This window comes from Domibacillus tundrae, assembly GCF_000970675.1.
GTDB classification, from domain to species: Bacteria; Bacillota; Bacilli; order Bacillales; family Domibacillaceae; genus Domibacillus; species Domibacillus tundrae.
This window is the reverse complement of record NZ_LAJA01000029.1, coordinates 1-46,980: the sequence shown is the minus strand read 5'-3', so window position 1 is coordinate 46,980 and position 46,980 is coordinate 1. Positions and strand designations below refer to the sequence as shown.

Annotated in this window: 41 protein-coding genes and 2 riboswitches; of the genes, 24 read left to right on the top strand and 17 right to left on the bottom strand. The window is 44.4% G+C overall.

Annotation, left to right across the window (positions count from 1 at the left end):
- Window positions 1–27 precede the first annotated feature (27 nt).
- Window positions 28–228, bottom strand: a complete 201-nt coding sequence (locus VQ00_RS15940; RefSeq protein ID WP_046181114.1) for a cold-shock protein — start codon at window positions 226–228, stop codon at window positions 28–30.
- A gap of 304 nt (window positions 229–532) precedes the next feature.
- Here VQ00_RS15940 and VQ00_RS15935 point away from each other — a divergent pair, with 304 nt between their 5' ends.
- Entirely contained in the window at window positions 533–1,147 is a 615-nt protein-coding gene (locus tag VQ00_RS15935; protein ID WP_046181113.1) for an FAD-dependent monooxygenase, read from the top strand.
- Window positions 1,148–1,201: 54 nt separating this feature from the next.
- Here the strand turns inward: VQ00_RS15935 and metH are convergent, their stop codons facing one another.
- From metH to VQ00_RS15905, 6 genes are all read right to left on the bottom strand, one after another.
- On the bottom strand, window positions 1,202–4,645 hold the full coding sequence (gene metH / locus VQ00_RS15930; protein WP_046181112.1) for a methionine synthase: 3,444 nt from the start codon (window positions 4,643–4,645) through the stop codon (window positions 1,202–1,204).
- Window positions 4,626–6,485, bottom strand: coding sequence for a bifunctional homocysteine S-methyltransferase/methylenetetrahydrofolate reductase (locus VQ00_RS15925; protein ID WP_046181111.1), 1,860 nt, complete (start codon window positions 6,483–6,485; stop codon window positions 4,626–4,628). The genes metH and VQ00_RS15925 overlap by 20 nt, the downstream gene beginning before the upstream one ends.
- An 86-nt stretch (window positions 6,486–6,571) precedes the next feature.
- A riboswitch (SAM riboswitch) is annotated at window positions 6,572–6,676 on the bottom strand.
- 88 nt (window positions 6,677–6,764) lie between these two features.
- Complete coding sequence (locus tag VQ00_RS15920; protein ID WP_046181110.1) at window positions 6,765–7,400, bottom strand: SdpI family protein; 636 nt, start codon at window positions 7,398–7,400, stop codon at window positions 6,765–6,767.
- The gene (locus VQ00_RS15915) at window positions 7,397–7,672 is read right to left on the bottom strand and encodes an autorepressor SdpR family transcription factor (protein ID WP_046181109.1); all 276 of its coding nucleotides are present in this window, start codon (window positions 7,670–7,672) and stop codon (window positions 7,397–7,399) included. Before VQ00_RS15915 ends, VQ00_RS15920 begins: the two co-directional genes overlap by 4 nt.
- Window positions 7,673–7,852: 180 nt before the next feature.
- Window positions 7,853–8,860: a rod-share determining protein MreBH gene (gene mreBH, locus VQ00_RS15910; RefSeq protein WP_046181108.1), complete on the bottom strand. Its 1,008-nt coding sequence runs from the start codon at window positions 8,858–8,860 to the stop codon at window positions 7,853–7,855.
- Window positions 8,861–9,053: 193 nt separating this feature from the next.
- Window positions 9,054–9,557 carry an acyl-CoA thioesterase gene (locus VQ00_RS15905; protein WP_046181107.1) on the bottom strand — a complete coding sequence of 168 codons (504 nt, stop codon included), beginning with the start codon at window positions 9,555–9,557 and terminating at the stop codon, window positions 9,054–9,056.
- Window positions 9,558–9,711: 154 nt separating this feature from the next.
- Here VQ00_RS15905 and argF point away from each other — a divergent pair, with 154 nt between their 5' ends.
- On the top strand, window positions 9,712–10,665 hold the full coding sequence (gene argF, locus VQ00_RS15900; protein WP_172645591.1) for an ornithine carbamoyltransferase: 954 nt from the start codon (window positions 9,712–9,714) through the stop codon (window positions 10,663–10,665).
- 249 nt (window positions 10,666–10,914) lie between these two features.
- A complete protein-coding gene (locus tag VQ00_RS15895; protein WP_046181106.1) occupies window positions 10,915–11,775 on the top strand; it encodes a LysR family transcriptional regulator in 861 nt (286 codons plus the stop codon).
- 389 nt (window positions 11,776–12,164) lie between these two features.
- Here the strand turns inward: VQ00_RS15895 and VQ00_RS15890 are convergent, their stop codons facing one another.
- Window positions 12,165–13,643 (bottom strand): glutamate synthase subunit beta, encoded by a 1,479-nt coding sequence (locus VQ00_RS15890; protein WP_046181105.1) that lies wholly within the window; start codon window positions 13,641–13,643, stop codon window positions 12,165–12,167.
- 16 nt (window positions 13,644–13,659) lie between these two features.
- Entirely contained in the window at window positions 13,660–18,252 is a 4,593-nt protein-coding gene (gene gltB / locus VQ00_RS15885; protein WP_046181104.1) for a glutamate synthase large subunit, read from the bottom strand.
- Between the two features lie 131 nt (window positions 18,253–18,383).
- On the opposite strand from gltB, the gene gltC reads away from it, so the two are divergent.
- Complete coding sequence (gene gltC / locus VQ00_RS15880) at window positions 18,384–19,289, top strand: glutamate biosynthesis transcriptional regulator GltC (protein ID WP_046181103.1); 906 nt, start codon at window positions 18,384–18,386, stop codon at window positions 19,287–19,289.
- Window positions 19,290–19,343: 54 nt separating this feature from the next.
- Here gltC and VQ00_RS15875 read toward each other — a convergent pair whose 3' ends face one another.
- Window positions 19,344–20,573: an aminopeptidase gene (locus VQ00_RS15875; RefSeq protein WP_046181102.1), complete on the bottom strand. Its 1,230-nt coding sequence runs from the start codon at window positions 20,571–20,573 to the stop codon at window positions 19,344–19,346.
- A gap of 54 nt (window positions 20,574–20,627) precedes the next feature.
- Window positions 20,628–21,074 carry an RrF2 family transcriptional regulator gene (locus tag VQ00_RS15870; protein ID WP_046181101.1) on the bottom strand — a complete coding sequence of 149 codons (447 nt, stop codon included), beginning with the start codon at window positions 21,072–21,074 and terminating at the stop codon, window positions 20,628–20,630.
- Between the two features lie 114 nt (window positions 21,075–21,188).
- On the opposite strand from VQ00_RS15870, the gene VQ00_RS15865 reads away from it, so the two are divergent.
- Window positions 21,189–21,674, top strand: a complete 486-nt coding sequence (locus VQ00_RS15865) for a ferredoxin reductase domain-containing protein (RefSeq protein ID WP_245618134.1) — start codon at window positions 21,189–21,191, stop codon at window positions 21,672–21,674.
- A gap of 522 nt (window positions 21,675–22,196) precedes the next feature.
- Here the strand turns inward: VQ00_RS15865 and VQ00_RS15855 are convergent.
- Window positions 22,197–23,492, bottom strand: coding sequence for a putative bifunctional diguanylate cyclase/phosphodiesterase (locus tag VQ00_RS15855; RefSeq protein ID WP_046181099.1), 1,296 nt, complete (start codon window positions 23,490–23,492; stop codon window positions 22,197–22,199).
- Window positions 23,493–23,738: 246 nt separating this feature from the next.
- Between VQ00_RS15855 and motA the strand changes: the two genes are divergently transcribed.
- From motA to VQ00_RS15835, 4 genes are all read left to right on the top strand, one after another.
- Window positions 23,739–24,542 carry a flagellar motor stator protein MotA gene (gene motA, locus VQ00_RS15850; protein ID WP_046181098.1) on the top strand — a complete coding sequence of 268 codons (804 nt, stop codon included), beginning with the start codon at window positions 23,739–23,741 and terminating at the stop codon, window positions 24,540–24,542.
- Window positions 24,529–25,287 carry a flagellar motor protein MotB gene (motB, locus tag VQ00_RS15845; protein WP_046181097.1) on the top strand — a complete coding sequence of 253 codons (759 nt, stop codon included), beginning with the start codon at window positions 24,529–24,531 and terminating at the stop codon, window positions 25,285–25,287. Before motA ends, motB begins: the two co-directional genes overlap by 14 nt.
- Window positions 25,288–25,399: 112 nt before the next feature.
- On the top strand, window positions 25,400–25,918 hold the full coding sequence (locus VQ00_RS15840; RefSeq protein ID WP_046181120.1) for a type 1 glutamine amidotransferase domain-containing protein: 519 nt from the start codon (window positions 25,400–25,402) through the stop codon (window positions 25,916–25,918).
- Window positions 25,919–26,054: 136 nt separating this feature from the next.
- Complete coding sequence (locus tag VQ00_RS15835; protein WP_052728607.1) at window positions 26,055–27,491, top strand: methyl-accepting chemotaxis protein; 1,437 nt, start codon at window positions 26,055–26,057, stop codon at window positions 27,489–27,491.
- A 37-nt stretch (window positions 27,492–27,528) separates the two neighbouring features.
- On the opposite strand, the gene VQ00_RS15830 is transcribed toward VQ00_RS15835, so the two are convergent.
- Both VQ00_RS15830 and VQ00_RS15825 read right to left on the bottom strand, forming a co-directional pair.
- Window positions 27,529–27,750 (bottom strand): DUF1128 domain-containing protein, encoded by a 222-nt coding sequence (locus VQ00_RS15830; RefSeq protein ID WP_046181118.1) that lies wholly within the window; start codon window positions 27,748–27,750, stop codon window positions 27,529–27,531.
- A gap of 74 nt (window positions 27,751–27,824) precedes the next feature.
- Entirely contained in the window at window positions 27,825–29,174 is a 1,350-nt protein-coding gene (locus VQ00_RS15825; RefSeq protein WP_046181096.1) for an alanine/glycine:cation symporter family protein, read from the bottom strand.
- A 198-nt stretch (window positions 29,175–29,372) separates the two neighbouring features.
- On the opposite strand from VQ00_RS15825, the gene VQ00_RS15820 reads away from it, so the two are divergent.
- Together VQ00_RS15820 and VQ00_RS15815 are read left to right on the top strand one after the other, a co-directional pair.
- A complete protein-coding gene (locus tag VQ00_RS15820) occupies window positions 29,373–29,726 on the top strand; it encodes a YtxH domain-containing protein (RefSeq protein ID WP_046181095.1) in 354 nt (117 codons plus the stop codon).
- Window positions 29,727–29,741: 15 nt separating this feature from the next.
- Window positions 29,742–30,587: a YihY/virulence factor BrkB family protein gene (locus VQ00_RS15815; RefSeq protein ID WP_082091610.1), complete on the top strand. Its 846-nt coding sequence runs from the start codon at window positions 29,742–29,744 to the stop codon at window positions 30,585–30,587.
- Window positions 30,588–30,628: 41 nt separating this feature from the next.
- Here VQ00_RS15815 and VQ00_RS15810 read toward each other — a convergent pair whose 3' ends face one another.
- On the bottom strand, window positions 30,629–32,536 hold the full coding sequence (locus VQ00_RS15810) for a heavy metal translocating P-type ATPase (protein WP_046181094.1): 1,908 nt from the start codon (window positions 32,534–32,536) through the stop codon (window positions 30,629–30,631).
- Between the two features lie 236 nt (window positions 32,537–32,772).
- On the opposite strand from VQ00_RS15810, the gene VQ00_RS15805 reads away from it, so the two are divergent.
- The 7 genes from VQ00_RS15805 (at window position 32,773) to VQ00_RS15775 (ending at window position 41,020) form a co-directional block, all read left to right on the top strand.
- On the top strand, window positions 32,773–33,153 hold the full coding sequence (locus VQ00_RS15805) for an OsmC family protein (RefSeq protein ID WP_046181093.1): 381 nt from the start codon (window positions 32,773–32,775) through the stop codon (window positions 33,151–33,153).
- Between the two features lie 87 nt (window positions 33,154–33,240).
- On the top strand, window positions 33,241–34,293 hold the full coding sequence (gene cax / locus VQ00_RS15800; protein ID WP_046181092.1) for a calcium/proton exchanger: 1,053 nt from the start codon (window positions 33,241–33,243) through the stop codon (window positions 34,291–34,293).
- Window positions 34,294–34,314: 21 nt separating this feature from the next.
- Entirely contained in the window at window positions 34,315–34,494 is a 180-nt protein-coding gene (locus VQ00_RS15795; RefSeq protein ID WP_046181091.1) for an SE1561 family protein, read from the top strand.
- Window positions 34,495–34,663: 169 nt separating this feature from the next.
- A complete protein-coding gene (locus VQ00_RS15790) occupies window positions 34,664–36,208 on the top strand; it encodes a fumarate hydratase (RefSeq protein WP_046181090.1) in 1,545 nt (514 codons plus the stop codon).
- A 101-nt stretch (window positions 36,209–36,309) separates the two neighbouring features.
- The gene (pdaA, locus tag VQ00_RS15785) at window positions 36,310–37,062 is read left to right on the top strand and encodes a delta-lactam-biosynthetic de-N-acetylase (protein ID WP_046181089.1); all 753 of its coding nucleotides are present in this window, start codon (window positions 36,310–36,312) and stop codon (window positions 37,060–37,062) included.
- 59 nt (window positions 37,063–37,121) lie between these two features.
- Window positions 37,122–38,489, top strand: coding sequence for a 23S rRNA (uracil(1939)-C(5))-methyltransferase RlmD (gene rlmD, locus VQ00_RS15780; protein ID WP_046181088.1), 1,368 nt, complete (start codon window positions 37,122–37,124; stop codon window positions 38,487–38,489).
- A 337-nt stretch (window positions 38,490–38,826) separates the two neighbouring features.
- Window positions 38,827–38,912: riboswitch (cyclic di-GMP riboswitch) on the top strand.
- Window positions 38,913–39,043: 131 nt separating this feature from the next.
- A complete protein-coding gene (locus VQ00_RS15775) occupies window positions 39,044–41,020 on the top strand; it encodes a methyl-accepting chemotaxis protein (RefSeq protein WP_046181087.1) in 1,977 nt (658 codons plus the stop codon).
- A gap of 40 nt (window positions 41,021–41,060) precedes the next feature.
- On the opposite strand, the gene VQ00_RS15770 is transcribed toward VQ00_RS15775, so the two are convergent.
- Window positions 41,061–41,975, bottom strand: a complete 915-nt coding sequence (locus tag VQ00_RS15770) for a TIGR01777 family oxidoreductase (RefSeq protein ID WP_046181086.1) — start codon at window positions 41,973–41,975, stop codon at window positions 41,061–41,063.
- Window positions 41,976–42,068: 93 nt separating this feature from the next.
- Between VQ00_RS15770 and recX the strand changes: the two genes are divergently transcribed.
- From recX to VQ00_RS15755, 3 genes are read left to right on the top strand one after another with little or no spacing between them, the layout of a single operon-like run.
- Window positions 42,069–42,863 (top strand): recombination regulator RecX, encoded by a 795-nt coding sequence (gene recX / locus VQ00_RS15765; RefSeq protein ID WP_046181085.1) that lies wholly within the window; start codon window positions 42,069–42,071, stop codon window positions 42,861–42,863.
- 17 nt (window positions 42,864–42,880) lie between these two features.
- Window positions 42,881–43,204, top strand: coding sequence for a YfhH family protein (locus tag VQ00_RS15760; protein WP_046181116.1), 324 nt, complete (start codon window positions 42,881–42,883; stop codon window positions 43,202–43,204).
- A 5-nt stretch (window positions 43,205–43,209) separates the two neighbouring features.
- A complete protein-coding gene (locus VQ00_RS15755) occupies window positions 43,210–43,479 on the top strand; it encodes a YfhJ family protein (protein ID WP_046181084.1) in 270 nt (89 codons plus the stop codon).
- Here VQ00_RS15755 and VQ00_RS15750 read toward each other — a convergent pair.
- A complete protein-coding gene (locus VQ00_RS15750; RefSeq protein ID WP_046181083.1) occupies window positions 43,476–44,462 on the bottom strand; it encodes a metal-dependent hydrolase in 987 nt (328 codons plus the stop codon). The two genes, VQ00_RS15755 and VQ00_RS15750, sit on opposite strands and share 4 nt — an antisense overlap.
- Window positions 44,463–44,557: 95 nt before the next feature.
- Between VQ00_RS15750 and mutY the strand changes: the two genes are divergently transcribed.
- From mutY to VQ00_RS18265, 3 genes are all read left to right on the top strand, one after another.
- A complete protein-coding gene (gene mutY, locus VQ00_RS15745) occupies window positions 44,558–45,649 on the top strand; it encodes an A/G-specific adenine glycosylase (protein WP_156154095.1) in 1,092 nt (363 codons plus the stop codon).
- Window positions 45,646–46,389, top strand: a complete 744-nt coding sequence (gene fabL, locus VQ00_RS15740) for an enoyl-[acyl-carrier-protein] reductase FabL (protein ID WP_156154094.1) — start codon at window positions 45,646–45,648, stop codon at window positions 46,387–46,389. The genes mutY and fabL overlap by 4 nt, the downstream gene beginning before the upstream one ends.
- 92 nt (window positions 46,390–46,481) lie before the next feature.
- Window positions 46,482–46,961 carry a gamma-type small acid-soluble spore protein gene (locus VQ00_RS18265; protein ID WP_046181081.1) on the top strand — a complete coding sequence of 160 codons (480 nt, stop codon included), beginning with the start codon at window positions 46,482–46,484 and terminating at the stop codon, window positions 46,959–46,961.
- Window positions 46,962–46,980 lie beyond the last annotated feature (19 nt).

The following is a 46,980-nucleotide window of genomic DNA, read 5'->3' as shown; positions in this document are numbered from 1 at the left end:
TGTTTTTTTATGTTTAAAAAAGCGAAATTACGCTTTTTCTACGTTTGTTGCTTGTGGTCCACGTTGGCCTGCTTCAACATCAAATGTTACAGCTTGACCTTCGTCTAAAGATTTGTAGCCGTCGCCTTGAATAGCTGAGAAATGAACGAATACGTCATCTCCAGATTCGCGTTCGATAAAACCAAAACCTTTTTCTGCGTTAAACCATTTTACTTTACCTTGTTCCATGTGTGTTTCCTCCTCGTGTGCTGTGCACACATTGTGTTACTATCCTTGCTCAATACTTCGAGATGGAAAGTGTATCACTTAACAACTTTTTTCCGAACAAAAATAATTCTTCATTATCATAACAGGAATTTTAAAATAAAGCAAGCCGATCAATGAAGAAAGAAAAAGAAGATACGCAATTAAATAAATTTAATATTCAGAAAGTTTGTCAACCTTTCTGACAAATGTTAAGACAGACGGATTTTTATCATATATGCTGTATCCAGAAGAATCGAAATGAAAATAAGTTGAAAGGAAGATGGAAATGGACATCACTGCAATCGCAAGTCAACAAGCCGGTGCTGTGACATTGGAGACAGATATATGTATTGCAGGAGACGGGCCGGCTGGAATGATAATGGGGCTTTTTTTAGCGAAGCAGGGTATGAACGTTATCGTTTTGGAGAAGAGCACGGATTTCCATCAGCCACACCAGCAAATGAGCGATCCATCGTTCATGCAGCTCATGTACGAGCTCCAGCTGCTCGACAATGTCGACCGGCATATTAAGCCGGCGATGCAGGAACTTTTATTATTTCTCCAAGAGGAGAAGATACAGCAGCTGTTAATGAAACCGCTATATAGACAAGATGGACATATGAATCGGATGGTATTACTGGCCCTTTATCAGCAGACGGACCAATTTCCGAATTTGAAGCTGCTGAAAGGTGTTTCTGTAAAAGGTGTTTTATACGATGATGATCTCATCGCTGGTGTGTTTGCCGAAACGGATCAGCAGGATCGCTATTTTATCCATTCGAAAATTACGATTGGAACGGAGGGCGAGCTGCAGGAGCAAATCGATAAAACAAAATTAGTTGATACAAGTCTTCTTTGGATGGCAGATGATATTCAAGTACCTATATCAGATGAAATTTGAAGAGAAATTGTAAAAAAGCAGCCGCTGCTTTATGAGCAGGGCTGCTTTTTTTGTTTAATTTACATTAAAGTATCGTGCATCCGGATGAGCAAAAACAATGGCGGAAACAGACGCTTCCGGTTCCATCATAAAGCCTTCTGTCAATTGGACACCGATTTCCTCCGGTTTAATAAGACCAAATAATTTTTCCTGGTCTTCAAGGTTTGGACAGGCCGGGTAGCCGAATGAAAAACGCTGCCCCTGGTATTTGGCTGCGAATCGTTCACGCATTGTAAAGTCAATCGGATCGGGAATACCCCACTGGTCGCGCATTTCCTGGTGAATCCGTTCAGCAAAGCCTTCTGCAAGCTCAAGCGCTGTCGACTGAAGCGCATGGCTATCAAGGAATTTCCCTTCTTCACGCAGCTTCATCGCTGCATTACGAACACCAAATCCGGCTGTGACAACGAAAAATCCGACGTAATCCATTTCGCCGCTTTCAACAGATTTCACATAATCCGCCAAACAGAGGAAAGGCTCTTTCGTCTGGCGCGGGAAGGTAAATCGTTCAATTTCTGTTTTCGCATCAGACGGATCGTAAATAATGACATCGTTGCCTTGTGACTGTGCCGGGAAAAATTGATAGACAGCAGCTGTTTTTAACTCGCCGTCATTTAAAAAGCCGGTAACTGTGTCGTGAAGCTGAATCGCTTTGTCATTTTGTTCTTCAATCAGCTTTTTCACATTGCCTTTCATGCCAAGGTGATGGCCGATCAGTGTCTGCATATTCACGTACGGCTTCAAGTGGGAAATTGAATAATCTTTCAACAAGCGGCGGCGCTGGTCACGCGGCACAAAAACCGGTACATCTTCCCGAACGGTTTTGACCGGCTTCGGTGCGGTCGCAATTGCTTGTTCTTTCCGCTCCTCACGGTATGCTTCCACTTCTTTTCTTTTTTCTTTTTTATCTTCAAGCTCCTGTAAAAGTGCCACTTTTTGCTCCGCATTTTGCAGGCGGTTGGCGATATCGAGGCCGTCCATCGCATCTTTAGCGTATAAAACAGGACCCGTATATTCCGGGGAAATTTTTGTTTCAGTAAACCGGCGAGACAGCGCCGCGCCGCCGACTAAAATTGGGACATTGATATCCGCTGACTTAAAGTCCTGCGCAGTAATAACCATCTGCTGAGCTGACTTAACGAGCAGGCCGGATAAGCCGACCATGTCTGGTTTTTCTTTCCGGATGGCCTCTATTAACGCCTGTGGTGTGACTTTAATACCGACATCAACCACTTTAAAGCCATTGTTGCTTAAAATAATGTCAACCAGGTTTTTGCCGATGTCATGCACGTCGCCTTTTACAGTCGCCAACACTATTTTTCCTTTGCCGTTGTCATCTTCTTTTTTCTCCATGAACTGCTCAAGGTAGGAAACAGACGCTTTCATGACTTCCGCACTTTGCAGCACTTCTGCCACGATCAGCTGGTTGTCATTAAACAAACGGCCGACTTCTGCCATTCCTTTCATGAGAGGCCCATTAATAATATCAAGAGGTTCATCATACATGCCGCGCGCCGCTTCAAGATCCGGAAGAAGGCCTTCTTTCGTTCCTTCAACCACATAGTAACTTAAACGCTCCGGTACCGTTTTTGGAATATCTTCTTCTTTTTTCTCTTTTTTCTTGCCGCGGTAAAAGTCAGTGAAAACAGCCAGTGTTTCGTCTGTCGTTGTAAACAGCAGTTCATCCGCAAGCTTGATTTCTTCTTTCGGAATCGACGCGTAGCGTTCAAGTTTCTCCGTGTTGACGATCGCATAATCGAGTCCTGCTTGTGTACAGTGGTACAAATACACCGCATTCAGCACTTCACGCCCGACAGGAGGGAGGCCGAATGACACGTTGCTCACGCCAAGAACAGTTAAGCATCTCGGCAGTTTTTCTTTAATAAGCCGGATGCCTTCAATCGTTTCAACCGCAGAACCTATATACTGCTCATCGCCGGTTCCAACAGGGAAGACAAGTGGATCAAAAATAATATCCTCTGGTGCAAGCCCCCATTTTTCCACAAGCAAGTCATGTGAACGGATGGCGATTTCAAGTTTTCGCTCTCTTGTAACGGCCATGCCGACTTCATCAATCGTTCCAACGACGACAGCTGCCCCGTATTGCTTTACAAGCGGCATGACTGCATCAAAGCGCTCTTCGCCGTCTTCTAAGTTAATCGAATTAATAATGGCTTTCCCTTGTGAGTATTTTAGTGCTTCTTCAATGACTTTTTCATCGGTGGAGTCAATGACGAGCGGTACTTTTACTTTTTTGACGACTTCTTGCATAAATTGTTTCATGTCGTCCAGTTCTTCACGATCCGGGTTGGCGAGACAAATATCGATAACGTGTGCGCCGCCTTTTACTTGCGCCCGGGCAACTTCTGCCGCTTCTTCAAATTTGCCTTCAATGATCAGCCGCTTGAATTTGCGTGAGCCGATAACGTTTGTCCGCTCTCCAATGAAAAGAGGGCGCATAGAATCGTCATATAAAAGCGGTTCTATGCCGGAAACAGCGTGTCCGTGCGGCTGCTCAGGCGATGTACGCGGTTTTTTTTCTTTGACCGCTTCACGCATGACACGAATGTGTTCAGGTGTTGTACCGCAGCAGCCGCCGACGATATTCAGCCAGCCTTTATCGGCAAATGCTGACAATTTTTGCGCAAGCGAGTCCGGTGATTCATGATAATTGCCTTCTTCATCCGGAAGACCGGCATTCGGATAACAGCTGACATAGCTTGTTGCAAGGTCTGACAGGGAGCGGATATGATCCGTCATAAATTCCGGACCGGTCGCACAGTTTAGGCCGACTGACAGAGGCTTAATGTGTTCAATGGAAATGTAAAACGCCTCAATGTTTTGTCCGGCAAGTGTCGTGCCCATTGGTTCGATCGTACCCGAAATCATAACAGGAAGCTCAACACCAGCTGCATCAAAAGCGCGGCGGATCCCAAGCGTTCCGGCTTTGACGTTCAGCATATCCTGACTTGTTTCCATCAAAATTAAATCCGATCCGCCTTCAATTAACGCTTTTGCCTGAAGCTCAAAATTGTCAACGAGTGCATCGAATGTGATGCCGCCTGTGACAGACAATGTTTTCGTCGTCGGCCCAATGGCGCCTGCTACAAAACGAGGCCAGTCAGGCGTGGAAAATTCATCGACGACTTTACGGGCGATCTGTACAGCGCGCAAGTTGATTTCATACGCTTTGTCGCCTAAGTCGTACTCGTCCAGCACGACGGGTGTTCCGCCAAACGTATTGGTCGCGATAATGTCAGCGCCCGCTTCTAAATATTCGCGGTGAATGCGTTCGATCACATCCGGTCTTGTCAGCACAAGGTTTTCGTTACAGCCGTCATATTCTTCGCCGCCGAAATCATCCGGCGATAAATCCGCATTTTGAAGCATTGTTCCCATTGCACCATCAATGAGAAGAATTCGCTTTTTCAGTTCTTGTTCAATTTGATATGTGGTCATGCATAGCCCCGCTTTCTTTCTTTGCATCAAGTTCTTTTATATAATGAATCAATTCAACCGACATGTCGTAACGTAAAAACGGTGTAATAAGATACAAACCATTAAACAGTCCGGCCGCCGTATCAATCAGCTCTTTCGCAATTTTCACGCCTTCTTTTGCGGACGCTTCTTTATCTTCGCCGCATGCGCGCATTCTTTCAAGTGTTTCGTCTGACAGCTTAATACCTGGCACTTCATGATGCAAAAACTCAGCATTTCGCATGTTCGTCAGCGGCATGATGCCAATAAAGACCGGAGTGGGTAAATGCTTGGTCGCTTCATGGACTTCAATAATTTTTTCTTTTGTAAACACAGGCTGGGTAATAAAGTAATCCGCGCCGCATTCGATTTTTTTCTCCAGCCGCTTTACGGCGCGGTCGAGCACGCGTACATTCGGATTAAACGCGGCTGCAACCGAAAACTTTGCTTTCTTTTTCAGCGGCTTGCCGGAGAAGGAAATGCCTTCATTTAATTGCTTAATAAGCTGAATCAGTTCAAGGCTTGATACATCGTACACACTTGTCGCACCAGGGAAATCGCCTACTTTCGTCGGGTCGCCAGTAATGGCAAGCACGTCATGCAGGCCAAGAGCGTCAAGCCCCATCAAGTGGGATTGCAGCCCGATTAAGTTACGGTCACGGCACGTAATATGAACGAGCGATCGAACGTCATGTTTCATTTTTAATGTCGCACCCATTGCCATGTTGCTGACACGTGGGGAAGCGAGCGAATTATCGGCCATCGTCACGGCATCGACACCGGTCGCATATAACGCATTCGCGCCTTCAATAAACTTATCGGTCATTAATGTTTTCGGCGTATCGAGCTCTACGATCACCGTCCGTTCAGTTTTCGCTTTCTCACAAATGGACACGTCCGTTGCAGGCGCCGCTTCTTGAATAACAATCGGCTTTTTCGTTTTTACTTTTTTCTCCATTAAAGGAGGGAGGCCGGCGAGACGTTTTTTGGCTGCTTCAATATGCTTCGGCGTCGTACCGCAGCAGCCGCCGATGAGCCGTACACCTTCATTACGGAGAAGAACGGCCGCCCGTCCAAAATAATCGGCTTCGGATTCATACACGATCCGCCCGTCTTCTACATCAAGCAGGCTCGCATTCGGATAAGCGGATAAAAAGGATTTGTTTGGCAGTGTCACGTCTTCAAACGCTTGAATTGTATGATAAGGACCTAAGCGGCAGTTGACACCAACAACGTCTGCGCCGATTCCTTCCAATTGCTGAAGCGCGTCATTTAATGACAGCCCATTTTGCAAAACGCCCGGTTCGTGCATTGACACTTGTGCAATGATCGGCACATCGCTCATTTGACGAAGCAGCTTCACGGATGCGGACAGCTCTTCAAAATCATAATACGTTTCAAGCAAAAGTCCGTCCGGATCACCAGCTAATAAACTTTCTGCCTGCTCGCATACGGAAGCGAGAATTTCATCGTTTGTCGCCGTGCTTTTACGAATGCCGCGGATGCCTCCGATTGTGCCAAGAACAAACTGGCCGCCTGGTGCCGCTGCTTTTTTCGCAATGTTCACAGCTGCTTCGTTTAATTCGCGCACCCGGTTTTCAATGCCATAGCGCGCCAGCTTTAATGTATTGGCACCGTATGTATTCGTTTGAATAACATCCGCGCCGGCTTTAATATAATCTTGATGAATTTTTTCGATAATTTCCGGTTTTTCTGTATTCAGTTCCTCGTAGCAAAAATCAATTCCATATGAATATAAAAGCGTGCCCATCGCTCCGTCCGCGGTCAGCACGTCTGTTTTTAACTTATCGAGCAGTGTCATGGCGCAGCATCCTCTCCGTAGTAAAATAAAAAAAAGCCTTCCTGAGGGCAAGAAGGCTTTTTCAACATGTATGTGTTGTCCGTTCCTTCTCATCTTCCAGACTGCAGCAGTCTGCTGGATTTAGCACCTGACCGTCCGGCTGGTTGCTGAAGCGTCATAGGGCCAGTACCCTCGGCTTCTCTCGATAAGAATTAGGTTATAAAATTGCATGAATAATTAAAATTATCATATCGTTTCAAGAACGCTCAGTCAAGAAGAATTTTCACTGTAGGATTATATTTAACGATGCATTTTTTTGAATAAAAGGTATGACTGGATAAAAGGAATCAATGAGATCAGAATAATGACAACGATCAACGCCGTAATTTTAACAGCGACGGGCAAAAAGGCTGCAACAACCAGCACAAGTCCTCCAATGACAAACAGCAGGCCGCCTGTCCGGTGTGTTTTCGTCCAGACCTGGTCATCTGCAAGTGTCCACGGTGTTCGAATGCCAACTAAGTAACTGGGGCGCACGCGCGGCATGTAATTGCCGATGACAATAAAGAGCGAACCAATTAAAAGAGAAACGGCTACATCCATTTGCACAGCATACCCAAGCCCGTTAACCAGCGTCAGTAAGTGAATGATAAATAAAAGCGTAACCGATGCATTCATAATAATAAGGTAGCTGCTCTTAAATTTTCCGTAATTTTGACGGCGTGGATCGATTTTTGGAGAAGCGATCAAAAGGACGCCGACAAATAGAAGCATGAGCGGTCCGAAAAATGCACCAAACCATTTAGAAGAATAGCCGTCCACTTCTCCAGCAGGACCCCAATGTGTCGCAATTTGATCCGGCAAATAGGGGAGGATGATAAAGCTGATCAAAAAAGCAGCCGAGATGACGAGCCAAAAATAACGATATTCTTTCATTTTTCATTCTCCTTTCCAGATACATTCATCATCCACATCATAATGTCTTGAAAAACGGTTGTGTTCAATGAATAAATAATGTGCTGGCCGCTTCGTTCCGATAAAATAAGTCCTGCTGTCTGAAGTGTACTAAGATGGTGCGAGATACTGGGCTTTTTCATGTTGAACTGCTCGGCAATATCGCCGGCCGTCATGTCTTGTTTTTTTAACAATTCGATTATCGAACGTCTAGTAGGATCAGCGAGCGCTTTGAAAACAAGTGTAGCGGACATCTGCAGCCTCCTTTATTTAGATGTTTATCTAATTATCTAAATTATAATGTATCGACGTGAAATATTCAAGGAAAACAATCACTGCTTTTGGTATACTTTTCTTTTATTAAACTTTTTTATCAAGGTGTTCCATACGAAAAATAAAGGGGCTGCCTTTTTCATGGCAGCCCCTTTATTTTTTTAAGACGTCACTTTTTGTAATTTTTTCAGTACATGTAATGACCGGCCAGTGCCGATCGCGACAGATTCCAATGGATTTGGTGCTAAATGAACCGGCACGATGATTTCTTGTGCAAGCCAATCCTGAATGCCGTTTAAAAGTGCTCCGCCGCCGCTGATCACGACGCCGCGGTCAACGATATCGCCGCTCAGCTCCGGTGGCGATGATTCAAGTGTAACGCGGATCGTTTCTAAAATAGCTGACAGCGATTCGCGAAGCGCTGTTTGAATTTCATACGAGCTGACGTTCACGGTTTTTGGCAAGCCGGTCACAAGGTCGCGGCCGCGTACATCCATATGCATCTCATTATGCTCAATGGGTGCATAGCCGATTTCCATTTTGACATTTTCTGCTGTCCGCTCACCAATCAATAAATTGTATTCTTTCCGAATATATTGAATGATGTCTTCATCTAATTTATCACCGGCTAAGCGGATCGAATTGCACGTAACCACTCCGCCGTATGAAATAATAGCCACTTCCGTCGTACCGCCGCCAATGTCAACAATCAGGTTGGCAATCGGTTCCTCTACAGGGAGGTCTGCACCGATTGCTGCCGCTACAGGCTCTTCAATTAAATGAACCGTTTTGGCTCCGCTTGATTTGATCGCATCTTGAATCGCACGGCGTTCTACACTGGTTGCGCCAGAGGGTGTGCAAACAACGACTGTCGGCTTCCGAATTGTAAATCCGGCTGCTTTTCCGGCTTTTTTCATTAATTCTTTTAACATTTCGGCTGTTACATCAAAGTCGGCGATGACACCGTCTTTCATCGGGCGCACAGCTGCAATCCGTCCCGGCGTTTTTCCGATCATTTCTTTTGCATCTTTACCAACAGCTAGTACTTTTTTTGTATCCATATCAATGGCAACAACAGAAGGCTCATTTAAAATAATGCCTTTATCTTTACAGTAAACGAGCAAATTAGCTGTTCCCAGGTCAATTCCGATTTCAACTTGTCCAAACATATATCCATTCCTCCAAACGGCATTTTCTCGCCTGCGCTCATTATAAGGAAGAAAAAGAATACACGTACATGGGACAAAAAGATGAATTTGCTTTTATTACAGTCATGACAGAAGAAAAAGCCGCCGTTATAGTAAAAGGGGACAAGCTTGTTACGAAAACTTAAATTTTGTTACGGTGAAGGGAGTTCAAAGGTCATATCTTTTTAAAAAATAAAGCTAGTTCTTTACTATGATCTTTTCTGGTTTTTCGATATGCGGCACGTGCGGGAGCGGTGTCAGATAACCATTTTTCTTCTTCTGATTCTGGTACGACGCTTCCTACTTCTACCGGTTGACCGTTTTCATTTAATGCGACAAATGTCAAAAATGAAATGGCGGCCACCTCTTCTGCGCCGGTAATAAGATTTTCAGATATCACCCGAACAAATACTTCCATGCTCGATCGGCCGGTGTGGGTCACCATTGCTTTAAGCGTGACTGTATCGCCGACTTTAATCGGCCGAATAAAATCAACAGAATCAGTAGATGCTGTGACCGTTGGATTACGGGCAAATCGTGTCGCAGAAATAGAGGCGACATCATCAATATGCGCCATTAATTTCCCGCCAAAAAGCGTTCCATAATAGTTTGTATCCGGAGGAAACACTTGAGCAGACTTCACTACAATCGTATCTTGCATTCGCTTCGGTTCTTTCATATATAATCACCTTTTCCTTCCATAAAGAGTATACAGGAAGGGAGGAGGCTGATAAAGAATTTCAAATAATTTATTTTAAAAAGGTTGTATTTTAATTCTTTATAGTGTATAAATATAAGTATAAACACGGTGACGACACGTCGGGGTGACTTTTATGATCACGATGGAACAAGTAGTGAAGCTCGATTTAAAAGGGAAAGACTTCTTGAAGCTTCTTGACTTCAGCATTGAAGAAGTGCAGGCACTTGTCGTGCTTGCTGACGATATGAAAAAACAAAAAGAAAAATATTTTGATGCCTTAAAAGGGCAGATTCTTGGCATGATTTTCGAAAAAAGCTCAACGAGAACGCGTGTTTCTTTTGAAACAGCTATTCTACAGCTTGGCGGAAACGGTATGTTTTTAAGCTCGGACCAGCTGCAAATAGGCCGTGGTGAAACAATTGAAGACACCGGCAAAGTGTTATCAGGCTACCTGGATGGCATTATGATCCGTACGCACGGACATGATCGGATTGAAACGCTGGCAGAAGCAGCGTCCATTCCTGTTATTAATGGACTGACGGACTTGTATCATCCATGCCAGGCGCTGGCTGATTTATTGACCGTTTATGAGTACAAAGGCAGTTTTAAGGGCAGCAAAATAGTGTATGTTGGTGATGGTAACAACGTCGCACATTCTCTCATGATCGGTGCGGTCATGATGGGCATGGACTTTGCTCTTGCGGCACCAAAAGGATATGAAGCAGACAGCAGCGTGATCCAAAAGACAAAAGAAATTGCGGCCAAAACAGGTGCTGTCGTGACATTCACGGAAGATCCGAATGAAGCGGTACAAGGAGCAGATTTCATTTATACGGACGTATGGACGAGTATGGGGCAGGAAGAAGAATCAGCTCTTCGTCTGGAGGCATTTGCACCGTATCAAGTCAATGAAGCACTGCTTCAACAAGCAAATGGAAACTGCAAGTTTATGCACTGCCTGCCTGCGCATCGCGGCGAAGAAGTATCTGCTGGCGTGATGGATGGAGAAGCGTCCATCGTGTTCCAGCAAGCAGAAAACCGCATGCACGCCCAAAAGGCAGTTTTGTACAGCTTAATGAAAAAATAAAGCATCACCACCTTGTTCAGCCGTTATTGGAGAATAGCTGGACGCAATGAAATACTTACTTTCAGCTGTTATTGGAGAACAGCTGATCCTAAACAAAACAATTCAAAGCATTCAGATGTCATAGGAGGACACTGAATGCTTTTTTGTTTGCTTCTTTTTATACAGCGTTCCCTTTTTCCATTTCGTTCATGCTAAAATAGAAGCAGTTAAAAACAAATAAAAAGCAATCATGTATGATGGTGGGTGGATATGGAACAAAAATTAAGAGTTTTTTTAACCGTAGTAAAGCATATGAATTTTTCAAGGGCGGCAGAAGAGCTGTTTATTACGCAGCCAGCAGTGAGCCAATACATTAAATCGTTTGAAGAAGAGCTCGGCATTAAACTTATTGACCGGACGAACAAAAAGATCCGTTTGACGAAAGCTGGCAGCCTTGTTGCCTATTACGGCGGGGAGATTTTTACGTTAAACGAAAAAATGAAGCAGGCAGTGGAAGATTTGGCTGGTGAAGTAAAAGGGAAGCTGGCCGTTGGCGCAAGCTACTCGTTTGGTGAATACATTTTGCCACACATTGTGGCGGACTTTCTCGAGAAGTTTCCGTCGGTGGATCCTCATATTACGATCGGCAACACACAGGAAATCGCCGAAAAGGTCATCCATAATGAAATTGATCTTGGGGTTGTGGAAGGGACTGTCGCCTCGGATAAACTGATCGCTGAGAAAATTGCTTCGGATAAAATGTATGTCATTAAAGGAAAAAAAGAAAATACAGAGAAGCGTGTTCATTTAAATGAAGAAACATGGATTGTAAGAGAGCAAGGATCTGGTACGAGGGAAGCATTTGATTGGTTCGCGGCGAAAAACAGCATTCGTCCGGCGAAAATTCTTGAATTCGGCAGCACACAGATTATTAAAGAAGCAGTAGAAGCGGGGCTTGGTGTCGCTCTTTTATCCGAATGGACGATCCGCAATGAACTGGAGCTCGAAAAATTGAAGATTGTCGGTGGCGGAAGTCTTTATTACGAACGAAATTTTTATGCGATTATTCCAGATGCGCCGTTTATGACGAAAACAGCTGAAACGTTTTTGCATTATTTAAGAAGGGACTAGCAGACGCTGGTCTTTTTTTGTGTGGAATTGTTGTGGTTCGCTGTTTTTGACGGGAGCCGAAAAGGCGGTGGGCAAAACAGCGTCGTCTGGCAGATACATATTCTTTCGCAGCAGCAGGGGTGAAAGAATTCGGAGAAATGTCCCTGACGATTGTTAAATAAATGCAGTATATAAAGACTCGCTCTCACTTGCTGCTTTTCCAAAACCACTTGGTGAAGCCTGTCAGACGAAGACTCCTGCGGGAAGTACAGTGAATCGGCAGATCCCGCAGGCGCAGACGATGAAGCTGCCGCACTGCCCGCGGAAAGCGAAGTCCGGCCGGCTTCACCTATCGGCCCTTTTCAAAACAGAAAAAGGCTGCCGACAACGTCGACAGCCTCTTGTGCTAGTTAAGGAAGTTTCGTTTCACCCATCAAGAAGTGGTCTGTTTCACGTGCTGCTTCGCGTCCTTCATGGATCGCCCAGACGACAAGACTTTGTCCACGGCGCATATCACCAGCGGCAAAAATGCCTTCTTCGTTTGTCTTGTACTTGCCGTATTTCGCAAGAACGGTATTCCGTGCTGTTGTATCTACACCGAAGTGAGAAGCAAGCGGCATATCTGTTCCACTGAAGCCGATCGCGACAAGCACAAGTTCAACAGGCCAAACTTGCTCGCTGCCTGGAATTTCTTCCATCGTGTAGCTTCCGTCTTCAAGGTACGTTTTTTCCATACGAACCGTATGAAGTTCTTTTAACTTGCCGTGTTCATCCGCGACGAATTTCGTTGTCGAAATCAAATATTCACGTGGGTCTTCACCAAACACAGCTGCTGCTTCCGCGTATGCGTAATCAAGCTCGAATACATTCGGATACTGAGGCCACGGGTTATTTCCCTTGCGTGCCATTGGCTGTGCTTCATGCTTACCAAACTGCACAACGCTTTTGGCACCTTGGCGAATCGCTGTAGCGACACAGTCAGCGCCTGTATCGCCGCCGCCGATGACGATTACATTTTTGCCTTCTGCTGAAATAACGCCTTCTTCAGACTCATTTAAGAGGCCTTTAATGCTTTTTGTCAAATAGTCCATTGCCAAGTGAATGCCATCTGCTTCGCGTCCTTCAATGACGATGTCGCGGTGTGTTTGTGCACCTGCACACAAAATCACTGCATCGTATTCTTCTTTCAGCTGTTCTTTTGTAATGTCTTTGCCGATTGTTGTGTTGACAACAAATTCAATGCCTTCATTTTTCAACAAGTTTACACGGCGTTCGACGGATTCTTTTTCAAGTTTCATTGAAGGGATGCCGTACATAAGCAGGCCACCGATCCGGTCGTCACGCTCAAAAACTGTTACGAGGTGGCCTGCTTTGTTCAGCTGATCTGCGGCAGCTAAACCTGCAGGACCTGATCCAACGATTGCTACTCGTTTACCTGTGCGGCGTTTTGGCGGGTTCGGCACGATCCAGCCTTCTTCAAAACCTTTGTCAATGATCGCTTTTTCAATGGATTTAATGGCAACAGCAGGATCGCTGATGGCAACGGTACATGAACCTTCACAAGGAGCCGGGCAGACACGGCCCGTGAACTCAGGAAAGTTGTTTGTTTTGATTAAACGGTCCAATGCTTCTTTCCAATGACCGCGGTAAACAAGGTCATTCCATTCCGGGATCAAGTTGTAAAGCGGGCATCCCGATACAGTGCCCCCAATCATCTGGCCAGTGTGGCAGAAGGGAGTCCCGCAGTCCATGCAGCGGGCCCCTTGAATTTGTAATTCCTGTTCAGGAAGTTTTGTGGTATATTCTTTCCAGTCTTTCACCCGATTAGCCGGGTTTCGTCCTGGCGCTGTTTTACGATCATATTCGATAAAACCGGTAGCTTTCCCCATCAATTCATTCTCCTTTCTATGCGTTTTCAACGACTGGCATTTTTTTCTCTGTGAATGCGGCATATTTCGCGTCAGCCGTTTTCATTCCTTGCTGCTCATAGTAGGAAATGGATTTCATCATTTCTTTATATTCATGAGGGATGACACGGATAAAGTTGTTTTTCTCCGTTTCCCAGTTTTCTAAAATGGAAGCGGCAAGCGGGCTGCCTGTCCATTGAACGTGGCTTGTAATAAGCGCTTTTAGTTCAGATTCTTCCTGTGCACCGTCTAATGATTCTGTTAATACCATTTCACGGTTTACGCGGCTTTCCGTATAATCGCGCTCCGTTACATATAAGTACGCGATACCGCCGGACATACCAGCAGCGAAGTTCCGGCCGGTTGGACCAAGAATGACAACCCGTCCGCCTGTCATGTACTCACAGCCATGATCGGTAATGCCTTCAACAACAATATCCGCGCCGCTGTTACGAACCGCAAAGCGTGTGCCGGCACGTCCGTTAATGAACGCTTCTCCGTTTGTTGCGCCATACAGGTTTACGTTTCCGCAAATCGCATGTTCATGCGGTACAAGATTAGCGTCATTATGTGGACGGACAACGAGGCGTCCGCCTGACAATCCTTTGCCGAAATAATCATTCGCATCGCCGTTTACAGTAAACGTCAATCCTTTTGGAAGGAACGCGCCGAAGCTTTGTCCGGCAGACCCGTTAAACGTGAATTGAACTGTATTGTCAGGGAGACCTTCTGCCCCGTATGCAAGCGTGACAGCTGAACCCGTAATTGTACCCGCTGCACGGTCCGTATTGACAATGTCAAACTCACCTGCAACAACTTCCCTATTTTCAAGCGCCGGGCGAACGGCGTCTAAAAGAAGACGACGGTCAATCGTACGCTCTAATTTATAGTCCTGATCTTTCGTTTTGTACTGTTTCTGCCCGGGTTTAAGCGGCGTCATATATAGAAGAGGAAACAGGTCCAAGTATTTTGCTTTCGGATGCTGATCTTTCCGCGCATGCGGCTTTAACACTTGTTTCTGTCCGATCATTTCGTCGATTGTGCGGAAACCAAGCTCAGCCATCAATTCACGGATTTCACGCCCCACAAACGTTAAGTAGTTGACAACATGATCCGGATCGCCCATGAATTTTTCGCGAAGAGCCGGGTTTTGTGTGGCAACACCAACCGGGCATGTATCCATATGGCACACACGCATCATAATACAGCCAAGAACAACAAGTGGAGCTGTCGCAAAACCGAATTCTTCGGCACCGAGAAGAGCTGCCATGATAACGTCGCGGCCGTTCATTAATTTTCCATCTGTTTCAAGCGTTACTTTTTCGCGCAGGCCATTCATAAGAAGAGTCTGGTGTGTTTCAGCCAAGCCGATTTCCCACGGGATGCCGGCGTGTTTAATACTTGTTTTCGGAGAAGCACCTGTACCGCCTTCGTAGCCGCTGACGAGAATAACATCTGCCAAACCTTTTGCTACACCGGCTGCAATTGTGCCGACACCTGTTTTCGCCACGAGTTTCACGTTAATGCGTGCTTTGTGGTTTGCATTTTTCAAGTCATAAATAAGCTGCGCCAAATCCTCGATTGAATAAATATCATGGTGAGGAGGAGGTGAGATCAAGCCAACACCTGGCGTTGAGCCGCGTGTTTCCGCAATCCAAGGGTAAACCTTTTTGCCAGGCAAGTGTCCGCCTTCACCCGGTTTTGCGCCTTGTGCCATTTTAATTTGAATTTCTGTTGCTGTATTCAAATATTCACTTGTGACACCGAAACGGCCGGATGCCACCTGTTTAATCGAACTTGAACGCATGTCTCCATTGGCATCCTGGCGATAGCGGCCAGGATCTTCGCCGCCTTCACCGCTGTTGCTTTTACCGCCTAAACGGTTAAGGGCAATTGCTAATGATTCATGTGCTTCTTTACTAATAGAACCGTAAGACATCGCCCCGGATTTAAACCGTTTAAAGATGTTTTCAAGCGGTTCAACTTCATCAAGCGGAATCGATGGACGGACTGAGAAATCAAGATCAAGCAAGCCGCGAAGGAACATAACGTTTTCCTCGTTTATTAGCGATGAATATTGTTTATATAGCTCATAATCATTCGTCCGTGATGCATGCTGAAGCATATGAATGGTTTTCGGATTAAACGCATGTTTTTCACCTGTGCGTCTCCATGCGAACTCACCACTCGAATCAAGCGTCGGATCGCTGAATTCGCCTTTGCCAAATGCATCGTGATGACGGATAAGTGTTTCGTTTAAAATAACATCAAGTGTAATGCCGCTGAGTGCTGTCGTTGTACCGGTAAAGTATGTTTCAATGACGTCGTGGCCAACACCGACAGCTTCAAAAATTTGCGCGCCACGGTAACTTTGAACCGTTGAAATACCCATTTTAGCCATTACTTTGACAATGCCGCTTGTTGCCGCATAGTTGTAGTTTTTCTCTGCTTCTTCCGTCGACATGTTTTGAATCTTGCCATCTGCCACCATCGAACGAAGAGATGCGAGCGCAAGATACGGATAAATCGCATCTGCACCGTAACCAATCAAGCAGCAGAACTGGTGAACATCACGTGCTTCCGCCGTATCAAGAATCAAACTGACATTGGTGCGTCGTCCTGTTTTAATTAAGTGATGATGAAGACCGCTCACTGCAAGGAGGGCAGGCACAGCTGCTTTTTTGCTTGATACACCCCGGTCTGACAAGATGAGGAGTGACGCGCCATTTTCAATTGCTTCATCCGCTTGTTTAATCAGTTGTGACATCGTTTCCGATAAAGACGTTTTATCTTTTGCGTTAAATAAAAGGGAGAGCGTTTCTGTTTTGAATGCTTCTTTTTTGTTTAACGCAATTTTGTTCCATTCTTTTTCGCTAAGAATCGGCGTTTCCAAGCGGATGCGACGGCTGTTTTCTGCAGAAGGAGTTAAAATGTTTCCTTCGTTGCCAAGAAGCGTCATCATAGATACGACGTTATCTTCACGGATCGCATCAATCGGCGGATTTGTTACTTGAGCAAAAAGCTGTTTAAAGTAATTGTACAAAAGCTGCGGGCGTTCAGATAGAACCGCAAGCGGCGCATCATACCCCATTGAACCGATCGGGTCTACTTTTTCCGTTGCCATCGGCGCGATCTGTTTTGTTAATTCATCATACGTGTAGCCGAATGTTTTCTGAAGATTCAGTATCTCTTCGTCGGTAAATGACTCATCTTGTGCGTCAGTGGCTTCTTCAAGATCTGTAATATGTGTTAAATTATTGTCAAGCCATTCACGGTAAGGCTCAGCTGTTGTAATTTCCCGCTTGATTTCTTCATCAGACACGATACGTCCTTCTTCCAAATCAACAAGAAGCATTTCACCGGCGCTGACCGTTTCTTTTTTCACGATGCGTTTTTCATCGACTTCGATTGTGCCGACTTCAGATGAATAAATGATGTGGTCATCATCCGTCACATAGTAGCGGGCTGGGCGTAAACCGTTACGGTCAAGAATCGTACCGATTTTGCGTCCATCCGTAAATGAAATCGATGTTGGTCCGTCCCAAGGCTCCATTAGGCAGCTGTGGTATTCATAAAAAGCTTTTTTCGGATCCCCCATATGCGGATCACGGTCCCAAGGCTCGGGAATCAGCATCATTGCCGCATGAGGAAGTGAGCGTCCTGACAGTGTTAAAAACTCAACCGCGTTATCAAGCATCGCCGAGTCACTGCCGTTCGTATCAATGATTGGCAAAAGGTCTTCATATTGATTGCCGAACAATTTTGAATAGCCGGCTTTTTCACGTGCCTGCATCCAGCTGACGTTTCCACGGTTCGTATTGATTTCACCGTTATGAATCAAGTAGCGGTATGGATGCGCACGTTCCCAGCTTGGGAATGTATTTGTACTGAAACGAGAGTGAACGAGTGAAAAGGCGGACTGGTAGTCTTCTTTTGCAAGGTCAATGTAATATTGATCGATTTGCTCTGGTGTCAGCATTCCTTTATAAATGATGGTCCGTGTTGAAAAACTCGGAATGTAAAACGTACCTTTCACATCCGGATTATGACCAATTTCATTTTCGACGCGTTTTCTCATTATATAGAGTGCGCGTTCAAAATCTTTTTCTGTTTCATGTTTTTTGCTTTTTTCAACGAATAATTGCATTACATATGGAGCGATGACAAGCGCTTCTGGTCCAGCTGCCTCTGGATTGACCGGAACGTCACGCCAGCCGAGAAGTTTTAATCCTTCTTCATGAAGAATCAGTTCTGTTTCCACTTGAATCTGCTGACGTTCTTTTTCGTTTTTAGGAAGGAAGAACATACCGACTGCATACTCATACGGAGCAGGTAATGTAATGTTCAAGCTTTCACATTCTTTACGGAAAAAATCATCACAAATTTGCAACATGATGCCTGCACCATCGCCTGTTGTTCCGTTCAAGTTTCCGCCGCGGTGTTCTAAGCGGCAAAGCATATGAATACCATCCTGCACAATTTTGTGGGATGGGCGTCCTTTAATATTCGCGATAAAACCGATACCGCATGCATCATGTTCATTTTGTGGGTCGTACAAGCCCTGTTTTTCCGGGTAACCGTATAGATTCATGTTGTGCACCTCCGCGTTCAAATCATCTTTCTCTGTTAATATTTATTGTAAAGACGATAAATGATACAATCAATATATTATTAATCAGTTATTCATCTCGAAATGATATGAGTTGAAGGGTGTGGATATAAATGGAAATGAGACAAGTGAAATATTTTATGGAAGTAGCACGACAGGAACATGTCACGGAAGCTGCATTTCGTCTTCATGTCGCCCAGTCTGCGGTCAGCCGCCAAATTGCAAAGCTCGAGGATGAACTTGGAGTAGAGCTTTTTTTACGGGAAGGAAGGAGTGTGCGTTTAACGCACGCCGGCCGCATTTTTTATGATCATGCTGTCATTGCAATGGAAGCAATGGATAAAGCGGTGCAGGTAATTGAAGATTATTTGAATCCAGAAGCTGGAAAAATTCGTCTCGGCTTTCCGAACTCGCTGGCGACGAAAACATTGCCGCGGGTCATTTCCGCTTTCCGAAACCAATATTCGGATGTCGGATTTGATTTTAAGCAAGGGTCGAACAGGGAACTGCGCGACCGGGTGGAAAAAGGCGAAATTGATCTGGCGTTTGTCTCGCCTGTACCAGAAGCAACTGCTGAAATTGATACGCACGTTTTCTTCTCTGAGCATATGAGAGCGTTAATTCCTACTCACCACCGGCTTGCCAAGCAAGTATCGATTAACTTGCGCGACTTGATGGATGACCAGTTTGTTTTGTTCCGGACGGGATATGATATGCGGGCGCTCGTCATTGATGCATGCAAACAGGTGAATTTTGAACCTGCCGTGGCATTTGAGAGCGAAGATATTTATACAATTAAAGGATTAGTAGAAGCAGGGCTCGGTGTCAGCCTGCTGCCGGAGACGCTGTTAATTGACCAGACGCCGGTAGGCACAGTCAGTATCCCGGTCAGTGTGCCGCGGGTCACTAGAACGGTTGGCGTCATCATAACCAAATCGAGAACAATACCGCCATCCGAAAAATTATTTTATGAATTTCTCATTAAATACTATAATCGCTTGAATGAATTTAGTTTATAACAGAAAAGATCCAGTGCCGCTTATTTGCGGCACTGGATCTTTTCTATAGTTTCATTACGCCCAGTTGCCGTTGCGGAAAACGGCTTCACGTGTACCATCCGCTTTAATGCCGTCAATGTTCATCTCAGCGGAACCGATCATAAAGTCAACGTGGGTAATGCTTGTATTTAAACCATTTTTCTCAAGTTGTTCCTGCGACATTTCTTTGCCGCCTTCGATGCAAAATGCATAAGCGCTGCCGATGGCTAAATGATTCGATGCATTTTCATCAAAGAGTGTATTGAAAAACAAAATGCCCGCATTTGAAATTGGTGAGTCATGAGGGACAAGCGCCACTTCCCCTAAATAATGAGAGCCTTCATCTGTATCGACAAGCTGCTTCAGCACATCTTCCCCTTCTTCAGCAGATACATCGATGATACGCCCGTTTTCAAATGTAACGGTAAAGCCGTCGATAATGTTGCCTGCATAGCTGAGCGGCTTTGTCGCTTTTACATAGCCATTAACACCTGTTTTAACAGGGACCGTAAACACTTCTTCCGTCGGCATATTTGCCATAAAGCTGTGTCCTTGTTCACTTGTACTGCCCGCACCGACCCATAAATGTGTGTCTGGCAAGTCGATCGTTAAGTCCGTTCCGGGAGCTGTATAATGAAGTGTTTTAAAATGCTGCTCGTTCAATACGGCTACTTTTTCACAAAGGCGGGCATCGTGGTCTTTCCATGATTGCACCGGATCGGCATGATCAGCGCGTACTGCTTTGAAAATCGCTTCCCAAAGAGCTGGGGTTCGCTCCTCTTCAGGAAGTTCGCTGAATACTTTATCTGCCCAGTCCTGTGAAGGAGCTGCAATAACCGTCCAGCTTACTTTATCAGACTGAATGTATTCCCGGTATTTTTTCATCGCGGCACCAGCTGCTTTTTGATAAGCGGCAATTCGTTTTCCGTCGACTCCTTTTAACAAATCCGGGCCAGATGAAACGATCGACATAAATGCGGCGCCTTCTTCTGCAAGTGATTCCATCATTTGTTTGTTCCACTCAGGGAATTCATGAAATGCTTCTTCCGGTGCAAGTGTATATTTTAATTTAGAGACAGCATCGTCGCTCCAGTCGACATATACGTGCTTGGCGCCTGCTTTATATGCTTTTTCAACGATTAAACGGACAAGCTGTGCTGAATCAATCGCCGCACGAACGACGAGGGTCTGGCCCGGCTGAACATTTACACCTGTTGAAACCGACAGCTGCGCATATTTTTCTAATTGTTCCTGAAAATTTGTCATTGATATTCTCCTTTATATAAGTAGTATAGTCAGTTTATCAAAAAAAACGCTCCATTACGTAATAGAAGCGTCAGATTCCAAAAAGATACGAAGCATGTCTTTATCGGCTAAAAAATCATTCAATGTATAGCGGTCCAGCACCGACATAAATGCCTGCAGCGCTTCCGCAAATACGTGCCGCAATCCGCAGATCGGCGTAATGACACAACGCCCGGGATCAACAAAACATTCAACAAGATGGAAGTCATCTTCTGTTTTCCGGACGACCTCGCCAATATTAATATCCAGAGGATTTTTAGCAAGCCGGATGCCGCCATTTCGTCCTCGAATTGTTTCAATATAACCGAGTTTGCCCAGTTCGTGGGTTACTTTCATTAAATGATTTTTTGAAATATTATATGCATCTGCAATTTCTCTAATATTTGATAATTCACCTTCTTCTTTTGCTCCAAGAAAGACGAGCATCCGAAGGGAATAATCTGTATAAAGCGTTAATTTCATTTTCCTCACCTATCCTATATACCTATTATGTCACGTGAAAAGAACGATGTGCAATTATGAACATTTTTCAAAACATACATTTTCTATATTGTTATTGCAGATCCAATAACGTATTTGCATGATCAATTAAAAGAAGGGGATACGATCGAAGTAAGTGCGCCGGCGGGTGATTTTTATTTGGAAAAAAGCACGCAGCCTGTCGCACTTATTTCCGGTGGTGTCGGTGTAACACCCATGATGGCAATGCTTGATGCGGTTGCTGCGAACGAACCGAACCGAAAAACAGTCTTTATTCACGCGGCTCGCAATAAAGAAGCGCACGCATTTGGCAGGGAATCAGCAGAAAAAATCAGCCAGCTGTCAGACGGAAAAGTGTACATTGCCTATGAAGAGAAAAAGCACGAGTCAGATGTATGCGATGTGACCGGATTTATTAGTAAAGACTTTTTACAGAAAGTGATTGATTCACAGAGCATTTGCTACGTTTGCGGTCCAGTTCCGTTTATGCGGGCGGTTGTGCAGCATTTGACTGAACTGGGCTTTGATAAACAAAATATAAAATACGAATTTTTTGGTCCATCGCTTGCCTTGCAGTCTTAAATGAAAAACGCAGAACCCTATTTGGATTCTGCGGTCAGAGTTTAGACAAATAAACCCTTTTGTCAGCGCATTTGATTTTTCTTCTTCATCTTCATCCTTGTTCTTTGGTGATGGTGGTTTATGGCTTTCTGATTGGAGCCAAAATGCGGCGGGCTCGCGACTTCGCGTTCCGCGGGCAGGAGTCTTCGCCGCAAGCCCGCCGCCGCTGTTTCTATAAGAGCATCGCCGGTTCTCACGGACACGCTCCACTGGCGGCAGCGCCGAAACGGGACCCTTACGATGCCCACTCGTTTTCGCGAATATAGGCCAGCCAAAAAACGGGGTGAAGCAAAAAGGACGCAGACTCCTGCGGGAACAGCAGTGAACGTGAGACCCCGCAGGAGCGAGAGCGACGAGGAGGCTCACGCACTGCCCGCGGAAAGCGAAGTCCTTTTTGCTTCACCTATCGGCCCCTTCAAAAAAACTGAAGACTTTGTCGACAGGCTGACCGCAAAACCCTATTCGGATTTTGCGTTTTATTTATTATGAACCGTATTTTTTCTGCGCGTAACGTGCTTCTAAAATGTCAGGGCGTTCGGACCAGCTAATTAAATAGCCTTGAATAGAGTCGCAGCCCAATTTTTTTAAAATGCTCATCTGCTCCTGTTTTTCCACACCTTCTGTCACAACAGACAACTTAAACAACTTCGCAAGCTGAATGATCATTTCAACAAGTGCTTTGTCCTCGAAGGATGTATGGACACCATCGATAAATGACTTATCAATTTTTAGTGTATCAATGAGGAGTTTCTTTAAATAAGTAAGCGAAGAAACCCATGTGCCAAAATCATCAAGGGAAATCGAAATACCTTCTTTTTTTAAAGAATTAATAATGGTAAGAGCAGCATCAAAGTGCGCCATAATCACAGTTTCCGTTATTTCGAGTTCAAGATGACGTGCTTCCAGGCGAGAATCATAAAGAATATGGCTAATCATTTTGGGGAGTCGATCCGATAAAAACATTGGGGCTGAAATATTGACAGCTACTCGTTCAATCGTATGGTTCATCTGTTTCCATTTCTTCATTTGGCGGCACGCTTCACCTAGAATCCACTTTGTTAAGTCAAAAATAAACCCGTTTTTTTCGGCAATAGGAATAAAAGTGGCAGGGGAGACAACGCCGTGAATTGGACTATTCCAGCGGATCAGCGCCTCGACTGAATCAACACAGCCTTTGTGAACATTAAATTTCGGCTGGTAGCACAAATAAAACTCTCCGTTTTGGAGGGCGCTCTGAAAGCTCATCGCAAGCCGGCGTTCTAGATCCTGCTGTTGAAAGGATGCATCGTATAAGACGATATCATTTTTCCCATTATGCTTTACATGGCGCAAAAGAGTATAATAATCCGATCCATCCTCCGAGGCCAATGCCACACCGGCTGAAAAAGTAAGATGGACAGGCTCGCCGAATACGTGAAAAAAGTTTTGCAGCGGCAAAAATTGTTCAGAAAGCATCGTTTGGATTTCCTGGCTGTTATATGTGCTGGGAATGGCAAGAGCAAACTTATTTCCTTCAATTCGTGCTGCCAAACTATGGGGTGGAGCTGAAAAAACGAAACGTTGTGAAAATTCAACGATTAAGGCATTTCCGCTTTCATAGCCGTACTCTTCATTAATCCAATTAAAATTATCAATATCAATCACAACGACAGCAATCGGCAAATTAAGCGGAGTCGTCCGAGCGTGAATGAATTTTTCTAAGCTGCTTCGGTTTGGAAGCTGCGTTAATTGATCTGTTCGTTCAAGACGAAACGCAATTTTTTTTCGCGGAAAAAACAAGATTGTTATAAAAAGGAAAATAAGAAAAAGAATAATGTAATCATAGGTGAAAAGACCTCGTTCTTTTATGAATTGGTTTTATTTTATCTAATAGATGTAAATCTAATGATAAGATTTTATTAATTTTAATTCAAAAAGACTATTTATGTAACAGCTTTGCCATTCTTTTTCTTTGTCGAAACGTGTAAAATATTCCTTAACTGAATTATAAGTAAAAAGTCTATGAAAATAAGGAGCTAGCATATTATGGATAAATCTTCTCTTATTGGTATTATTTTAGGTATTATTGCGGTCGGAGTCGGAATGATGGCCAAAGGAGTCAGCCCAGCTGTTCTTGTGAACCCGGCTGCTTTTTTAATTATCATTGTAGGGACTGTAGCAGCAGTAACCATTGCGTTTCCTGGATCGGATTTAAAGAAAGTGCCTAAGCTGTTTGGCATTTTGTTTAAAGATCAAAAAAGATTGAGTCCCAAGGAAGTTATCGGACTGTTCACAAGCTGGGCAGAGCTTGCCCGTAAAGAAGGCCTGCTCTCTTTAGAATCAAAAATGAATGAAATTGAAGATGATTTTCTGAAAAATGGCATGAGTCTGGCAGTAGATGGGCAAAGTGCGGATTACATCCGTGACGTACTGAGCGAAGAAATTGCGGCAATGGAAGACCGTCATATGTCTGGAGCAGCTATCTTTACACAAGCCGGCACTTATGCACCGACGCTTGGGGTTCTCGGAGCAGTTATCGGCTTGATTGCTGCACTCGGAAATATGAGTGATACAGATGCGCTTGGTCATGCGATTTCGGCAGCGTTCGTGGCGACGCTTCTTGGTATTTTTACCGGTTACGTGTTATGGCATCCCTTTGCGAATAAATTAAAACGAAAATCAGCGATGGAAGCAAAAGTGAAAGAAATGATGGTTGAAGGTATTTTGTCTATTTTAGAAGGGGAGGCCCCGCGCACCCTTGAACAAAAGCTGGCTTCTTATTTACCGGCAGATGAAAAGAAAAAACTGCTTAATGTAAGTGGAGGAGGACTAGGGGATGGCGAAGCGTAAGCGGCATAAAAAACATGAAGAGCACGTGGATGAATCATGGCTGATACCGTACGCGGATTTGCTGACGCTGCTCCTCGCTTTATTTATTGTTTTATTTGCGAGCAGCTCCGTTGACGTCCAGAAGTTTCAGGCTATTGCTTCTGCTTTTAATAACGAGATGGAAGGCGGCAGCGGCGTTCTCGATTTTCCAAGTCCCGTTTCCAACCCATCCATGTCTGAAACAGAAGAGCAGGAAAATTTAAAAGCAGCGGATCAAAAAGAATTGCAGGAAATGCAGGAAAAAATGACAGCCTACATTAAAGAAAATAATTTGCAGGATAAAGTGGAAACGACGTTGAATGGAGAAGGCCTGCTTTTGCGTATTCGCGATAACGTCTTGTTTAACTCCGGTGAAGCTGAAATTCAGCCTGCCCATCTTAAAAATGTACAGGAAATTTCAAAATTGCTTGTAATGGACATTCCGCGCAGTATTATTATCAGCGGTCATACGGATAACTTACCGATTAGCACGGCGCAATTTGACTCGAACTGGGAGTTGAGTGCGATGCGCGCAGTTAATTTCATGAAAGAAATTTTAAAGAATGAACAGCTTGATCCACGTCTTTTCAGTGCAAAAGGATACGGGGAATATCAGCCGATTGCTTCAAACGACACTGATGCAGGACGTGCGCAAAACCGGCGGGTGGAAATTTTAATTTTGCCGCAAGGGGAAACCGATCAATCAACAAATTCTTCGACCCAATGACAGAAAGGAGGCCATTCCTTTCTGTTTTTTTTGTTTAAAGGCTGGATCTCCGGGTAAACTTTCTACTGTAAACAAAAAGGAAAGTTAAAAAAGAGAGGGGCATACATTGATTATGAGTAAAAAAATTGCTGTTTTAATTACGGATATGTTTGAAGACGTTGAGTACACGGAACCAGCAAAAGCTTTTAAAGAAGCTGGACATGAACTGGTCAACATTGAAAAAAAATCAGGGAAAACGGTGCAAGGAAAACAAGGAGAAGCGATAGTCTCGATCGACAAAGGAATTGATGAAGTGAATTCATCTGATTTTGATGCACTTTTATTGCCAGGCGGTTTTTCTCCGGATCAGCTCCGCGCTGATGACCGCTTCGTTCAATTTACGAAAGAATTTATGGATGCAAAAAAACCTGTTTTTGCCATCTGTCACGGACCACAGCTGCTCATTACGGCAAAATCTCTTGAAGGCCGCGATGCAACAGGATTTAAATCCATCCAAGTCGACCTTGAGTATGCCGGCGCAAATCTTCATGATAAAGAAGTTGTCGTCTGCCAAAACCAGCTTGTAACAAGCCGTCAGCCAGACGATATTCCGGCATTTAACCGCGAATCATTAAAATTGCTTGCCCAGTAAAATACTGTATGGAAAAGACCGCTAATTTTTTTGCGGTCTTTTTTTTGGGGAAAATATCGTTTTTTGAAGGCGAATAAATGTATAATGGGTTATATGAACTATTATGTTTTGCTTATTTATTAAAGGGGTGTCAACGATGAAGAGTGTGCGGGGAAAACTTTTATTAAGCTTTGGTATTTTAATTGCATTAGCGGTTATCATTTCGGCAGTGAATTTCATTTCAATCTCGATCTTAAATAATAATACCGAAAATCTACTTTCAGAGACATTGCCAAAATTGTTGAATGATGAAAACATTTCAACTGAAAATGCACAGCAAATAGCAGCACAAAGTGAAAACGTTATCGCGTTTGGTCAACAGTCCATGGCAATCAGTCTTATTTTGGCGATTGTGTCGTTGATGGGTGGTATCGTATTGGCATGGGGAAGCGCCCGTGCCATTACTCGTCCACTGAAAGCAGTGGCTGCCCGGATGAAAGACATGGCTGCTGGGCGTGTTCAGCAAGAGCCTCTCCACACAAAATCAAATGATGAAGTTGGACAGCTCGTTGTGGCAATGAATGAAATGAACAGCCAGCTTGGCTCAATTTTTTATGATATAAATGGCGTTTCGAAAAAAGTTGAAGAAGAAAGTGCATCGCTTCATCAGCAGTCAGATCGGGTTCAGCAGGAAACGGGCCAGGTCGCGGCGATGATGCAGCAAATGTCTGCAGGTGCAGAAGAACAGGCACGATCGGCTTCCACATTGACTGAAATGTTCGGAAAGTTTGTTGAGGATATTTCAATTGCGGCGATGAGCGGGGAAGAGGTAAAACAAGGTGCAGCGGATATGGTCTCTTTAACCGATGAAGGAGAAAGAGAAATGAAACAGTCGGTTGATCAAATGAATACGATTTATCAAAACATGACGAACGCGCTCCAAAAAGTAAAAGGGCTCGATGACCGGATGAAAGATATTACGGAACTCGTCAGTATTATCCGCCAAGTAGCAGAGCAGACAAACTTGCTTGCTTTGAACGCAGCCATTGAAGCAGCCCGGGCTGGCGAACACGGACGCGGCTTTGCGATTGTCGCGGATGAAGTACGGAAACTGGCTGAGCAAGTGGCTCGATCAATCACAGGAATTAATGATATTATTGCGAGTGTTCAGCAGGAATCTGCTGAAGCGGTTGTGACGCTCGAAAGCGGCTATGACCTTGTTGCGCAAGGAAGCAGCCAAATTACCGGCACTGGTGAAAAGTTTAGTGAAATGAAAGAACGGATCAGCCAGGTAAGCACGAATATTACATCTATTTCAGACTCGCTGTATGTCGTAATGGATCATACAGTAAAAGTGAATCAATCAATTTCAAATATTGCTGCGGTTTCTCAAGAATCAGCGGCAGGAATTGAAGAAGCGGCCGCAAGTGTGCAGGAAACAAACCGGTCAGTGGACGCCATTTCACATATTGCTGCGCAGCTCGATCAGCATTCTAGTGAATTAGGTGATCATATTGAAAAATTTCAGGCAGGGGGCAGCCGCAAAATGGACCTGATCAGTGAAGAAACAGACGAAGAGTCAATGAACGGATAAAAAAGATACCCGCGGCAACAGCCAGCGGGTATCTTTTTTATTTGCGCAAATTTCCAAGCTCCTCAGCAATCGCCTGCATTTCATTTGGGCTGAACGACTGCTTGCGGATGACCAAATCGTAAATGTCTTTTAAATCTTCATACGAAGAGGTGCTGAAATGTTCCGGGCTGATGGCGCCTGTATTCACCATCCGGAGTTTTGTTGTAATTTGGTTGACCATATACTGAATATTTTGGGCTGATTTTACGCTTAAATCCACGACTTTGTCACCTTTTTCATTTTTTATAATCATTCCATGTTTTGCAGCGCTTGTCAATAAAGTATAATAAGCGATTAAGCGGTGTGCTTTTCTTCTTTAATTTTCTTTAAAATAATGCGTGTTTCCGCAACGACAACACCGGACAAACCGAGTAAGCCGACCAAGTTCGGAAGCGCCATCAAACCGTTCATAATATCAGCAAATGTCCAAACGAGTTCAAGACTAGTCACCGCACCGACGAACACGGAGAGTACGAAAACGATGCGGTAATAGTTCACAACTTTTTTGCTGAATAAATACGAGAAGCATTTTTCACCGTAGTACGACCAGCCGATAATTGTTGAAGAAGCGAAAAACAACAAACCGATCGCCACGATATAAGAGCCGGCTGAACCAAGAAACGCGCTAAAGGATGCCGTAGTCAATTCGCTTCCTTTAAGGCCGGAATCGTATTTTCCGGCTAAAACAATGACCAATCCGGTAATTGAACAAATGACGATCGTATCGATAAATACTTGCGTCATTGAAACGAGCGCCTGGCGGGCAGGCATATCCGTTTTTGCTGCCGCTGCTGCAATGGATGCAGAACCGAGGCCGGCTTCGTTTGAGAACACGCCGCGTGCAACCCCATAGCGTATAACAGTTCCAAGTGCACCGCCGGCGACAGCTTCTCCTGTGAAAGCGTCGGTGAATACTAATGCCAGTGCGGCCGGAATATCAGCCAGGTTCATTGCTAAAACAATTAAGCCGGCAATCACGTAAAAAGCAGCCATTACCGGGACGAAAAAGGCGGTGACGCGGCCAATGCTTTTAATGCCGCCAAGCAATACAAGTCCCGTAAAAATCGTTAAAACAAGCCCTGTTACCCAGGCGGGTACATTAAACGTTGAGTTAACAACTTCTGCAACCGAATTTGCTTGGACAAGGTTACCGATGCCCAATGCCGCAATTGCACCAAATAAAGCAAATAAGACACCAAGCCATTTTTGATTCAGTCCATGTTCCAAGTAATACATCGGACCGCCGGACATCTCGCCATTCTCATCTTGCACACGGTACTTTACAGCCAAAACCGCTTCCGCGTACTTTGTGGCCATTCCAAAAAAAGCGCTGATCCACATCCAAAAGAGTGCGCCCGGACCGCCGATCAATACAGCTGCTGCCACACCAACAATGTTTCCGGTCCCGATGGTCGCGGCGAGCGCCGTCATGAGCGCTTGAAAGTGGGAGATGTCCCCTTCGGAATGAGTGTCTTGATTTTTGCTGAATGCAAGTTTAAGTGAATAAGGCAGAAGACGTATTTGTAGAAAGCCTATCCGCATCGTAAAATAAATACCAGTACCGACAATAAGAACTAAAAGCGGCGGCCCCCAAATAAACGAACTGATCCTGCCAAGCATTTCTAAAAGCTTGTCTTGGTCCATAAATCTCCCTCCCCCTTTAATTTTTCACTATAAAAGACAATTCTGAAAAACCTGCATATTACTCAAATAAAGTTTATTTTTATGAATATGTGTTTCAATTTTTTTTAATAAGGGAAAAGCTTCAACATCTGACAAGGAAAATCGGCATGGCAAGCCGAATACTAGACAGTATTGAGATAAAGAAAGGATGACTATTCAATGGGTAAAAGCAAATTTTTCGTAAGTGTGGCAGCAGGTGCTGCTATCGGAGGTACAATCGCGCTTCTAGACCGTGGAACGCGCCAGGCAATGTCTTCATGGGCAAGTTATATAATGGCGCTTGCGAAAGATCCAGAGCAGTTAACAGAGTCATCACGTGAACTGATCGACCGGGCAACTGAAACAGCGCAAAAAATTAATGAAGATGTTTCGTTCATTAAAGGAAAAGTAGATGACTTAAAAGAGTTGACGCCGGAAGTAAAAGACCTTGTTCAAGAGACGAAATCAACTTTTGTGCCGGATGAACAAAATCCAGCAGCTTCGTCACCAAGCGCACAATATCCGTCGTCATAACGGAGGAGAGCATTTTTGGCAAAACATACAGATGAAAAAACAGAATTTCGTATCTTTTTTAAACACTTGATGCGAAGAGTAAAAGCATCAGATGTACCGGGTATAGCGGCACAAATGGCTTACTTCTTTCTGCTTGCTTTATTCCCACTGATGATTTTTATGGTAACATTGCTTGGATACCTGCCGATCGATCCGAATGAAGTGTTTAATATTATTAAAGACTTTGCACCTTCCGATTCGTTAAGCCTCGTACAGGATACGCTGCTGGAAGTCACGTCTAATCAAAATGGCGGCTTATTATCAGTCGGTGTTCTTGGGACAATCTGGTCAGCGTCCAATGCGATGAATGCAGTGATTAAAGGCTTAAACTACGCATACGACGTAAAAGAAACCAGAGCTTTTTACGTAGCGCGCGGATTATCGGTTTTGTTGACCTTCGCATTTATCTTTATTATTGCTGTCATGCTTATTCTTCAAGTATTCGGTGAGCAAATTGGCGAGTTTGCGTTTGAATTCCTTGGTATGGGCGACCAGTTTTTAATCATCTGGACATGGATTCGCTTTTTGCTGCCGCCAGTTGTTTTGTTTCTGGTGTTTGTAGGCTTGTATTATTTAGCGCCAAACTTAAAAGTGAAATACGTGACGGTTTTGCCGGGAGCAATTTTTGCGACGATTGGATGGATTATTGTATCACTCGGTTTTTCATTTTATGTCAATAACTTTGGTAATTATTCTGCCACATATGGAAGCATTGGGGGCGTCATCATCCTCATGATTTGGCTTTACTTATCCGCAATGATCCTTCTAGTCGGTGGTGAAGTCAACGCGCTCCGTAATGATCAAAAGCGCGGAGTAAACTGAAAAAAACCCGCTTGAGAAATTTTATTCTCAAGCGGGTTTTCCTATGCGCTTTTCAAAAGACGCAGACCATTTAAAATAACAAGAATCGTACTTCCTTCGTGTCCGAGTACGCCGAACGGCAAATCAAGCGCCTGGAAAAAGTTTGAGATGATCAAGAGAGCGATAACCGAAATAGAAAAAATGATATTTTGCTTTACAATCCGCTGCATTTTACGAGATAGCTTGATCGCTTCGGCAATTTTCGGCAAGTCGTTTTTCATTAAAACAATATCTGCTGTTTCAAGCGCGACATCTGAGCTTTCGCCCATCGCGATCCCGACTGAAGCGGTAGCGAGGGCTGGAGCATCGTTAATACCGTCACCCACCATTGCAACTGTCCCATACTTTTCGAGCAAGTCCTTTACATGGTCGACTTTTTGCTCTGGCAGGCATTCGGCAATATAGGAATTGAGTGCCGTTTCAGAAGCGATCGCATCCGCTGTTTTTTGGCTGTCACCCGTCAGCATAATTGTAAAAATGCCCTCTTCCTGCAAAATCTTCAGCGCTTGTTTTGTTTCTTCACGAATAATGTCCTTTAAAGCAATGACGGCAGCAATGCCTTCACTGTCCGCTGCATAAATTGTTGTTTTGCCTTCTTCGGCAAATTGTAAAGAGATACCGTTCGCAAACGTGGCTGCTCCTTCTTCGCCAACAAACGCAGCCTTGCCAATTTTCCATTCTTTTTCGCCAATAACTCCTTGAACACCCCAACCGGCGACATCTTCAAGGTGGTCCGGCGGCGCAAAAGAAAGTTGTTCTTGTTGAATGTACCGAACAACTGCATGCGCCAGCGGGTGATTCGACCGGCTTTCAATCGATGCTACTGCCTGAAGCAGCTCCGCGCGGTTTAACCCATCACGAATGACGACATCAGTGACTTCTGGCTTCCCGAGTGTCAATGTCCCTGTTTTGTCAAACGCGATCGCTTTCACATGGCTCAAATTCTCAAGGTGAGCACCACCTTTAAACAAAATGCCGTTCCGGGCCCCGTTTGAGATCGCGGATAACGTCGCCGGCATGACAGATGCGACAAGCGCACATGGGGAAGCCACAACGAGCAGCACCATCGCCCGGTAAAACGTTTCTGTCCAGCTCCAGCTGAGAAGAAAATAAGGCAAAAACATCATTAATGCGACAACCGCAAGGACGACTTTTACATATGTTCCTTCAAACCGTTCAATAAATTGCTGCGAAGGAGATTTTTCACTTTGTGCCGACTGAACGAGATCAATAATCTTTTGGAAAAGAGTTTCATCTGATTTCTTTGTAACATCAATGTAAACAGAGCCGGTCATATTCACTGTACCGGCAAAGACATCAGCACCGGTTTTTTTTGAAACGGGAATGGATTCTCCTGTAATAGCGGCTTCATCGATCGTTGTGTGTCCTTTTGAAATGGTGCCGTCCGCGGGAACCCGTTCGCCCGGCTTAACGATGATAACGTCGCCACGCGTTAATTCGGATACATGGACTGTTTCTTCAATGCCGTCACGGATGAGAAGAGCAGTGTCCGGCTGGATGTCCATGAGCGCAGAGATTTCACGCTGGCTTTTGTTCATCGTATATGTTTCAAGCGCACCGCTGAGGGCAAAAATAAAAATAAGGATAGCGCCCTCTGTCCAGTAGCCGATCGCCGCTGATCCTGCGGCCGCTAAAATCATCAGCATCTCAACGTTTAATTCTTTCTCTTGAATGGTCGCTTCAATGCCTTCTTTTGCTTTTGCATAGCCGCCAATGACAAATGCGGACAAATAAACAAGGACAGAAATCGTTTCTGCGCCATTTCGGTCAAGAAACCAGCCGGCTAAAATAAGTACACCACTGAATAGCGCCGCAATTAATTCAATGTGAGGAGCCAATTTATGAAATATGCTTTCTCGTACTGTTACATTCTCAGTGTAGGTTGTCATCTGCATATCCTCCTAATCTAATTGAGAATTAAAATCAACTTATTGATGATGATTATCATCAGTAATCCTTTAATGATAAGGAATTTCAATTAGAATAAATTAATTTTTATTTTATAATAATTATAATGTAAACTTATAATATCATAATCAATAAAAGATGCAAGCTTCTTTTATTGGCTCGATTGAATGGATTCGATACAATAGTGAGTATTAAGATGAAAGAGAGATGAAAATAGATGGAATTTAAAATGAAAGAAGGCGGATTTACAGCAGATTTCCCATTTGGGGAATTGCATATTTCAGGGGATGAATCGTATGGCTTCCGTCCATATCAATTACTCGTCTCGTCCGTTGCAGTATGCAGCGGCGGCGTGCTGCGTAAAATCTTTGCTAAGCAGCGGATCGACATTGACGACATAACGATACAAACGGACGTGTTACGCAATCCAGATGAAGCGGACCGCATTGAGAAAATCTCTATTCACTTTATGATAAAAGGGACAGGATTAAAAGAAGAGAAAGTTCGAAAAGCACTTGAATTAACGCGGAAAAATTGCTCCATGGTGCAATCGGTCATTCCAGCAATAGAAATAGAAGAAACATTTGAGCTAAAATAATTTGGTTTATAGTGTTAGGTAAAGTAAATAGCGGGTAAGATGACTAAGTACTAAGCTGTTTATTTTGACGTAATGGAGAGTGGGATTATGGGGAAAGTGTTTGCAATTATGATTGCTGCGGGTGTTCCGCTGACGATTGCAGGTTCACTTTTGCACTGGCCGAGCGTGGTCATGTTTGTGATTTGCAGCGCGACGGTCATTGCGCTGTCGAGCTACATGGGAAGAGCGACAGAAAGTCTGGCGATTGTAGTTGGGCCGCGTATCGGGGGATTATTGAACGCAACATTCGGAAATGCAGTTGAACTTATTATTTCTATTTTTGCTTTAAAAGCGGGACTTGTCGGCGTGGTGCTTGCGTCATTAACCGGTTCCGTTCTAGGAAACCTCTTACTTGTTGCAGGCCTTTCGTTTTTTATGGGCGGATTGAAATTCAAGCGGCAGACATTCAGTGTGCACGATGCGCGCCATAACTCAGCGCTGCTTATTTTCGCAGTTGTTGTCGGGTTTGTCATTCCGGAAATTTTTTCAATGTCAATGACGGAAGCGAAAACGTTGAACCTGAGTATCGGCATTTCAATTGTCATGATCGCGATTTACCTTGCAGGCTTGTTTTTCAAGCTTGTGACACATCGTGGTGTATATGTATCAGAAGGAAACGAAACACATCATGAAGAAGTGCCTGAATGGGGTAAGAAAAAGGCAATTGGCATTTTGCTTGCAGCCACGGCAGCAGTTGCGTATGTGGCAGAAAGCCTTGTTCATACATTTGAAGCAGTTGGCGAGCAATTTGGCTGGTCTGAACTTTTTATCGGGGTTATCATTGTCGCTATTGTCGGAAATGCCGCTGAACATGTTTCTGCTATTTTAATGGCGATGAAAAACAAAATGGACATTGCGGTTGAAATTGCGATTGGTTCTACGCTTCAAGTCGCGATGTTTGTCGCACCGGTACTTGTTCTTATTTCACTTTTGTACCCGACACCGATGCCTCTTGTCTTCACAATACCGGAGCTCGTTTCTATGGTTACCGCTGTGTTTCTCGCCATCAGCATTTCCAATGACGGAGAGACGAACTGGTTTGAAGGGTTGACACTTCTTGCCGCATACTTCATCATGGGCATTGGATTTTACTTGTTATAATGGAAGAAGGGAAGAGTTGAATTGAAACCAATTCAAGATAAAGAAAAGCAGGTCGTGTATTTAAAAGAGCGGCTGAATATTTTTATGGAAGTACTGGATTCGATTGATCCGGAAGAAGCAGAAGTAGAAGACATTGACCGCTTAATCGAGATGATCGATGACATTGAATTAAAATGTGAACAATTCCGCGGCCGCGGTTAATTTGGAAAGCTTAAGCTGTGTACGTGCAGCTTAAGCTTTTTATTTTTTCGTTAGCAGTTAATTGAAACCGTTTGCGATTTTTTCTTTTAAACATTATATGACAGGCGTATAATGAACGTGTTGACCTAAGTTTTATACATAAGAAAAAATTCTGAGGGGGAACTGCACAATGAATTTGGAAACACTTCAGCAAAGCATGTACACGTTGATTGTCGAAACATCGACGAATCTTCCGAAAGACGTCCGCCGGGCAGTGAAAAAAGCGAAAGAGCGCGAAAATGCCGGTACACGGGCAGCAATGAGCCTCGATACCATCACGACAAATATTAAAATGGCAGACGATAACATTTCACCGATCTGCCAGGACACAGGTATGCCCACATTTAAAATTAAAACACCTGTCGGGGCAAATCAAATACATATTCAAAAAGCAATTTATGCGGCTATTGAGCAGGCAACAAAGAACGGAAAGCTTCGTCCGAATTCCGTTGATTCACTTGATGGCTCAAACAGCGGCAACAACCTTGGTCCGGGTACACCAGTCATTAAGTTTGAACAGTGGGAAGAAGACTATATTGATGCGCGTCTTATTTTAAAAGGCGGCGGCTGTGAAAATAAAAATATTCAATATAGTCTTCCATGCGAACTTGAAGGAATTGGGAAAGCGGGCCGCGACTTGGACGGCATCCGTAAATGCATTATGCACTCTGTTTATCAGGCGCAGGGACAAGGCTGCTCTGCCGGGTTTATAGGTGTCGGCATTGGCGGAGATCGCTCGTCCGGATATGATTTAGCGAAAGCGCAGTTGTTCCGCGGTGTGGACGATGTAAATGAAAATGAAGATTTACGCAAGCTGGAAGAGTATGTAATGGAGCACGCGAACGAGCTTGGAATCGGCACAATGGGCTTCGGCGGCGAAACAACATTGCTTGGCTGCAAAGTTGGCGTGATGAACCGCCTGCCTGCAAGTTTCTTCGTGTCCGTTGCGTACAACTGCTGGGCATACCGCCGTTTAGGTGTCGCAATCAATACAGAAACAGGTGGAATTGGCGAATGGTTTTACCAGGATGGGGAAGAAGTATCATTTGATACGACTCAGCAGCAGGAACAGGAAGTGAAATCAGAAAGCCGGGTTGTCACACTGCAGGCGCCGATTACCGAAGAACAAATCCGTGACTTGAAAGTTGGAGACGTTGTCCAAATTAATGGCATGATGTATACCGGCCGTGATGCAATTCATAAACATTTAAGCACAGCAGACAGCGCACCAGTTGATTTAAATGGACAAGTTATTTACCACTGCGGCCCGGTTATCCTGAAAGATGAAGCCGGCCAGTGGCACGTTAAAGCAGCCGGTCCCACAACGTCTATTCGCGAGGAGCCGTATCAAGGCGATATTATGAAACGATTTGGCATTCGCGCTGTAATTGGCAAAGGCGGTATGGGACCGAAAACATTGCAGGCACTTGGTGAACACGGCGGTGTTTATTTAAATGCAATCGGCGGCGCGGCGCAATATTATGCAGACTGCATCAAGGGTGTCGAAGGTGTAGACTTAATGCAATTTGGTATTCCGGAAGCGATGTGGCATTTGCGTGTAGAAGGATTTACCGCTGTTGTCACAATGGATTCACATGGAAACAGCCTTCATGAAGAAGTCGACAAATCATCACTCCAAAAATTGGCGAAATTTAAAGAACCTGTATTTGCTTAATCGTTAAACCGGCCTTTTGCCGGTTTTTTTGTTTTGAAATATGTTTCCACGGATGAAGCAGCATTATACAGCACATCTTAAGAACAAAAGGTGGTGCTGAAATGAAACAGTTTATTTTGTTTGTTGTTTTCCTTTTTATGCTGCCGGTTATTGCGGTATCATCAGAAGCCATTCATTGGGGATTTCAAAAGGGTTCAGACGGGCAACAGGCGGAAGCGGGCGGCCAGCTGGATCAAATGCTAAAGGAGTACGATTCATTTTACAAAGGAAGTCCGAAGAAAAAAGTCGTGTATTTAACATTCGACAATGGATATGAAAACGGCCATACGAAAACGATTTTAGATACATTAAAAAAAGAAAAAATACCGGCGGCTTTTTTTGTCACAGGACATTACGTGGAAAGCGCCCCTGACTTGCTAAAAAGAATGGTCAAAGAAGGGCACATTATCGGCAACCATTCCTGGCACCATTACGATTTAACAACAGTACCAGGCAGCACAGTAATTGAGGAATTGAAGCTTGTAGAAAAAGAAGTAGCCAAAGTAACCGACCAGAAAAAAACAAAGTACGTCCGGCCGCCGCGCGGTATTTTTTCGGAGAATGTTTTAAAAACTGCTGAAAAAGCCGGATACACTCACGTTATGTGGTCTCTCGCCTATGTGGACTGGTACGCGGATCAGCCAAAAGGGAAACAATATGCATACAATGAGATTATGAAACAAATTCATCCAGGCGCCATTATTATGCTTCACAGTGTCTCCAAAGATAACGCTGAAGCACTGCCGGATGTGATCCGTGATTTGAAAAAGAAAGGCTACACTTTTAAGTCTCTTGACCACTTTGCCGGCGCGTAACGCCCGGCTTCTTTTGATTGGTCAAGTTCTATGATACAGTAAAGCTTGAGGTGACCTAAATGAAAAATGGAATTGAAATGAAGCCGGGGCAGACGTTCCCGCTTACAATAAAACGAATTGGGATCAACGGGGAAGGTGTCGGCTATTTTAAACGAAAAGCGGTATTTGTACCGGGCGCTCTGCCTGGTGAAGAAATTACTGCAGAAGCGGTAAAAGTGATGCCGAAATTTACAGAAGCCGTGATCAAAAAGCTGCGAAAGCCATCTCCAAGCCGTGTAACGCCGCCGTGTCCGATATATGAACAGTGCGGCGGGTGTCAGCTGCAGCACCTTGACTACAGCGCGCAGCTGACAGAAAAAAAGGGCTTGATTATTCAAGCGCTGGAACGTTATACATCTTTTAATATCGACAAGCTGCCGATTCATGACACGATTGGCATGGACGATCCGTGGCGATACCGGAATAAAGCGCAATTCCAGACAGGGATTCAAAAAGGTAAAATGGCGGCTGGATTGTACAGCCCGAACTCAAACGAGCTGGTGAATATTGAAGAGTGTATTGTCCAGCATCGGGTAATCGATGAAACAATTCGTCTGTCAAAAAAAATCATGAACAAGCTGTCGATTCCGGTATTTAGTTCGAAAAACAAGCAAGGCGTCAAAACGATTGTGGTCCGGTATGGATTCGAAACAGGTGACGTGCAGGCTGTGATCGTCACGGGGGATAAAACATTCCCAAAAGCATCACAGTTTGCCGAACAGTTAATGGCGCAAAAGCCGCGTGTAAAGTCAGTCGTCCACAACGTAAATCCAGGCAATACGCATTTAGTCATGGGTGACGTATCAAAAACGATCGCCGGCAGTGACACCATCTCAGAAAAACTGGGCGAATTTGAATATGAATTATCGGCTCGTGCCTTTTTTCAATTAAACCCTGTGCAGACGAAAAAATTGTATGATGAAGTCAGAAAAGCCGCAAATGTGAAGCCAACAGACAAAGTGGCCGACACTTACTGTGGATCGGGCACAATTGGGCTTTGGATCGGCAAAAACGCGGCAGAAGTGCGCGGAATGGACACGATTGCTGCATCCATTAAAGACGCCCGTGCCAATGCTGAGAAATATGGCGTCAACGCGACCTATGAAGTGGGGCCTGCCGAGAAATGGCTGCCAATCTGGAAAGAAAAAGGCTGGGTGCCAGATGTGTTAGTCACCGATCCGCCGCGCACCGGACTTGACCGGAAGCTGATTCAAACGATTAAACAGATCAAACCCGCCACATTTGTGTACGTTTCCTGTAATCCATCGACTCTTGCAAAGGACTTAACCGACCTTGCATCCGTATACAAAATCGACAGCATTCAGCCGGTCGATATGTTTCCACAGACGGCTCAAGTGGAATGTGTGGTAGCGCTGAAAAGAAAATAATACAGTCCCAAACAATTTACATGTCTTGACTGACTTTACAATCGGCATGAAACAAACGGATATTGAAGAAGAAGTATAACGAAGACAAATCGTAAATCACCGAAAATTAAATGTTGGGCATAAGCATCTGCACAAAGTTGTGTGGATGCTTTTTTTAAACATACAATCCAGGCTGCTAAAAGTATTCTTTCAGCAGGTGTCATTATGCGGAAAAAGCATTTTGGCATTAGCTTGCCGGCTTATCATTAGAGTTTTCAAGTTGAAAGAGAGAAGATTTACCATTGACTGTAGGTCTTTTTTCTCATATATTGATAGTGTAATTAAAAAAGCAATGCTCAACAAGAAATGGCAAACTTGCTGAAAAGCAAGGACGCAAAGCTATGGGTCTACGGAATTTGATTCTATGGCTGCCGGGCCGCTGAAAATGAGGAGAAGGTCGAAACATCTCTTATTTGGGGTGTTTTTATTTATTTTGTGTAATGGTCATTTTATGCAAAAGTCTCCTCCTATTTTCCATTTATGGATGAGTAATAAAAAAAGGGGAGAAATTTTTAATGAAATTAGTGGTTAAAAATACATTTATGCTCAGCCTGCTAATCGCCATTTCCATGATGAGCATTTCAGCGTTCGGCTATGTAAAAGCGAAGGAATTTTTGTATGAGAAATTTCAGGAGCAGGCATATAATCAGCTGGAATCGGTGAAAGCGAATATCAATATTTGGACAGAAGGAAAGCAGGAAACAATGGAGTATATTGCAGAAGCTGATGCACTGAAAGCAGATGATACGACGAAAGCTGCTGCTCTGGGAACGAGACTTGCTGAGCGCATGGAAAATCCAGATGCGTTTGGTTTCATGGATGCTGAAGGATTTTTGCACTTAGGTGATGCACAAATCCCGGTGAGTGACTATGAGCATTTTATTGGCGGCAGGAAGGGAGAAACGAACGCATATAATCCTGTTCCTTCTGCATCGCCGGGGGTAAACGAAGCGCCGATTGTGCTGGCTTCATCGCCAGTGTATGGCGATAATGGAGAAATTGTCGGCGTCGCTTCCGGTGGATACCCGATCGAAACATTGATTAACATTATTTCCAGGGTGACATTAGGCGAAAGCGGCTATGTCACGGTTTTCACGAATGATGGCACGATCGTTGCAGGACAAAACAAGGAAGACACATTGAATAAAAAAACAGCCGATTATGAAAATGAAGACTTAAATCAGCTTGTAAAAGAAAGCATGAATGGCAAAACAGGCGTTGTGGAAACGAATTTTAACGGTGAAGACAGCCTTATTTTTTATAGCAAAGCCGATGAAGTCGACTGGGGTGTTATGATTTCTGTTCCAGTCAGTGAAGCTTTTGCCGATGCTAATTCTTTGCTGAACTACTTTATCATCATCACAATTATTTTTATTGTGGGAAGTGCCATCATTAGCTATTTGCTGAATAACCGGTCTTTGAAACCGATCACAGATATCAATAATAAAATTGCGGAATTGGCGAATGAAGAAGGCGATTTAACGCAAAGGCTTCGGATTAAGCGAAAGGATGAAATTGGGCAGCTTGCAGGCAATGTCAACGCGCTGCTGGACAGCTTGCAGGTGTTAATTAAAGGTATTCTTCAAAAAGGAGAAGTAGTGTCAAAAAGTACGTCCGACTTATCCGAAAGTGCAGAAGAAATCGTACAGCTGTCCAATGACGTCACACAAAATGTTCAAAACGCAGCCGCACTGTCAACAGAGCAGGAAAAAGGTAATAACAAAAACCTGGCGTCCATTACCGAAATAACTGAAACGGTTGATGAGATGAAAGATCATTCTTCATTAGTATCAGAGAAAACAAAGTACGCTTATCAGGAAGTAGAAGCTGTGAATCAAGAAATTCAGACCTTGATCGAGCAAATGACGTCCATACAGGCATCCATCCGCCATTCTGCTGACACAGTGAAAAAACTAGGCAGTCGCTCATCGGAAATCGGTAATATCGTGGATTTGATCACGGGGATTACAGAACAAACGAATTTACTTGCGCTTAATGCGTCGATCGAAGCAGCAAGAGCTGGAGAACATGGAAGGGGCTTCGCGGTAGTAGCGGAAGAGGTTAGAAAGCTGGCGGAGCAGTCGTCTTTATCTGCCAAACAAATTTCTGAACTTGTAGGCGAAATTTTAACAGAAACCTCGAATGCTGTTAATGGCATAGAAACGGGCACAAGTCAGTTTGGAACGGGAATGGAAACATTAAAAACGGTAAATGGCAAATTGCAAAATGTGTATCGTTCAACGGCAGAATCGTCCGATGAAGCATTGAATATTTTTCGGGAAATGGATAACCTGCTTTTAAATGTAAAAGAAGTCGAGCGTGTTATTTCTGACAACTCAAGAAAGTCGGCAGCATCGTCTACGTATATTCGTGAAGTAGCCTCATCTTCTGAAGAACAGCTGCTGTCAATTCAGGATATTACTGAATCTATAGAGAAAGCAGCTCAATTTGCTGAAGAATTAAAAGACTTGTTGAACCGGTTTAAAATTTGAGCTTTGTAAGGCGCAATTCGGGATGAATTGCGCCTTACACTTATTTTCGGGATGAATACAAGTCCTCAATCGCTCCCCGCACAAGTGGAAATTCAAACTGAAACCCTTTTTTCAAAAGCTTATCCGGCAGTGCTTTCTGGCCGTCTAACACAACCGTGCTCATTTCCCCGAGTGCAAGCTTTAATGCGGGTTCCGGCACAAACAGCCAGTGCGGGCGCCCGAGCACTTTGGCGAGTGTTTTGCCGAGGTCGTTCATTCGGACCGGGGTAGGTGCAGTGACGTTAAGTGGCCCTTCAATTGAATCGTTTTCAGCTGCGAATCGGATTGCCCTTACCACGTCTTTTACATGAATCCAAGACATCCATTGCCGGCCGGAGCCAATTTTGCCACCGCCTCCGAATTTGTACGGCATCGCCATACGTGAAAGCGCCCCATCTTCCGAGCTTAAAATAACGCCAAACCGGGCAAGTACTGTGCGAATACCGACCTTATCTGCTTCAATCGCTTCCTGTTCCCAAATGTTGACGACATGGCTTAAAAATCCGCTGCCCGCCGCGTATGAGAATTCTGTGAAGGTTTCGGTTTCAGAGATGGGATAGATGCCAATCGCGCTCGCATTCACCAGAACCTTTGGCTTTTGTTCCAATACATTCATGATCCGGATGATTTCACGAGTGGCAATGATGCGGCTGTCCAATATTCGTTTTTTTCGCTCTTCTGTCCACCGTCCGCTGTTGATAGATTCCCCGGCTAAATTAATAAAAATGTCAACGCCGGCGAGTTCTGCTTCCGGTTTTGCACCAGATGTGAGCCACTTTACGTAATGAAGATGCTCTTCTTCTTTCTTATTTCCGGTGTTTCGCGTTAAAATATAAACATCGTATCCATGGCGCACTAATTCATTCGTCAGTTCTTTTCCGACGAAGCCTGTACCGCCTGCGATCACAGCTTTCATAATGAAGCCCCCCTGATTCTTTATATATGTATATGTTATTTTACCTATTTAGACCATAAACAAACTATTCGAATGTGCTGAGGAGCGGGAGTAATGGGTGTTATTACAAAAATAACGGTTCAGCAAAAACGGGTGGACCGCTATAATATAGAAATTGACGGCGAATATGCGTTTAGTACTGATGAAGCGGTGCTCATCGAATTTAATTTAAAAAAAGGCCAAACGATCACCGAAGCAGAAATCACCGATATTCAGGTGCGAGATGGCGTTCAGCGAGGCATCAATACAGCCATCAACTTCTTATCCGTCCGCATGCGGTCAGAAAAAGAAGTACGCGACTATTTGAAAAAGAAAGAAATTGAGCCGGATTCATGGGATGAAATTATGAAACGGCTCGCGTCGATGGGGTATTTAAATGATGAGCAGTTTGCGGACGCGTATATTAAAACGCAGATCCAGACGACGGAAAAAGGACCGGCAGTTATTTTGCGTGAGCTGAAGGAAAAAGGCATCGAGGACCACATCGCCGCTTCGCTTATTGAACAGTTTACAGAAGAAGAACGAATTGAAAAAGCGGCAGCTTTATTCGAAAAGCAGCTGAAAAAATACAAGCGGGATTCTGCTTTTCTGCAGCAAAAAAAAGCGGAGCAGCACGTTTTAACGAAAGGCTACTCTGCGGTCGTTATGAAAAAAGCGGCAACCAAAGCTGAACCGGACGCGGAAGCGGAGATGGAGGCGCTTATGCATCAGGCAGAAAAAGCGCACCGCCGCTATCGTGCATTTGAGAACCGGGAATACCGCCAAAAAATGAAAGCGTCTCTTTACCGAAAAGGTTTTGATTTATCGGATATTGATCGGGCGATTGACCGTCTGTTAGAAGAAGAATAAGAGAGGAAGAGATGAACATGGAACAGGAAAAACGGTACAGTGACATGAGCGAAGCGGAATTAAAGCAGGAAATTGCGCAGTTGCGGGAAAAAGCGCGAAAAGCGGAGCAGCTTGGTATCGTAAATGAATTCGCTGTTTACGATCGGCGCGTGTCGATGGCTCAGGCCTATTTACTTGATCCAGATGTTTTTAAGCCGGGGAAACTATATGAATTAACAACAGACCCGAGGCAATATTTTAAAGTAAACTATTTAAACGGTGTATTTGCCTGGGGATACAGATTAAATGGAGACGGAAAAGAAGAAGGCATACCCATTTCGCTGTTAAATAAAGGAGTGTAAGGAAAATGGAAGAAACGTTTCGGAAATTAACAGAGCGGCTGCTCCAAAGAAACAGCCGCTTGTCAGTGACCCGCGCAAGAACATGGGTCGAGCTTTTATGGGAAGATTTTGAGACGACGTATGCAAAAGCCGGCCATGATTACCGAGGGAAAGAACTAACTGAAAAAATGGTCACACAGCTGATCGACAGCTACGGAACAAAGCTGCATGAATTTGCAGCCCGCAATCCGAAATATAAGCATTTGCTTGATGACTCAAATGATATAACTCATTAATCACGAGGCAAAAAGGTGAGTTTTTTGCGTAATTTTTCTTCGCTGAAAATCCAGCCGGTATACGAACCGATTATGTTGTAGTCAAAATCAAGCTGAACGACTGCAACAAATGGATAATAGTTTTTGCTGCGGTAACGAAGATCGATGAATTTTACTTCATAGCAGTCATTATATTCAGCCATTTCCCACCGGTAAACAGGAGAAAAGTGAAGAAATGCATCCAAGTTTTTATCTTTTTTCGCTGCTTTAAATAAAATTGACTCCGGTACAGGTACGCGCTTGTATTTATCTAAAATGGTCACAGACCGCCGGTAGCCGCTTGCTACGTAAAAATGGTCAGGGGACTTTACCGCAATGCGCCACTGGTTAAACCGGATCGTTGGCGCAATAATAATCTCTTCCGCATCCGGAATAAGCCGGCGGACGGAATGGCGAATGGCTGCCTGCATTTGAAAGCGAAGGATGTAGTAAATAAACAAAATCGCATAAACGATGATGAATATGAACGCCGGATCAAAGCCGACAAGCCACCAAAGCAATAATCCGATGACGTGCATGGTGAAAATAAATGAGTCGAATGTGTTAATGACACCGAGCGCTACCCATCTTGATGAAAATGGACGGAGTGCCTGTGTGCCGTATGAGTTGAAAATATCGACGAATACGTGTAAAAAAACGGCTGTTTGTGACCAGAGCCAAAGGTGGAACATATTGGCTTCCGGGAAAATAAAAAACAGCGCTCCAGTAATAAGAAGTGGCCACAGCAAAACAGCTGGAATCGAATGGGTGGCGCCTCGATGATTTCGAATATAAACCGCGTTATTGCGGAGCTTTAAAATGGTATCAATGTCAGGTGCCTGCGAACCGATGACGGCAGCTGTCATGACCGCATATTTCGTTGCGGGATCTGTTGCAACAACCGGATCAAGTGTCGCGAGACCGCCAAGTGCGAAGCCCATGACAATGTGAGTTCCAGTATCCAATAAGGGCAGCCTCCTTTGCTAAAAGAATCTAATTATTAATGGTATTCCCGAATTCAAGTCTATTGTAACATGCAGAAAGCGGAGGGACAGTTAATTTGCTGGAAAACAGTGCATTGCAGAAAATAAACATCAACAAATTCCAACAGGATTTAGTCAGCTGGTACGCAGCGGAAAAGCGGGATCTTCCGTGGCGGCATGAACGGGACCCATATAAAATCTGGGTGTCGGAGATTATGCTGCAGCAAACACGTGTTGACACCGTTATTCCGTATTTCAATCGGTTTATGGAACAGTTCCCGACCGTTGAATCATTAGCGCATGCCGATGAGGAAGCAGTCATGAAAGCATGGGAAGGGCTTGGCTATTACTCGCGAGTCCGCAACTTGCAGTCAGCGGTCAAGGAAGTAACGGAAAGTTATGGCGGAACTGTGCCGTCTAATAAAGATGAATTTTTATCATTAAAAGGAGTCGGTCCATATACAGGCGGGGCGGTTTTGAGCATCGCCTACGGACTGCCTGAACCGGCTGTCGACGGCAATGTAATGCGCGTCCTAGCCCGCATTTTAACAATTTGGGACGATATTGCCAAGCCGTCAACGCGCAAAATTTTCGAGGAGGCCGTTCGGCACTTAATGTACGAAGAAGATCCGTCTTCTTTTAATCAGGCGTTAATGGAGCTGGGGGCAACCGTCTGTACACCAACATCGCCAGCTTGTCTTTTATGCCCTGTGCAAAATCATTGCCAGGCATTTGAAGAAGGAGTACAGCGGGAGCTGCCGGTGAAAACAAAAAAGAAATCAGACAAAAAAATCCGGATGGGGGCAGTGGTGCTGCGGGCGCCGGATGGAACTGTGCTCATTGAAAAGCGGCCGGAATCCGGGCTTTTGGCGAACTTATGGCAATTTCCTAATATGGAGCTGCCAGCCGGTACGAATCCAAGGACCGTGATGGAAGCGTATGTTGAAGCAGCATATGGATTGAATGCCCGCGTCCAGCCAGAAAAAACAATTGAAATCACTCATGTTTTTTCCCATTTAACGTGGGAAATTGATGTGTATATTGGAACAGTCGATATAAAAAAAGAAAAAGAACGAACGAAATTTGTTTCAAAACAAGATGTGGAAACATATGCCTTTTCCGTTTCGCATCAAAAAATATGGAAGCACGTGAAAGGAATGGGACAATGAAAACCGCATTAGTGACAGGCTCAAGCCGTGGTGTTGGGAAAGCAATTGCCATTACACTTGCGAAAGAAGGATATGATATTGTTGTCAATTATGTGCGAAGCAAATCAGCAGCAGAAGAAACCGCAAAAGAAATTGAAGCACTCGGCCGCCGCGCACTCGTTGTAAAAGCGAATGTCGGGGACATAGCAAAAATTAAAGAGATGTTTGAAACAATTGACGAAGAATTTGGCCGGCTAGATATTTTTATTAATAATGCTGCATCGGGCGTACAGCGTCCGGTTATGGAGCTTGAAGAAAAGCACTGGGATTGGACAATGGATATTAACAGCAAGGCATTACTATTTTGCGCAAAAGAGGCGGCAAAATTGATGGAAAAAAGCGGAGGTGGTTCCATTGTCAGCATCAGCTCACTCGGATCGATCCGGTATTTGAAAAATTATACAGCTGTTGGCGTATCAAAAGCAGCTGTTGAAGCATTGACACGTTATTTGGCCGTGGAATTTGCAGAAAAAAATATTGTTGTTAACGCGGTGTCAGGAGGCGCGATCGATACGAATGCCCTTAAACATTTTTCCAACCGTGATGAAATTTTGGAAGATGCAAAACAAAATACTCCGGCTGGGCGAATTGTTGAAATGGAGGATATTGTTCAGGCGGTGCTGTTTTTAACGTCTCCTGGCGCTTTTATGATCCGTGGACAAACGATTATTGTCGATGGCGGCCGTTCACTGCTCGTTTAAGTTTTTACGAATAAGATAAGCCTTTTTCGGTCAATATAATCAGCGTGGCGGGTTCAACACCACAAAGACAAAATAACCGTAGGGGTGAAAAAATGAACAACAACCGCAATAAAACAACAGCTGGCACAGACGTTAACCAAGTGAGACGACAAAACGCTGCATCCGCTCAAGGACAGCAATATAAGACAGAGTTTGCTTCTGAAACAAACGTACAGGAAGTAAGACAGCAAAATGCACAATCTACACAAAATGCAGGAATGACTGGTGGTTCTGCAATGGCAGGCCGCAATGCCCGCAGCAGGCAGGCAAATCCAGCACAGCAATATGCGGCAGAATTCGCAGCTGAAACAAACGCACAGGAGGTAAGGCAGCAAAACGCAGCCTCTACACAAAATGCAGGAATGACTGCTGGTTCTGCAATGGCAGGCCGCAACGCCCGCGGTATGCAGGCAAATCCAGCACAGCAATATGCTGGAGAATTCGCAGCTGAAACAAACGCACAGGAAGTAAGACAGCAAAATGCACAGTCTCAAGCACGTAAAAAAAATTCAACATCAAATCCAAATCAATAAAATGAAAACAAATGAAGCC

Coding starts and splice junctions, on each gene's coding strand:
- VQ00_RS15940 (WP_046181114.1), bottom strand. CDS start 228: ATGGAACAAGGTAAAGTAAAATGGTTTAACGCAGAAAAAGGTTTTGGT.
- VQ00_RS15935 (WP_046181113.1), top strand. CDS start 533: ATGGACATCACTGCAATCGCAAGTCAACAAGCCGGTGCTGTGACATTG.
- metH (WP_046181112.1), bottom strand. CDS start 4,645: ATGACCACATATCAAATTGAACAAGAACTGAAAAAGCGAATTCTTCTC.
- VQ00_RS15925 (WP_046181111.1), bottom strand. CDS start 6,485: ATGACACTGCTCGATAAGTTAAAAACAGACGTGCTGACCGCGGACGGA.
- VQ00_RS15920 (WP_046181110.1), bottom strand. CDS start 7,400: ATGAAAGAATATCGTTATTTTTGGCTCGTCATCTCGGCTGCTTTTTTG.
- VQ00_RS15915 (WP_046181109.1), bottom strand. CDS start 7,672: ATGTCCGCTACACTTGTTTTCAAAGCGCTCGCTGATCCTACTAGACGT.
- mreBH (WP_046181108.1), bottom strand. CDS start 8,860: ATGTTTGGACAAGTTGAAATCGGAATTGACCTGGGAACAGCTAATTTG.
- VQ00_RS15905 (WP_046181107.1), bottom strand. CDS start 9,557: ATGAAAGAACCGAAGCGAATGCAAGATACGATTGTAGTGAAGTCTGCT.
- argF (WP_172645591.1), top strand. CDS start 9,712: ATGATCACGATGGAACAAGTAGTGAAGCTCGATTTAAAAGGGAAAGAC.
- VQ00_RS15895 (WP_046181106.1), top strand. CDS start 10,915: ATGGAACAAAAATTAAGAGTTTTTTTAACCGTAGTAAAGCATATGAAT.
- VQ00_RS15890 (WP_046181105.1), bottom strand. CDS start 13,643: ATGGGGAAAGCTACCGGTTTTATCGAATATGATCGTAAAACAGCGCCA.
- gltB (WP_046181104.1), bottom strand. CDS start 18,252: ATGAATCTATACGGTTACCCGGAAAAACAGGGCTTGTACGACCCACAA.
- gltC (WP_046181103.1), top strand. CDS start 18,384: ATGGAAATGAGACAAGTGAAATATTTTATGGAAGTAGCACGACAGGAA.
- VQ00_RS15875 (WP_046181102.1), bottom strand. CDS start 20,573: ATGACAAATTTTCAGGAACAATTAGAAAAATATGCGCAGCTGTCGGTT.
- VQ00_RS15870 (WP_046181101.1), bottom strand. CDS start 21,074: ATGAAATTAACGCTTTATACAGATTATTCCCTTCGGATGCTCGTCTTT.
- motA (WP_046181098.1), top strand. CDS start 23,739: ATGGATAAATCTTCTCTTATTGGTATTATTTTAGGTATTATTGCGGTC.
- motB (WP_046181097.1), top strand. CDS start 24,529: ATGGCGAAGCGTAAGCGGCATAAAAAACATGAAGAGCACGTGGATGAA.
- VQ00_RS15840 (WP_046181120.1), top strand. CDS start 25,400: ATGAGTAAAAAAATTGCTGTTTTAATTACGGATATGTTTGAAGACGTT.
- VQ00_RS15835 (WP_052728607.1), top strand. CDS start 26,055: ATGAAGAGTGTGCGGGGAAAACTTTTATTAAGCTTTGGTATTTTAATT.
- VQ00_RS15825 (WP_046181096.1), bottom strand. CDS start 29,174: ATGGACCAAGACAAGCTTTTAGAAATGCTTGGCAGGATCAGTTCGTTT.
- VQ00_RS15820 (WP_046181095.1), top strand. CDS start 29,373: ATGGGTAAAAGCAAATTTTTCGTAAGTGTGGCAGCAGGTGCTGCTATC.
- VQ00_RS15810 (WP_046181094.1), bottom strand. CDS start 32,536: ATGACAACCTACACTGAGAATGTAACAGTACGAGAAAGCATATTTCAT.
- VQ00_RS15805 (WP_046181093.1), top strand. CDS start 32,773: ATGGAATTTAAAATGAAAGAAGGCGGATTTACAGCAGATTTCCCATTT.
- cax (WP_046181092.1), top strand. CDS start 33,241: ATGGGGAAAGTGTTTGCAATTATGATTGCTGCGGGTGTTCCGCTGACG.
- VQ00_RS15790 (WP_046181090.1), top strand. CDS start 34,664: ATGAATTTGGAAACACTTCAGCAAAGCATGTACACGTTGATTGTCGAA.
- pdaA (WP_046181089.1), top strand. CDS start 36,310: ATGAAACAGTTTATTTTGTTTGTTGTTTTCCTTTTTATGCTGCCGGTT.
- rlmD (WP_046181088.1), top strand. CDS start 37,122: ATGAAAAATGGAATTGAAATGAAGCCGGGGCAGACGTTCCCGCTTACA.
- VQ00_RS15775 (WP_046181087.1), top strand. CDS start 39,044: ATGAAATTAGTGGTTAAAAATACATTTATGCTCAGCCTGCTAATCGCC.
- VQ00_RS15770 (WP_046181086.1), bottom strand. CDS start 41,975: ATGAAAGCTGTGATCGCAGGCGGTACAGGCTTCGTCGGAAAAGAACTG.
- recX (WP_046181085.1), top strand. CDS start 42,069: ATGGGTGTTATTACAAAAATAACGGTTCAGCAAAAACGGGTGGACCGC.
- VQ00_RS15760 (WP_046181116.1), top strand. CDS start 42,881: ATGGAACAGGAAAAACGGTACAGTGACATGAGCGAAGCGGAATTAAAG.
- VQ00_RS15755 (WP_046181084.1), top strand. CDS start 43,210: ATGGAAGAAACGTTTCGGAAATTAACAGAGCGGCTGCTCCAAAGAAAC.
- fabL (WP_156154094.1), top strand. CDS start 45,646: ATGAAAACCGCATTAGTGACAGGCTCAAGCCGTGGTGTTGGGAAAGCA.
- VQ00_RS18265 (WP_046181081.1), top strand. CDS start 46,482: ATGAACAACAACCGCAATAAAACAACAGCTGGCACAGACGTTAACCAA.